The sequence below is a fragment of the Labrys sp. F242 genome (assembly GCF_057813875.1).
Genome location: NZ_JBVASG010000003.1, coordinates 340,997 through 398,667, shown reverse-complemented (window position 1 = coordinate 398,667; position 57,671 = coordinate 340,997). Strand labels below are relative to the sequence as shown.

Annotated in this window: 50 protein-coding genes and 1 riboswitch (2 of these 51 running past the window's edge); of the genes, 37 read left to right on the top strand and 13 right to left on the bottom strand. The window is 64.5% G+C overall.

Annotation, left to right across the window (positions count from 1 at the left end):
• The 3 genes from ACZYTC_RS21505 to ACZYTC_RS21495 form a co-directional block, all read left to right on the top strand.
• A protein-coding gene (locus tag ACZYTC_RS21505) for a carbohydrate ABC transporter permease (protein WP_454816477.1) crosses the window boundary here: on the top strand, positions 1-252 show its end. It extends 627 nt beyond the left edge of the window; the window shows 252 of its 879 coding nt (coding positions 628-879); its start codon lies beyond the left edge, outside the window; it ends in the stop codon at positions 250-252.
• Positions 253-269: 17 nt separating this feature from the next.
• Positions 270-1,103, top strand: coding sequence for a carbohydrate ABC transporter permease (locus ACZYTC_RS21500; protein WP_434958484.1), 834 nt, complete (start codon positions 270-272; stop codon positions 1,101-1,103).
• A 158-nt stretch (positions 1,104-1,261) separates the two neighbouring features.
• Complete coding sequence (locus tag ACZYTC_RS21495) at positions 1,262-2,482, top strand: enolase C-terminal domain-like protein (protein WP_488990498.1); 1,221 nt, start codon at positions 1,262-1,264, stop codon at positions 2,480-2,482.
• An 11-nt stretch (positions 2,483-2,493) separates the two neighbouring features.
• Here the strand turns inward: ACZYTC_RS21495 and ACZYTC_RS21490 are convergent, their stop codons facing one another.
• Complete coding sequence (locus ACZYTC_RS21490) at positions 2,494-3,282, bottom strand: SDR family NAD(P)-dependent oxidoreductase (protein WP_441771051.1); 789 nt, start codon at positions 3,280-3,282, stop codon at positions 2,494-2,496.
• A 94-nt stretch (positions 3,283-3,376) separates the two neighbouring features.
• Between ACZYTC_RS21490 and ACZYTC_RS21485 the strand changes: the two genes are divergently transcribed.
• Entirely contained in the window at positions 3,377-3,928 is a 552-nt protein-coding gene (locus tag ACZYTC_RS21485) for a TetR/AcrR family transcriptional regulator (RefSeq protein WP_488990497.1), read from the top strand.
• Between the two features lie 63 nt (positions 3,929-3,991).
• Here the strand turns inward: ACZYTC_RS21485 and ACZYTC_RS21480 are convergent, their stop codons facing one another.
• Positions 3,992-4,540 (bottom strand): methylated-DNA--[protein]-cysteine S-methyltransferase, encoded by a 549-nt coding sequence (locus ACZYTC_RS21480; protein ID WP_434958488.1) that lies wholly within the window; start codon positions 4,538-4,540, stop codon positions 3,992-3,994.
• A 432-nt stretch (positions 4,541-4,972) separates the two neighbouring features.
• On the opposite strand from ACZYTC_RS21480, the gene ACZYTC_RS21475 reads away from it, so the two are divergent.
• On the top strand, positions 4,973-5,254 hold the full coding sequence (locus ACZYTC_RS21475; RefSeq protein ID WP_068297566.1) for an HU family DNA-binding protein: 282 nt from the start codon (positions 4,973-4,975) through the stop codon (positions 5,252-5,254).
• Positions 5,255-5,340: 86 nt separating this feature from the next.
• Here the strand turns inward: ACZYTC_RS21475 and ACZYTC_RS21470 are convergent, their stop codons facing one another.
• Entirely contained in the window at positions 5,341-6,006 is a 666-nt protein-coding gene (locus ACZYTC_RS21470) for a TetR family transcriptional regulator C-terminal domain-containing protein (RefSeq protein ID WP_454816488.1), read from the bottom strand.
• Positions 6,007-6,167: 161 nt separating this feature from the next.
• On the opposite strand from ACZYTC_RS21470, the gene ACZYTC_RS21465 reads away from it, so the two are divergent.
• From ACZYTC_RS21465 to ACZYTC_RS21425, 9 genes are all read left to right on the top strand, one after another.
• Positions 6,168-7,007: a uracil-DNA glycosylase family protein gene (locus ACZYTC_RS21465; RefSeq protein WP_441771048.1), complete on the top strand. Its 840-nt coding sequence runs from the start codon at positions 6,168-6,170 to the stop codon at positions 7,005-7,007.
• A 4-nt stretch (positions 7,008-7,011) separates the two neighbouring features.
• Complete coding sequence (locus tag ACZYTC_RS21460; protein WP_488990496.1) at positions 7,012-8,640, top strand: GMC family oxidoreductase; 1,629 nt, start codon at positions 7,012-7,014, stop codon at positions 8,638-8,640.
• A gap of 16 nt (positions 8,641-8,656) precedes the next feature.
• A complete protein-coding gene (locus tag ACZYTC_RS21455; RefSeq protein ID WP_488990495.1) occupies positions 8,657-8,986 on the top strand; it encodes an NIPSNAP family protein in 330 nt (109 codons plus the stop codon).
• A 74-nt stretch (positions 8,987-9,060) separates the two neighbouring features.
• On the top strand, positions 9,061-10,113 hold the full coding sequence (locus ACZYTC_RS21450) for a BMP family ABC transporter substrate-binding protein (RefSeq protein WP_488990494.1): 1,053 nt from the start codon (positions 9,061-9,063) through the stop codon (positions 10,111-10,113).
• A gap of 115 nt (positions 10,114-10,228) precedes the next feature.
• Positions 10,229-11,794 (top strand): ABC transporter ATP-binding protein, encoded by a 1,566-nt coding sequence (locus ACZYTC_RS21445; RefSeq protein WP_488990493.1) that lies wholly within the window; start codon positions 10,229-10,231, stop codon positions 11,792-11,794.
• The gene (locus ACZYTC_RS21440) at positions 11,791-12,840 is read left to right on the top strand and encodes an ABC transporter permease (RefSeq protein ID WP_488990492.1); all 1,050 of its coding nucleotides are present in this window, start codon (positions 11,791-11,793) and stop codon (positions 12,838-12,840) included. The genes ACZYTC_RS21445 and ACZYTC_RS21440 overlap by 4 nt, the downstream gene beginning before the upstream one ends.
• The gene (locus ACZYTC_RS21435; RefSeq protein ID WP_488990491.1) at positions 12,837-13,730 is read left to right on the top strand and encodes an ABC transporter permease; all 894 of its coding nucleotides are present in this window, start codon (positions 12,837-12,839) and stop codon (positions 13,728-13,730) included. Before ACZYTC_RS21440 ends, ACZYTC_RS21435 begins: the two co-directional genes overlap by 4 nt.
• A 2-nt stretch (positions 13,731-13,732) precedes the next feature.
• Positions 13,733-14,161 carry a VOC family protein gene (locus tag ACZYTC_RS21430; RefSeq protein ID WP_434958496.1) on the top strand — a complete coding sequence of 143 codons (429 nt, stop codon included), beginning with the start codon at positions 13,733-13,735 and terminating at the stop codon, positions 14,159-14,161.
• Positions 14,158-15,666, top strand: coding sequence for an amidohydrolase family protein (locus ACZYTC_RS21425; RefSeq protein ID WP_488990490.1), 1,509 nt, complete (start codon positions 14,158-14,160; stop codon positions 15,664-15,666). Before ACZYTC_RS21430 ends, ACZYTC_RS21425 begins: the two co-directional genes overlap by 4 nt.
• Before the next feature lie 228 nt (positions 15,667-15,894).
• Here ACZYTC_RS21425 and ACZYTC_RS21420 read toward each other — a convergent pair whose 3' ends face one another.
• Positions 15,895-16,821: a helix-turn-helix domain-containing protein gene (locus ACZYTC_RS21420; RefSeq protein WP_488990489.1), complete on the bottom strand. Its 927-nt coding sequence runs from the start codon at positions 16,819-16,821 to the stop codon at positions 15,895-15,897.
• Between the two features lie 2 nt (positions 16,822-16,823).
• Here ACZYTC_RS21420 and ACZYTC_RS21415 point away from each other — a divergent pair, with 2 nt between their 5' ends.
• A complete protein-coding gene (locus ACZYTC_RS21415) occupies positions 16,824-17,231 on the top strand; it encodes a DUF2000 family protein (protein WP_488990488.1) in 408 nt (135 codons plus the stop codon).
• 19 nt (positions 17,232-17,250) lie between these two features.
• Here the strand turns inward: ACZYTC_RS21415 and ACZYTC_RS21410 are convergent, their stop codons facing one another.
• The 3 genes from ACZYTC_RS21410 to ACZYTC_RS21400 form a co-directional block, all read right to left on the bottom strand.
• A complete protein-coding gene (locus tag ACZYTC_RS21410) occupies positions 17,251-18,342 on the bottom strand; it encodes a Gfo/Idh/MocA family protein (RefSeq protein ID WP_488990487.1) in 1,092 nt (363 codons plus the stop codon).
• 4 nt (positions 18,343-18,346) lie between these two features.
• Complete coding sequence (locus ACZYTC_RS21405) at positions 18,347-18,811, bottom strand: YbaK/EbsC family protein (protein WP_434958501.1); 465 nt, start codon at positions 18,809-18,811, stop codon at positions 18,347-18,349.
• A 164-nt stretch (positions 18,812-18,975) separates the two neighbouring features.
• On the bottom strand, positions 18,976-20,319 hold the full coding sequence (locus tag ACZYTC_RS21400) for an acetyl-CoA hydrolase/transferase family protein (protein WP_488990486.1): 1,344 nt from the start codon (positions 20,317-20,319) through the stop codon (positions 18,976-18,978).
• A 495-nt stretch (positions 20,320-20,814) separates the two neighbouring features.
• Here ACZYTC_RS21400 and ACZYTC_RS21395 point away from each other — a divergent pair, with 495 nt between their 5' ends.
• The 22 genes from ACZYTC_RS21395 (at position 20,815) to ACZYTC_RS21290 (ending at position 51,229) form a co-directional block, all read left to right on the top strand.
• Positions 20,815-21,726 (top strand): substrate-binding domain-containing protein, encoded by a 912-nt coding sequence (locus tag ACZYTC_RS21395; protein ID WP_434959716.1) that lies wholly within the window; start codon positions 20,815-20,817, stop codon positions 21,724-21,726.
• Between the two features lie 213 nt (positions 21,727-21,939).
• Positions 21,940-23,460: a sugar ABC transporter ATP-binding protein gene (locus ACZYTC_RS21390; protein ID WP_488990485.1), complete on the top strand. Its 1,521-nt coding sequence runs from the start codon at positions 21,940-21,942 to the stop codon at positions 23,458-23,460.
• Positions 23,461-23,465: 5 nt separating this feature from the next.
• Positions 23,466-24,488 carry an ABC transporter permease gene (locus ACZYTC_RS21385; protein ID WP_434959717.1) on the top strand — a complete coding sequence of 341 codons (1,023 nt, stop codon included), beginning with the start codon at positions 23,466-23,468 and terminating at the stop codon, positions 24,486-24,488.
• A gap of 10 nt (positions 24,489-24,498) precedes the next feature.
• Positions 24,499-25,470 carry a sugar-binding transcriptional regulator gene (locus ACZYTC_RS21380; RefSeq protein WP_488990484.1) on the top strand — a complete coding sequence of 324 codons (972 nt, stop codon included), beginning with the start codon at positions 24,499-24,501 and terminating at the stop codon, positions 25,468-25,470.
• Positions 25,467-26,462 (top strand): aldo/keto reductase, encoded by a 996-nt coding sequence (locus ACZYTC_RS21375; protein WP_488990483.1) that lies wholly within the window; start codon positions 25,467-25,469, stop codon positions 26,460-26,462. Before ACZYTC_RS21380 ends, ACZYTC_RS21375 begins: the two co-directional genes overlap by 4 nt.
• 18 nt (positions 26,463-26,480) lie before the next feature.
• Positions 26,481-28,253 (top strand): glycerol-3-phosphate dehydrogenase/oxidase, encoded by a 1,773-nt coding sequence (locus tag ACZYTC_RS21370; RefSeq protein ID WP_488990482.1) that lies wholly within the window; start codon positions 26,481-26,483, stop codon positions 28,251-28,253.
• A 120-nt stretch (positions 28,254-28,373) separates the two neighbouring features.
• Positions 28,374-29,219, top strand: coding sequence for a class I fructose-bisphosphate aldolase (locus ACZYTC_RS21365; RefSeq protein ID WP_488990481.1), 846 nt, complete (start codon positions 28,374-28,376; stop codon positions 29,217-29,219).
• Positions 29,216-30,712: an FGGY-family carbohydrate kinase gene (locus ACZYTC_RS21360; protein WP_488990480.1), complete on the top strand. Its 1,497-nt coding sequence runs from the start codon at positions 29,216-29,218 to the stop codon at positions 30,710-30,712. The genes ACZYTC_RS21365 and ACZYTC_RS21360 overlap by 4 nt, the downstream gene beginning before the upstream one ends.
• Positions 30,709-32,340 carry a GMC family oxidoreductase gene (locus ACZYTC_RS21355; RefSeq protein ID WP_434958509.1) on the top strand — a complete coding sequence of 544 codons (1,632 nt, stop codon included), beginning with the start codon at positions 30,709-30,711 and terminating at the stop codon, positions 32,338-32,340. Before ACZYTC_RS21360 ends, ACZYTC_RS21355 begins: the two co-directional genes overlap by 4 nt.
• A gap of 248 nt (positions 32,341-32,588) precedes the next feature.
• Positions 32,589-32,696: riboswitch (TPP riboswitch) on the top strand.
• A 101-nt stretch (positions 32,697-32,797) separates the two neighbouring features.
• Entirely contained in the window at positions 32,798-34,639 is a 1,842-nt protein-coding gene (gene thiC, locus ACZYTC_RS21350) for a phosphomethylpyrimidine synthase ThiC (RefSeq protein ID WP_488990479.1), read from the top strand.
• Positions 34,623-35,633, top strand: a complete 1,011-nt coding sequence (gene thiO, locus ACZYTC_RS21345; RefSeq protein ID WP_488990478.1) for a glycine oxidase ThiO — start codon at positions 34,623-34,625, stop codon at positions 35,631-35,633. Before thiC ends, thiO begins: the two co-directional genes overlap by 17 nt.
• On the top strand, positions 35,630-35,827 hold the full coding sequence (thiS, locus tag ACZYTC_RS21340) for a sulfur carrier protein ThiS (protein ID WP_488990477.1): 198 nt from the start codon (positions 35,630-35,632) through the stop codon (positions 35,825-35,827). Before thiO ends, thiS begins: the two co-directional genes overlap by 4 nt.
• Before the next feature lie 2 nt (positions 35,828-35,829).
• Positions 35,830-36,612, top strand: coding sequence for a thiazole synthase (locus tag ACZYTC_RS21335; RefSeq protein ID WP_434958513.1), 783 nt, complete (start codon positions 35,830-35,832; stop codon positions 36,610-36,612).
• Positions 36,609-37,244, top strand: a complete 636-nt coding sequence (locus ACZYTC_RS21330; RefSeq protein WP_434958514.1) for a thiamine phosphate synthase — start codon at positions 36,609-36,611, stop codon at positions 37,242-37,244. Before ACZYTC_RS21335 ends, ACZYTC_RS21330 begins: the two co-directional genes overlap by 4 nt.
• Positions 37,241-38,023, top strand: coding sequence for a bifunctional hydroxymethylpyrimidine kinase/phosphomethylpyrimidine kinase (thiD, locus tag ACZYTC_RS21325; RefSeq protein WP_488990651.1), 783 nt, complete (start codon positions 37,241-37,243; stop codon positions 38,021-38,023). Before ACZYTC_RS21330 ends, thiD begins: the two co-directional genes overlap by 4 nt.
• Before the next feature lie 503 nt (positions 38,024-38,526).
• Positions 38,527-39,180, top strand: coding sequence for an outer membrane protein (locus ACZYTC_RS21320; protein WP_481273156.1), 654 nt, complete (start codon positions 38,527-38,529; stop codon positions 39,178-39,180).
• Between the two features lie 575 nt (positions 39,181-39,755).
• Complete coding sequence (locus tag ACZYTC_RS21315) at positions 39,756-40,409, top strand: outer membrane protein (RefSeq protein WP_488990476.1); 654 nt, start codon at positions 39,756-39,758, stop codon at positions 40,407-40,409.
• A gap of 207 nt (positions 40,410-40,616) precedes the next feature.
• On the top strand, positions 40,617-41,846 hold the full coding sequence (locus ACZYTC_RS21310) for an MFS transporter (RefSeq protein WP_488990475.1): 1,230 nt from the start codon (positions 40,617-40,619) through the stop codon (positions 41,844-41,846).
• A gap of 92 nt (positions 41,847-41,938) precedes the next feature.
• Complete coding sequence (recD2, locus tag ACZYTC_RS21305) at positions 41,939-44,167, top strand: SF1B family DNA helicase RecD2 (RefSeq protein WP_488990474.1); 2,229 nt, start codon at positions 41,939-41,941, stop codon at positions 44,165-44,167.
• A gap of 94 nt (positions 44,168-44,261) precedes the next feature.
• Positions 44,262-45,611: a hypothetical protein gene (locus ACZYTC_RS21300; protein ID WP_488990473.1), complete on the top strand. Its 1,350-nt coding sequence runs from the start codon at positions 44,262-44,264 to the stop codon at positions 45,609-45,611.
• A 282-nt stretch (positions 45,612-45,893) separates the two neighbouring features.
• On the top strand, positions 45,894-48,521 hold the full coding sequence (locus ACZYTC_RS21295; protein ID WP_488990472.1) for a caspase family protein: 2,628 nt from the start codon (positions 45,894-45,896) through the stop codon (positions 48,519-48,521).
• Between the two features lie 167 nt (positions 48,522-48,688).
• A complete protein-coding gene (locus ACZYTC_RS21290) occupies positions 48,689-51,229 on the top strand; it encodes a caspase family protein (protein WP_434958521.1) in 2,541 nt (846 codons plus the stop codon).
• A gap of 20 nt (positions 51,230-51,249) precedes the next feature.
• On the opposite strand, the gene ACZYTC_RS21285 is transcribed toward ACZYTC_RS21290, so the two are convergent.
• The 6 genes from ACZYTC_RS21285 to ACZYTC_RS21260 form a co-directional block, all read right to left on the bottom strand.
• Complete coding sequence (locus ACZYTC_RS21285) at positions 51,250-52,206, bottom strand: dipeptide ABC transporter ATP-binding protein (RefSeq protein WP_434958522.1); 957 nt, start codon at positions 52,204-52,206, stop codon at positions 51,250-51,252.
• Entirely contained in the window at positions 52,203-53,192 is a 990-nt protein-coding gene (locus ACZYTC_RS21280) for an ABC transporter ATP-binding protein (protein WP_434958523.1), read from the bottom strand. Before ACZYTC_RS21280 ends, ACZYTC_RS21285 begins: the two co-directional genes overlap by 4 nt.
• Before the next feature lie 2 nt (positions 53,193-53,194).
• Positions 53,195-54,127: an ABC transporter permease gene (locus ACZYTC_RS21275; RefSeq protein WP_434958524.1), complete on the bottom strand. Its 933-nt coding sequence runs from the start codon at positions 54,125-54,127 to the stop codon at positions 53,195-53,197.
• On the bottom strand, positions 54,117-55,133 hold the full coding sequence (locus tag ACZYTC_RS21270; protein WP_434958525.1) for an ABC transporter permease subunit: 1,017 nt from the start codon (positions 55,131-55,133) through the stop codon (positions 54,117-54,119). Before ACZYTC_RS21270 ends, ACZYTC_RS21275 begins: the two co-directional genes overlap by 11 nt.
• Positions 55,134-55,214: 81 nt before the next feature.
• Positions 55,215-56,822 carry an ABC transporter substrate-binding protein gene (locus ACZYTC_RS21265; RefSeq protein ID WP_434958526.1) on the bottom strand — a complete coding sequence of 536 codons (1,608 nt, stop codon included), beginning with the start codon at positions 56,820-56,822 and terminating at the stop codon, positions 55,215-55,217.
• Between the two features lie 546 nt (positions 56,823-57,368).
• Positions 57,369-57,671: the 3' portion of a DUF2853 family protein gene (locus tag ACZYTC_RS21260; protein WP_434959719.1), read on the bottom strand. The gene runs 24 nt beyond the window's last position; 303 of the gene's 327 nt are visible here — the last part of the coding sequence; the start codon falls outside the window, past its right edge — the gene reads right to left on this strand; the stop codon is at positions 57,369-57,371.

The window sequence follows — 57,671 nt, the reverse complement described above, 5'->3', positions numbered from 1 at the left end:
ATGCCCTATGTGGTGATCGCCTCCCTCCTGGCGGTGATCAACTCGTTCAAGGTGTTCGACACCATCTGGGTGATGACCGGCGGCGGCCCGGCCCGCATGTCCGAAACCCTGGCGGTGACCATGTACAAGGAGGGATTCGCCAACTTCAAGATGGGCTACGCCTCGGCCGTCGCAGTGGTGATCTCCGCCCTCTCGCTGGTGTTCTCCTATCTCTATTTGCGCAACATGCTCGCGCGCGAGAGCCAGGTTTAGTCATGGAGCGTATAGCCATGGAACGTGCAAGCGTGGCGCAATCCGGCGATCGCAGGAAAACCATCCTTTCGGGCGCCATGCTGGCGGTGACGCTGGTCTGGCTCTCGCCAATGGCCTTCCTCTTGATGAACACGCTCAAGACGGCCACCGATTACACCCGTGGCCCACTGAAGCTGCCGACCAGCTTCAACCTCCTCAACAACATCGCCAATGCCTGGGCACAGGGTATCCAGAGCGGCTTTATCAACTCGCTGCTCTATGGCGCGGCGAGTTCCCTCACGGCCGTGCTGCTCGCCGCCCTCGCCGCCTATGGCATCGTCAGGCTGAAGCTGCCGCGGGGCCTGGGCTGGTTCCTGTTCATCTATTCGGGCACGATCTTCCCGCTGCAGATGTATCTGATCCCGCTGTTCAAGAGCTACATCGCCCTCGGCATCTACGACACCAAGATCGGGCTGTTCGCCTTCTACACCGCGATCTGCATCCCCTTCGCCACCTTCGTGATGCGTGGCTTCTTCCTCACCGTGCCCTGGGACATCCAGGAAGCCGCCGAAATGGACGGTGCCTCGAGCTGGAAGGTGTTCTGGAAGATCATGATGCCGCTGGCCAAGGCGCCCTTCCTGATGCTGACGCTGGTGCAGTTCACCTGGGTGTGGAACGACCTGCTCTTCGGCATGATCCTGGTGCGTTCACCCGATGCCCGCCCCGTTCAGGTCGCCCTGCTCGGCATGCAGAGCCTCTACGGCCAGGCCGACGCACCCACCATCATCACCGCCACCCTGATCGTCTCGCTGCCGACCTTCCTCTTGTTCCTCATACTGCAGAAGCACTTCGTGCGCGGCCTCGCTCTATAGCGTTTTGCGATGCTGACCGAATCACCAAGAATCGCAAAGACGCGTTCGAACAAAGAGCCAGAGCAAAAGTGCGTTTTCGCTAAAACGCGCTTTGCTTCTGGGAACCGCGAGCTGATGCGTCATTTCTCCCTTTTCTCTTCCTGCAACCGGATAGTGCGATGAAGATCGTCGACCTTAAGGCCACCACCGTCGCCGTGCCGCTCGAAGCGCCGCTGCGCCATGCCGCGGGCGCGCATTGGGGGCGCTTCATCCGCACCATCGTGGAAGTGATCACCGACGAAGGCATTATCGGGCTCGGCGAGATGGGCGGCGGCGGCGAGTCGGCCGAGGCAGCGGTGCGCGCCCTCCTACCCTATCTCGAGGGCCATGATCCGCTGCAGCTCGAGCAGCTGCGCTGGAAGATCATGAATCCCACCGCCTCGCTCTACAACAACCGCATGCAACTCCACGCCGCCATCGAAATGGCCTGCATGGATGCCGCCGGCAAGAAACTCGGCATCCGGGCCTGCGACCTCATAGGCGGCGCCATACGCGAGACGATTCCTTTTGCCAGCTATCTTTTCTATCGCTATCGGCATGAAGAAACCGGCCAAGGCGGCGAGACCAGCCCGGACGAGATCGTCGCCCATGCCCGCGAACTCAAGGCCCGGCATGGCTTCACCAGCCACAAGTTGAAGGGCGGTCTCTTCCCGCCGGAGCACGACATCGAAACCTTCCGCGCCCTAGGCGCTGCCTTCCCGAACGATCGGCTGCGCCTCGATCCCAATGCTGCCTGGTCGGTGGAGGAAGCGGTCCGGGTCGGGCGAGCGATCGAGCATCTCAACAACGACTATTTCGAGGATCCGACCTGGGGCCTCGAAGGCATGCGCCGGTTGCGAGGCCTCGTCCGCATCCCCACCGCCACCAACACGGTGGTGGTGAATTTCGAGCAGCTCGCCGCCAATCTGCGCCTGGAAGCGGTGGATGTCGTGCTGCTCGACACCACCTTCTGGGGCGGCCTGCGCCAGGCGCACAAGGCCGGCACGGTGCTGGAGACCTTCCAGTACGGCGCCGCCGTGCATTCCTCGGGCGAACTCGGCATCCAGCTTGCCTCGATGCTGCATCTGGGCGCGGCGCTACCGAACCTCTCCTTCGCCGCCGATGCGCATTACCATCATCTCACCGACGACATCATCGTCGGCGGGCCGCTGCGCTATGTCGATGGGGCCATCGCCCTGCCGCAGGGACCGGGCCTCGGCGTCGAGCTCGATCGCGACAAGCTCGCCCGCTATGCCGAGTACTACCGTGAGGTCGGCGGCTATACCTATGACCGCGACCCCGGCCGCCCGGGCTGGTATTCGATCCTGCCCGAGCAGCGCTTCGCCACTCCCAAAAAATAAAGGGAATCCGGTCAGGCCGACCGATAGCGCTCCGCTGCGTGCTCCTGCCGGAAGTTCGGCAGCATGGCGCGGCGGGCGGCATCGAAGGCCTCCCACTGCCCCGCATCCGGCAAGGGCGGAATGGTGACGCTTTCCCGCCTGTCGAAGCCGACCAACGCGGCGTCGACCAGTTCGCCGACGTCCATCACGCCTTCCAGCGTGTTCACATCGCGGCCCGAGCGCTCCCAGATTTCGGTGCGGGTCGCAGCCGGCAGCACGGCCTGGACATAGAGGCCGCGCGGGCCGAGCTCCACCTGCAGGCTCTGCGACAAGGTCAGCACGAAAGCCTTGGTCGCTGCGTAGACACCCAGGCCGAATTCCGGCGCCAGCGCCACCACCGAGGCGATGTTGACGATGGCACCCGTTCCCGCCGCCAGGAACCGGGGCGTCACCGCACCGGCCAGCCGCGTCAGTGCCGTCACGTTGAGACGGATGAGCCTCTCCAGCGCATCCGGATCCTGGTCGGCAAACCCGCCATGGGCGGCCGCGCCGGCGTTGTTGATCAGGATGCCGATCTTGGCGTCCTCGCGCAGCCGCGCCTCGACGCGCGCCAGATCCTCGGCGGCCGTCAGATCCGCCCTGAGGATGTCGACGGCCACGCCGTTCTCCTGGCGAAGGCGGTCGGCAAGCGCGTTCAATCGCGCCTCGTCCCGCGCCACCAGCACAAGGTCGTGGCCGCGCCGGGCGAAGCGTTCGGCATAGGTTGCGCCGATGCCGGTGGAGGCACCGGTGATGAGAACCGTGGGTCGCGTTTGGGTCATGACATCTCTCCGTTCCTATTCATGATGATCATCATATATAGTGCATTCATGATAGACATCATGTATAAAGTCAAGCGAGACAGGAGAGCCCGTCATGAAAGTCAGCCGCGAACAGGTCGCTGAGCATCGCCACCGCATCCTGGATGCGGCTGCGCGCCTCTATCGGGAGAAGGGGTTGGACGGCGTGAGCGTTGCGCAAATCATGGCGGCCGCAGGTCTGACGCATGGCGGCTTTTATGGTCACTTCAAGTCGAAGGAGGATCTGATCGCCCAGGCGCTCGCTCATGTGCTGTTTCAACCGGAGGCGGCCAAGCCTCCGGGCCGGACGATGGCCGACTATGCCGCGGCCTATCTCAGCCGGACGCATCGCGATGCGCGTGCCGAGGGCTGCCCCTTTGCCGCGCTCGGCACAGAAGCTGTGCGTGGATCGCAGGATATCCGTGCCGTGCTGACCCGTTCCTTGCGTGAGCAGATCGAGGATTTCAGCGCGACCGCCCCGGGCGAAACGCCGCAAGAACGGCGTAGCGCGGCGATCGCCGGGTGGGCCGCCATGGTCGGCGCCGTGGTTCTGGCCCGCATCGCCGACGATCCCGCCCTTTCCGACGAGATCCTGAAGGCGACGCTTCGGCAGGTAGCCGGTTCGTAACGACGTCCGGCTTTCCCTCATCAAGCCGCCGGCGCTCGTCCATGCGGCCCGATCCCTCCTGGCTCAGGCCCAGCCGAACAAGGTGGGTTCCGGCTTTGGCAGGGCGCCCTCGATCTCGAGCAGCCGGCGCTTGGTCTCCACGCCGCCATAGGCCGAAAAGCCGCCGAACTTGCCACCGGCCGCCATCACCCGGTGACAGGGCATCACGATGGTGAAGGGGTTCTGCCCCATGGCTTGGCCGACATCGCGCGCCAACAGGGGATCGCCCAATTGCTTGGCGATCTCGCCATAGGTCATGGTGGAGCCGGGAGGGATGCCCCGCGCCACGGCATAGACCCGGCGATTGAATTCCGGCACTGCCGTCATGTCGAGCTCGATGAAGCCGAGATCGGCTGTCTCTCCCGCCAGCAGGGCTTGGATGGCCGCGATGGCCTGGCGAACCAGCGCCGGCGGTTCGGCCTCGATCGCACCCGGCAGGGAGCGCAGCATGCGCGCCCGCAGGCCCGTCGGACTGTGGGATGGCAGTTGCACACTGACCAGGCCCTTATCGCCCCAAGCGAGGGCGCAAGTGCCGATTTCGGTGTCGAACAAGGCAAAATGGGGGGAAGTCATCGCTTCGTCTCCCTGTGATTGAACTTGCCGCGATATCACCGCAAAAAGTCCCGCGCTTCCACCCGATATCTATGGTCGGCAAGTATAGTCCGCCAGCCCGGTGCTGTCCCCTGGAGCAAAGCGTAGGCCGGCAAAAATGCTTCCTTATTCTAACCCACTGATCTCCAAGGCATCTTTGCAATCCCTGGCGGGGTCCGTCAAAGCGCAAGGCATTTTCATCGCATCGCCGGCCGGGTGCTTACTTTACCAAACGGCATCGCCAAACAGGCGTTTGCAAACTCAAACCGCTCCAAACAAGAGCTGGGCGCGAGAAAATCCGTTCATATCCGTTGAAAAAGCAGGATTTCCGTGCGTTTCCGGTGTACATGCGATGGCGATATCGAACCGGTCATGCGATAACGCCATCGGACGAATCATCGAAAGGATAACATCATGCCCGTCAGCACCAGCGATCTTGCCGACCGTATTGCCGCCGCTCATGGCCTGACTAAGACTGCCGCTAAGGCAGCTGTCGAGGACGTTCTGAAAGGGATCACCGAGGCGGCTGTCAAGGGTGAGGAAGTCTCCCTGAACGGCTTCGGTAAGTTCAAGGTGCAGGCCAAGCCCGCACGCGAAGGCCGCAACCCTTCCACCGGCGCCACGATCAAGATCGCCGCTTCCAAGAAGGTGGTCTTCCAGCCTGCCAAGGCGCTCAAGGATGCCGTGAACGGCTGATTTCGCGGGCCGCAAGCCCCGTTTCAAACACGGGACGGTGTCAGCTAGACACCGTCCCGTTTTATTTTGCGCATACTATTTCGATCTCAGGCAGGTGGCATTGCGAGGCCGCAGCCGCGCAGAACGATATCGCCGATGGCGAGCGCAGCCGCCTCGAAATCCTTCTTGGTCAGCCGGCTGACTTCCATGGCATCGCAGGCCAGCACCTCGAAATCGGCGTAGAATTGTGTCGTGCTCCACAGCATGATGAAGAAATGCGGAATGGCGATCGGCGCCATCCTGCCGGCAGCGACCCAGCCTTCGACCACGGCCGCCTTGGCGCGGGTCGCTTGCTGCACGTGGCTGCGGCCGGCCTTGTCGAGAAATTTCGCACCGCTGAGAATCTCGTTGGCGAACAGCTTGGACTGGGCGGCGAAGCGGCGTGAATAATCGAGCTTGGCCCGGATATAGGCCATGATGGCTTCGGCCGGATCGCGCCCGGGCTGCAGTTCCTCAAGCGCCGTATCCCAGCTGGCGATCAGCCGACCGATCAAGGCACGGTAAATATCCTCCTTGGCCGGGAAGTAGTAATAGACGTTCGCCTTGGGCAATCCTGAATGTTCGGCGACCTCGGCGATCCGCGTCCCGTCGAAACCCTTGCGGGCGAACAGGTCGATAGCAGCGGCCAGGATCGCCGCCTCGTTGCGGGCCCGGATGCGTTCCTCGTTGTCCGAGCCATCCTTGCGCGCCTTCTTTGCGCTGGTCGTCGCCACCTTGTCCTCCCGCACTCTCGAGATGCGTCCGTGCTCCGGAAATGCCGGTATCGGAACCCAATGTCAAAACCTGACCGAAACGTCAGATTTTTTCAACTCATAACTTGACGTTTTGGTCAGGTTTTGACTATCCTTCATGCAACGAGGGGGATGCAGCGGCGATGTCGACATCATTGCGCGAAGTCATGCGGGACGTGCTGGATGGCTGGCAGGCCGATCTGCCGCCCGCCTGGCGCGACATCCTCGGCCCGGTCGAACTGGGCTTCGCCGACATGGATGCCGGCCTGACGCTGGAGCCGTGGGAACCGGTCTTCCCCGTACGCAAGGGGCGCCTCTTTCCCGGGCAACCCAAGGGCGCGCATATGCTGCGCGCCTTCGACGGTCTCGACCCCCACCAGGTGCACTGCGTGGTGCTCGGCCAGGATCCGTATCCGAGCCCCGACTTTTCGACCGGCCGCGCCTTCGAGGCCGGCAATGTCGCCGAATGGCGCGAGCTGGAGAAGATGTTCTCGGTCTCCATCCGCACGGTGATGCAGATGATCGTCGCCGCCCGCACCGGTGAGGGCAGCTGGACTGGCAGCATCGCCGATTGGCCGCGCCTGCGCTCCGCCATCGAGGCCGGCGCCGTCGCACTCGAGCCGGCCAATGCCGTCGCCGATCGCTGGGTGGCCAGCGGTGCCCTGCTGCTCAACGCCTCGCTAACCCTCAGCCGCTTCCAGGTCTCCATCGATCCGCATCAGAGCCGGGGCCACCTACCGCTGTGGCGGCCGCTGATGCTGGCGGTGTTGCGCCATCTCGCCGGTTCCGGACAGAAGGTGATCTTCCTCGGCTTTGGCGAGGCGGCGGCGCAGACCCTCCGGGCGGCCGGCATCATGGAGGGCGACGACTGCATCCTGCGCGAGCATCCGGCCCGGGGCGACGCGGTGCTCGGCCTGCCCAATCCCTTCATTCTCGGCAATGAGCGTCTCAAGGCGCTCGGCGCTGCCCCGATCGACTGGTAAGGCCATGCGTAACGATGCCGAATACGACTATGTGATCATCGGCGCCGGTTCGGCAGGCTGCGTCGTCGCCAATCGCCTGTCCGCGGATCCCGGCAACCGCGTGCTGCTGCTCGAAGCGGGCGGACGCGACCGCAATCCCCTGTTCCGCCTACCCATGCTGATGGGCAAGCTCTTCAATTCCGGCCTCTACAACTGGAATTACCGCACCGAGCCCGAGCCCCATCTCAACAACCGCACGCTCTATTGGCCGCGCGGCAAGGCGCTTGGCGGCACCTCCACCATCAACGGCATGATCTATGTGCGCGGCAACGCCCATGACTATGACCGCTGGGCGCAGATGGGCCTGCCGGGCTGGTCTTATGACGAGGTTCTTCCCGCTTTTCGTCGCTCCGAAACCCATGTCGAACGCAATGGCAGCTTCCATGGTACCGAGGGCGCCCTCACCGTCTGCCGTGCCCGCGGGCGCAACGGGTTGTTCGATGTCTTCATCGAGGCCGGCGTGCAGGCGGGCTATCCCCGCAATGATGATTTCAACGGGGCCGAACAGGAAGGCTTCGGGCGCTACGATTTCACCATCCGCAAAGGCAAGCGCTGGTCGACTTCCCATGCCTTCCTGCGACCGGTGCTCGACCGGCCCAATCTCACGGTAGAGGTGAACGCGCTCAGCCAGCGCATCCTCGTGGAGAACGGGCGCGCTACCGGCGTCCTGTTCACGCAGGGTGGGCGGCCGTGCACCGTGCGGGCCAGACGGGAAGTGATTTTGTGCGGCGGAGCAGTCAACTCACCGCAATTGCTGATGCTTTCCGGCATCGGCCCGGCTGATGAGCTGGCTAAGCATGGCATCGCCGTACTTAATGATCTGCCGGGCGTGGGGCGAAACTTGCAGGACCATGTCGATTGCTGCCTGAGCTATGAATGCAAGCAGCCGGTGACGCTCTATGGCGATTTGCGCGCCGACAAGCTGATCGCCTCGGTCGCACAGGGCATGGTGCTGGGCACCGGCATCACCACCACCTTTCCCTATGAGGCCGGCGCCTTCATGAAGTCGCGGCCCGACCTGGTGGCGCCCGACATCCAGGCCCATTTCATGCCGGCGCTGGAGAAGACCGCCAATCTCCATTGGCCCAATCCCTTCCGCAAGCAGGCAGTGGAGGCCAATCACGGCTTCACAATCCGCGTCGGCCCGGTCAATCCGGAGAGCCGGGGCACCATCACGCTGCGCTCCGCCGATCCGGCGGCGCCGCCCCGCATCCGAGCCAATTACCTCGCCACCGAATTCGACCGCAAGACCATGATCACCGCCATCCGCATGATGCGCGAGGTCATCGCCCAACCGGCCTTCGATCCCTATCGCGGCAAGGAACTGGCGCCGGGGCCCGGCGCGCTCAGCGACGACGCGTTGCTGGAATGGCTGCGGGCTTCGGCCCTGACCACCCTCCATCCGGTCGGCACCTGCAAGATGGGCAATGATGCCGACGCCGTCGTCGATGCCGAGCTCAGGGTCCATGGCGTCGAGGGCCTGAGGGTCGCGGACGCCTCGATCATGCCGATCATTTCCAGCGGCAACACCAACGCGCCGACCATCATGATCGGCGAACGGGCTGCCGATTTCATCCTCGACGCCAAACCATGACGGAGGCACGGCGGCCATGATCATCGAACAGCGCACCTACAGCTTCAAGCCGGGCCAGCTCGACCGCTGGCTCAAGAAGTACGAGACCGAAGGCCTGCCGATCCAGAAGAAGCATCTGGGCACCTTCATGGGCCTATGGGTCAGCGAGATCGGCCCGCTGCACCAGATCGTGATGATGTGGGCCTATCAGGGCCTGGGCGATCGCGAGACGCGGCGCGCCGCCATGGTCGCGGACCCGGCCTGGACCAAGTTCATCGGCGAGGTCTGGGGCCTGGACGCCATGATCTCGCAGGAGGTCAAGATGCTCAAGCCGACCTCGATCTGCCCGCCCTTGCCGGCGGCCTGACGGCCCGGGGCGCTGAAGCTCCCCGGAGAACAACAAAAATCAACACCATCCAAACCAGAAAAGGGAACTGACAGATGACGAAGACTCCCTCCGTTTCAGGCCTGTTCCGGTATTCGGCATCACGCCGCCAATTCCTCATCGGCACCGCAGGGGTGGCGGCCTTCGGCCTGCTGTCGAGCCAGACCCGGGCCGCCGAAGGCCTGGTGGCACTGGTCCATACCCAGGCGGCGGGCGACAACGGCCCGGTCGACGGCATGATCGCATCGCTGAAGAAACTGGCCGGCGAAAAGGGCTTTGCCACCCGCATCATCTATGCGCAGGACGCCGCGACCTATGAATCGATCTTCCGCAGCCTCGGCGATGCCGGCGCCAGCGTGGTCGTCTCGACCTTCAACGAGGTCGCCGAACCCTTCAAGGCCGTGGCGCCCGAATATCCCAACACCAAATTCGTGCAGCTCTACGCCGACCCATTCGAGCCCGCGATCCCGAATGTGGTGACGGTGGCCTATGACTATTATCTGGGCTGCTATCTCTCGGGCCTGTTCGGCAGCCGCATCTCCAAGACCGGCGCGATCGGCTATATCGGCGGCGCCAGCATTCCCGGCCAGATCGCCGATCTCAACGCCCTCAAGGCCGCGGCCGCTGTGATCGGCCCCAACATCAAGTTCACCGGGGCCTTCGCCGGCTCGTTCCAGGATCCCGCCAAGGGTCATGAGATCGCCAATCAGCTGTTCCAGTCCGGCGTCGACTATATCCAGACCGACTCAGCCGCCACGGATACCGGCATCATCCAGGCCGCCACCGAAGCGCCCGGCCGCCTGGTCAGCGCCATCTCCAGAGAGCAGTACAAGCTCGGCCCCAAGGCGGTGGCCGCCATCGTCAAGCTCGATTTCGGCCTGTCGCTCTATCAGGAAGTCAGCAAGGCGCTGACCGAGGGCTGGAAGGGACATCACGTCGCCACCGGCATCGATACCGGCGTGATCGACTTCGAGCTCTCCGACATCTTCCTCAAGGAAGGCCCGGCCGATCTCGTTGCCAAGGCCAAGGAGATCTGGCCCGACATCGAGAAGGCAAAGAAGGAGATCATTGCCGGAACGCTTAAGGTGCCGCTCAACACCGCGCTCTAGAGCCCCCCTGCCTCCTCCTCCTCGTCGCGCGCCGGCTTGCCTCTGGCGGTGACGAGGCGCAGTGCTCCATCCGACAGGTTGCGGCCCGATGGCCCGCGTATCCGGGAAGACCACCATGCCCCAGCACGCCCTCGAATGCGGCGATGTCAGTGTCCTCTTCGGCGAGGTTGCGGCGCTCAGGCAGGTGAGCCTGGGCTTCGAGGCCGGCCGCATCCATGCCGTCGTCGGGCAGAACGGCGCCGGTAAGACAACCTTTGCCCGGGTCTGCGCCGGCATCGTCAGGCCTTCCTCCGGGCAATTGCTGATCGGGGGACAACCCGTACCGCTCGGCAAGGTCAATGCCGCCCGTGCCGCCGGGGTCGAGCTCGTGCATCAGAGCTTTGCCCTGCCGCCCTCCTTCACCGTCGCCGAGGCCATGGAATTCGGCGCGCAAGGGCGGGGGGCGTTGTTCTGCGCCAAGGCTCTGCGCGCCCGCTGGGCCACCCATCTCGAAGGCCTCGGTGTCAAGGTCGATCCACGCGCCCGCATCCGCGACCTGCCGGTGGAGACCCGCCAGGCGGTCGAGATCGCCCGCGCTTTGGTAACCGATGCCCGTATCCTCATCCTGGACGAGCCGACCGCCGTGCTCTCGCCCTCGGGTATCGAGACCTTGTTCGAACGGCTGCGTGGCCTGCGCGAGCGCGGCGTCACCATCATCCTGATCCTGCACAAGATCCGCGAGGTGCTCGGTATCGCCGAGACGGTCAGCGTCCTGCGCGGCGGGCGCCTGATCGAGGCCTGCGTGCCCGTGAGCGAGATCGATGCCACCCGCCTCGCCAACTCGATCATCGGTACCGCCGCCGGCCTCGACAAGGCGGACAAGGCCGCTCTCGTCGGCGAGGGCGCCAACGCACCTCCCGCCCACGACATGAAGCCATCCACCGGCGCCCCCATCCTCGAGATGAAGGCCGTCACCACCCGTCCCGACGGTGAAGGGCGTCCGCTCGAGCGGGCCGATCTCGCCATCCGCGCCGGCGAGATCGTCGGCATTGCCGGTGTCGAGGGCAACGGTCAGCAAACTCTGGTCCGTGCCCTCGCGGGGCTTGTCGGCCTGGAGCGTGGCACCATTGCGCTCGATGGGCTGGATGTCACCAGGCGCCCCGTGCTCGAGCGCCGCGCCGCCGGCCTGCGCATCATTCCCTTCGACCGCAACAGCGAGGGCTTGAGCCTGACCAGCTCGCTCTGGGAGAACTGGGCCGCCCGCAACCTGCTGCTGGGACGCATCCTTTCCTTCATTGCTCCCGCGCGGCTGAGGAAGGCCTGCCAGGCCAGCCTGCACGGGTGGGACGTCCGTTTCTCCACCACGACCCAACCGGCCAGCTCACTCTCGGGAGGCAATGCCCAGAAGGTCATCCTCGCCCGCGAGATCGACGAGACGGCGCGGCTGGTAATCGCGGCCCAGCCCACCCGTGGCCTCGACATCGGCGCTACCGCCTTCGTCTGGCGCGCTCTGAGAGCCTGCCGTGACCAGGGCTGCGGCGTGCTGCTGATCTCTTCGGATCTCGACGAGCTCTTCGACATCGCCGACCGGGTGGTCGTGATGTTCTCCGGCCGCATCGTCGCCGAGTTCACCGCCCCCTTCGAGATAGCGGCCGTGGGACAGGCCATGGTCGGCGACGTCGCCCTGGAGGAAGCCGCATGACCGCCCGCCTCCTTTCCATCCTGCGCGCCGTCAGTTTCGTCGCTTTGGCACTGGGCTTGTGCGGCATCGTGTTCGAATTTGCCGGCTACTCGGCTCCGGAGATGTTCCGCAGCATCGCCGACGGCGCCTTCACCTCACCCAATGCGCTGATGAAGAGTCTGCGCTGGGCCCTGCCGCTGGTGATCACCGCCGCCGGCGTGCTGGTCTGCTTTCGCTGCGGCTATTTCAACGTCGGCGCGCAGGGCCAGTTCTACCTCGGCGCCATCGGAGCTGCGACCGCCGTCGAATTGCTCAACGGGGCACCCGCATTGGTGGTGGTGCCATCGGCCATGCTGGCCGGCATGCTGGCGGGCGCCCTGTGGGCGGCCTGGCCCGGCTTCCTCAGGCTGCGCTACGGCACCGATGAGGTGATCACCACGCTGATGGGCAATTTCATGGCCGGCCTGCTCCTGGTCTATGTCACCTCCGGCCCGCTGAAGGATCCCTCCGGCACCGGACAGGTCACGGCAAGCCGGCCCGTCGCCTCAGCCTACCGCATCGCCACCTCGGCCGGCGTCTCGCCCACCATGATCGCGCTGTCCGTGCTGGTTCTGGTGCTGGTCTGGCTCCTGGTGAACCGCACCGCTTATGGCGTGCTCTCCAGCCTCGCCGGCCGCAATGCGGTGATGATCGCGTGGCAGGGCGCCCGGCTCTCCCGCCTTGGGCTGTCGGCCTTCCTGATCAGCGGCGCGCTGGCGGGCCTCGCCGGCTCGATCGAGCTGCTCGGTCCCAATGGCCGCTTGGTCAGCGGCTTCCTGCCCGGCCATGGCTTCACCGCGATCCTGATCGCCCTCGTCGCGGGGCTCTCCGTGGCCGGCGCGGCCATCGTCTCGCTGTTCTTCGGCGGCCTTGCCGCCGCCAGCCTCTATCTGCCGGTGATCGCCGGCCTGCCGGCCGCCGCCATCGACGTGATCAACGCCGCCATCGCCCTGTTCATCACGGCGCGCACCTGGCTGCTGCCCGGCTTCATCAAGCGGCGCCTGCCGGCGCGGAGGACCCAGCCATGAGCGACATCCTCATTGCCATCCTGCGCTCGGGCACACCGCTGATCTATGTGGCCATGGCCGGCATGCTGGCCCAGCGGGCCGGCATCTGGAATCTCGGCCTGGAAGGGCTGATGATCGCGGGCGCCTGCGCCGCTGCCGTCGGCACCGCCAAATCCGGCTCGGTCGCCTTCGGCCTCGGCCTTGCCATCGTGGTCTGCGTGCTCGGCTCGATGCTGCTGTGGTTCGTGGTCGAGAAGCTGCGCGCCCATCCCATCATCGCCGGCCTCGGCCTCACCGGCCTCGGGCTCGGCGGCACGGATCTCGCCGTCCAGGCCATCTATGGCAGCCAGGCCTCGGTGATGGCCGGCCGGGGACTGCCCCGGCTCGGCGAGGCCTTCGGCCCCTTCGGGGTGCTCTCCGTGCTCGTGATCGCCATGCCCTTCGTGGTGCTGGCGCTCTGGGTCATCGTGCGGCGCACCCGCTTCGGCCTGCAATTGACGGCCTGCGGCGAACATCCCTTCGCCGCCCGCAGCGTGGGCGCTGCGCCGGCCCGCATGCGCCTGATCGCCCTGATGGGCGGCGGCGTGCTCTGCGCCCTCGGTGGTGCCGAACTGGCGCTCGGCACGCTCCAGCTCTTCAGCATCAACATGACGGCCGGCCGCGGCTTCATGGGCTTTGCCTCGGTGATCTTCGGCGGCGGACATCCCATCGGCTCGGCCCTGGCCGCGCTGTTCTTTTCCGTCGTCGATGCCCTCGGCATCCGGGCCCAGCTCGTCTTCGGCGACAAGGTGCCCCGCGATTTCCTGCTTGCATTGCCCTATCTGGCCACCGTGCTGGGCGTGTGGATCAGCGGGCAGCTGCGTGGCGGCGTCAAGGCAGCCGCGACCGGCGGCGAATTACGGGATTACTGACAATGACGGCCTTTGCCCAACGCCACGCGATCAGCGATGTCTGCATCCTCACCGCGGACATCGAACGCTCGATCGCCTTCTACACCGACAGGCTCGGCTTCACCCTGAAGCACCGCGCTCCCGGTTTCGCCGATTTCAACGGCGCCGGGCTGACACTGGCCCTATGGGACATCGGCCATATCAGCCATCATGCCGGCCTGTCGGCCGAGCGCGGTTCGGGCCATCACAATGTGCTGATCGCCGTGCTGATGTCCTCGCCGGCCGAACTGGATGCCTGCCACGCCGAGCTCGCCGCCAAGGGCGTGGCCTTCGAAAGACCCCCAGCCGATTATGCCTGGAATGCGCGCTGCTGCTATTTCGCCGGCCCGGATGGAGAGGTTTGGGAGCTCTATGCCTGGCTCGACGGCGGTGCGCCGGGGAAACTGGCATGAGCAGGGTCCTGATCCGCAACGCCACCATCCTTGCCATGGGCGGCGAGCATGGCAGCACGCCCTTCGGAGGCGATATCCTGGTCGAGGGCAACTGCATCGCCGCCATCGGCCCTGATCTCGGCGACCACCCCGGCGCGAGGCTGATCGACGGGCGCGGCCGGCTGGTGATGCCGGGCCTCGTCAACGCCCACACCCATTCCGGCGAAACCTTCTTCCGGGGGCGCTATGAACGCCTGCCGCTGGAATTATGGCTGCTCTATGCCTATCCGCTGCTGATGGGCCCGCTGCTGCCGCCGCGCCTGCTCTATCTGCGCACGCTGCTGCTCGCGATGGAATCGCTGAAGGGCGGCGTCACCCTGCTGTGCGACGATTTCTTCGACCCGCCCCGTCACGATCTCGACCGGCTCGGCACCGTGTTCCGTGCCTATGAGGATGCCGGCATCCGCGCCAATGTCTCCAGCGCGGTGATGAATATCCACCCGCTCGATGCCGTCGCCTATGGCCGGCAGATCATGCCGGCAGACCTGCAGGCGAAACTCGATTTCGGCCCGCCGATCACCGCTGCCGCCTATGTCGACTATTGCCGCTCCGCCCTGGCGGCCTTCCAGGACAGGGCCGGACGGCTGCGCTTCATGATCGCTCCCTCCGCGCCCCAGCGCTGCACGCCCGAGCTGATGCTGGCCTGTAACGAGCTGGCCCAGCAATGGCGCGTGCCCTTCCATACCCACATCCTGGAAACCAAGACCCAGGCGGTGACCGGCGAACTCCTGCATGGCAAGAGCCTGATCCGCTACCTGCACGATCTCGGCCTGCTCCATTCCGGCATCACCATTGCCCATTCGGTCTGGGTCGACGAGAACGATATCGCCCTGATGGGCGCGGCGGGCTGCTCGGTGGCTCACAATGCCGTCTCCAATCTGAAGCTCGGTGCCGGCATCGCGCCGCTCCGCCGCCTCATCAATGCCGGCGTCACCATCGGCCTTGGCACGGACGGCGTCTCATCGAACGACAGCGCGCGCATCTTCGACGTCATGCGTACGGCGGCCCTGGTACAAAGTGCCACCGGCCCCGATCATGAACGCTGGGTCTCCGCCCGGGAAATCCTCAACGCCGCCACGCTGGGCGGCGCGCGTACGGCCCTTCTGGGAGAGCTCACCGGCTCCCTCGAAGTCGGCAAGCGCGCCGACCTGATCATGCTTCGGCTCGACAGCCTCGCCTTCACGCCGCTCAACGACATCGTCAGGCAGTTGGTCTATGCCGAGAACGGCGCTTCGATCGAACGCGTGATGGTCGAGGGCGAGATCGTGGTAGAACAGGGCCTGTTGACCCGTATCGACGAGGAAGCCGTCCTGGCCGAGATCCGCGAGGCCATGCCGGCTTTCCTGGCTGGTCATGCCGAGATCGAAGCCCGCAACGCCATCTTCCATCCCTATTTCGGGCAGATGCATCAGCGCGCCACGGCCCTAGATGTCGGCATGGACAGATATGCCGGAACGCGGGGGTGAGCGATACCACTTCCATTGAAGCCTGACCGTCATTCCCGGCGAAGCCATAGGCCGAGGGAAGGGGATCCAGGGGCCATAAGTTGAGCCCTCCAGCCCTGGATCCCCTTCCCCTCGCCCTCTCTCGCTTTGCTCGCGAGCGGCTCGGCCGGGGATGACGGACTCACCTCTCCAGGTCCGCCAAAGCCCGCTGCGAGCGGCGTGATACATCGATAGCCGGAAGCCGTCTGGTCAAGCGGCCACTGGGCCTGACCGCCGCCCCGTCTCGACCAGGCCGGCCCAACGCCCCGGGGTCACCCCATAGGCCTTCTTGAAATGGCGTGTGAGGTGGCTCTGATCGGCAAAGCCGGTGGCGGCGGCGACCTCGGCGAGCGATTCGCCTGACGCAATCAGGGCGCGGGCCTGGCCCAGGCGCCGCATCAGCAGGAAGCGGTGCGGACTGGTGGCGAAAGCCGCCCGGAAATGCCGTGACAGGGCGTAGCGATCGAGCCCCGCGATCTCCTCCAGTTCCTCCGAACGTACCGCCTCGAGAGCATGGGCCTCGAGATAGTCGCGCACCCGGTCGACCTGCCGCCAGGCCAGGCTGCCGAGAGGCTTGAGCGGTTGGCCGGCGTGGCGAGCGAGCCCCTGTGCCAGGCGGGCAATGAGATCGTCAGCGGCAAGCTGTTCCAGCCCGCGGTCGAGCGGGCCGAGCAAGCCGAGAATATCCTCGCGTAGCGCCGGATCGCTGAAAACCGGCTGGCGCAGGAAAGGCAGCGACACCGCGCCGTCGCCGAGCCCCCGCATCAGGAGCGAGGGTTCCAGATAAAGGATGCGGTAGTGCAATCCCTCTTCGGTGCCGGCGCCGCCATCATGCAGCTCATCGGGATGCAGCACTAGCACCTGCCCTGGCAGGCTGGCGCGCGATACGCCGCGGTAACGGAAGCTCTGGACACCGTCGAGGGTGACGCCGACGGCATAGGTATCGTGGCGGTGGAGTTCGAAGGCATTGCCGTGGAACCAGGCTTCCATGCGCTCGATACCGGGCAGCGGCGGCGCGGTGCGGACGCTGTCGCCGCACGAACGTTCAAGACCCTGGAAGGCCTGCTGCCCTAGGGCTGACGGCGTGGTTCCGGCTAGGGGCTCGGCCTCCGGAGATTCTGACTCGAAAGTCGTCATTCATGTTCGATACCAAGTTTGCCATCGTGTTGCGAGACGATCTTGCCTCCTGGCAGGCACTCAACGTCACCGCCTTCCTCACCAGCGGCATCATCGCCCAGATACCCGACATGATCGGCGAGGCCTATCGTGATCGCGCCGGGCGCTTCTACAATGCCCTGTCGGTGCAGCCGGCGATCGTGCTGGCGGCCGACGCGGAAACGATGAGCGCGATCCACCGCCGCTCGCTCGACCGGGGCATCAGGACCTCGCTCTATATCGAGGAGATGTTCAAGACCGGTCACGATGCCGCCAATCGCGCCGTCTTCGCCGATTACGCCGTCGACGATGCCAAGGTGGTCGGTATCGCGCTCCGGGCCGACAAGAAGGTCGTCGACAAGATCGTCAAGGGCGCGAAAATGCACCCCTAGGGCAGGGTGATTCGAATGCTCAAACCTCGAACTCGTCCAGCCTGACCGGACGGTTTTCGGCGAGCGAGCGGTATCCGGCCTCCACCAGCGCCATGGTGCGGACATTGTCGCCGGCCGAGAGCTGGGGGGTGGTCGCCGTCTTCACCGCATATTGCAATTGCTCCATCACGCCGATGAAGGCCTGCGGAAACCATTTGCTCGTCCAGCTCGGGCTGACCCAGCGCCCGCCGGTCGCCGTTATCGAGGCATAACGCAGGGTGGAGGGCGTACCATCCGGCCAGCCGATGGTGCCCTGCGCCACGCCGTCGGTGCCCTCGACCCGCCACTTGATGTAGACGTCGGAATCGAAGCCCTCCTGCCGCGGCCCCGACCAGACGTCCTCCATGGAGACCGCGAGCAGGCCGGACGGGAATTTCAGCGTGGAAACCGTGATGCCGTCGGTGTGCTCGAAACGGGTGCGCGGATCGGGGCGGGCGGCGGTATAGATTTCGCTAGGCTCGCCGAACAGGAAGCGCAGCACGTCGAGGTGATGCACGCTCATATTGGCGAGGGTCAGCCGGTCGTAATCCGCCAGGAAACCCTGCCAATGCGGGATGGCGCGCATCTCGATGGTGGCGAAGACCGGACTTCCCAGCTCGCCGCGATCGAGAATCTGCCGCAGCACCCGCATCGCCTGGTCGAAGCGCATGTTCTGGTTGACCGACAGGATCTTGCCGGCGGCATCGGCCTCGTCGCGCAGGCGGCGAGCCTCCTCAAGAGTCAGCGCGAAGGGTTTCTGGGCAAGGATACCGCGAATATGGGGCGCGGCCAGCGCCCGCCGGATCAGGGCTGGCTGCTGGTCCGGCGGAAAGGCGATGTCGAGAATCTCAACTCTTTCGTCCGCGATCAGCGCCTCGGGCGTGTCGTGCACGGTTGGGATGGCGTAGCGCCCAGCGACGGCCGCCGCCTTCTCCCGGGTGCGCGAGGCGATGGCGACCACGGGAAAGCCGGCCTCGCGATAGGCGGCGAGCTGCACGTCGGCCATGATCATGCCGGCGCCGATGCAGCCGATGCGATAATCACGCGTGCGGATCTCGACATCGGGGCTGAAAGGCCCGGCAGGATCGGTCATCGCCTCAAGCCTTCACATTCGCCACCGAACCGCCGGTCACCCGCACGAGTTCGGCCGGCGTGGTGCGGAAGGCATGGGTCGGCGACCCCGCCGCTGCCCAGACAGGATCGAGGGCAAGCAGGTCCTCGTCGATCAAAATGAGGGCCGGCGCGAGATGCCCTACCGGCGCCACGCCGCCCACCGCAAAGCCGGTGGTGGCTTCGACCCAGGCCGGATCGGCCCGCTCGACCTTGCGGCCGAGGGCGGCGCCGACCTTGGCGCGGTCGATGCGGTTGATGCCTGACGCGACCACCAGGATCGGCATCTCTCCCGAGCGGAAGATGATCGACTTGGCAATCTGCGCCACGCTGCAGCCCACGGAAGCGGCAGCCTCGGCCGCGGTATGGGTGCCCTCGGCGAACATCGCGATAGTGTCGGGATGCCCGGCCTGCAGCAGGGCCTGGCGGACCCGGTCAATGGCTTGCGTCATGAAATCGTCCTCATCCGAAAGCCGGAAAGGTTAGGGCAGGCCGGCGAGGGTGCCAAGCGAAGCATGGTTGTCCTGGGATCGCAGGCGTCTCGCCTGCTTTTGGAAGCGCCGCGCTTAGGAAAGACAGAGGCAGGCGAGACGCCTGCGATCCCAGGGATACCCCATCAGGACAGCGCGTAGCAAAAGCGCGGAATCAGGCCGTTCTCGCGGGCCTCGCGTTCCAGCCCCTCGCGGAAATCGGGATGGGCGAGGCCGATCAGGGCCTTGGCCCGCTCGGCCACCGAACGCCCCTTCAGATTGACCATGCCATATTCGGTGACGACATACATCACGTCCGTACGCGGCGTGGTGACCACATTGCCCGACGTCAGATTGAGCACGATGCGGCTGCGGCGATCGCCACGCTTGTCGAAGGTCGAGGACATGCACAGGAACGACTTGCCGCCCCTGGAGGCATAGGCACCGCGCACGAATTGGAGCTGGCCGCCGGTGCCCGAGATATGGCGATGGCCATCGCTCTCGGAGGCAGCCTGGCCCTGCAGGTCCATCTGCGTGGTATTGTTGATCGACACCACATGGTCGTTCTGCGCGATATTGTGCGGCAAATTGGTGTAGTCGACCGGGTAGGATTTGAAATCGGGGTTGCGGTCGATCGCTTCATATTGGCGGCGCGAGCCGGCTGCGAAGGTGAAGGCCGAGCAGCCCCGGTCGATATTCTTGCGCGCACCGGTCACCAGGCCGGCGTCATAGAGCGAGACGATGCCGTCGGTCATCATCTCGGTATGGATGCCGAGATCATGGATGCCGCTGTCCTTGAGGATGGTGCAGACGGCGTTGGGCATGCCGCCGATGCCGATCTGCAGGCAGGCGCCGTCGTCGATCTCCGCGACGATGCGGGCTGCGACTGCCCGGTCGATCTCGCTCGGCTCGGGATTACCGATCTCCGGTGCCTTCTGGCCGTCACCCTCGATGATGTGGTCGACTGCGCTGACATGGATGCGGTTGCCCTCGCCAAAGACATAGGGCGTATCCTCGTTGACCTCGACGACAACGGTGCGGGCCCGTTCGAGGATAGCCTCGACATAGGTAGCGCCGCCGCCGAAGTTGAAATAGCCCTCCGCATCCATCGGTGCCGTCTTGATCACGACAATGTCCACGGGATCGATGAAGCGGCGATAGAAGTCCGGCGCCTCGCCGAAATTCATCGGAATGTAGTTGCAGCGTCCGGCATCGTGCTGCTTGCGGTCATAGCCGGAGAAGTGCCAGTTGAACCAGCCGAAATGCTCGCCATTGGGATCGCATTCCTGGGTGGCGCGCGCCCGCATGGTGAGGCAGTGGCGGATCTTGACGTCATGGAGTTCGTCGCGCCGGGCAGCGAGGGCCACCTCGAAGGCATCTGGCTGGGTCAGCCCGAATCCATAGTCGAGCCACATGCCCGGCTTGACCCGCGCCGCCGCCTCGGCCGCCGTGATCTTGGTCGCCTGCTTGCCCCGAAGGCCAATGGTCATGGCGCTTCCTCCCAATCGTGACGGCGCTTTGCGCCCTTTGCGGCAGCTTCCCTGACGACCACAGCGCTGTCAACCAAAGGGGAGGGACGGACACGGCTTTCCGGAAGCCCGAGCATCCCGTCCGCTGACGCGGTGCGCCGATCTCCTTAGCGCCATCAGGTGATGGAGCGGGATCGGCGTCTTCCTTGAGCAAAATGCGGTGTTTCCAAAGATGCCGATCTGGAGGTCGACACACCGGACACACGCCGCCGACGAAAGGCCATTGCGTCCGTCAGCAATCTCATCTATATCCCTATTGAAATGAATATCACATAGTGAAATTTATTTCAATATTAATCGAAAGCACCGGGAAACAAGCCCGGCAAACACCATCGGGAGGTGAGGATGCCCATCAGGAAATGGCTCATCGGACTGGCTGCGAGCGCGGCCTTTGTCTCCGGCGCGAGCGCGCAGGCAGACAGCAAGTTCCGCTGCAAGGAAGGCGAGACCTATGTGATGAACGTCATGGTCTCGGGTGTGGAATATTGGTTCCCGGTCTATGAGGCCTTCAAGCAGGCCGCCCAGTCGATGGGTTGCAAGACGGCCTATACCGGCACGCCGGAATATGACGTCACCAAGCAGATCGCGAGCTTCGACCAGGCCCTGGCCAAGAAACCGGCGGGCATCCTCGTCCACCCGATGAATTCGGATCCCTTCATCGAGCCGATCAATCGCGCCGTCGACTCCGGCGTTTCGGTGGTGACCTTTGCGGCCGACTCGCCCAATTCCAAGCGCGCTTCCTATGTCACCTCCGACAATAACCGGGAAGGCAGCGCCGCCGCCGACATGGTCGCCAAGGCGCTCGACGGCAAGGGCGACTATGCCGTCTTGGAAAACCCCGGACAGGACAATCACGACAAGCGTGTCGCCGCCTTCATCGCCCGCATGGGCGAGAAATATCCCGGCATGAAGCTGGTCGGCCGGACCGCCACCAACCAGGATCCGAACAAGGCCTATCAGGCGGTGCAGTCCCTCGCCCAGGCCAATCCCAATCTCGCCGCTTTGTTCATGCCCGAGGCCAATTCGGCCCTGGGGGCAGCCCAGGCCTCCCAGGAGCTCGGCGGCAAGATCAAGGTGATGACCGCCGACGTGAACGGCAAGATCCTCGACATGATCAAGGCCGGACAAGTCTTCGGCTCTGTCAATCCCAATCAGGGCATCCAGGGCTATATGGGCTTCATGCTCCTGTTCATGGCCCAGCACCCCGATCTGATCGACCCCATGAACGATTGGAAGCGCGCCGGCTATAACCCGATGGGTGTCCCCTTCGTCGACAATGGCTTTGCCGTCGTCTCCAAGGACAATGCCGACGACTTCTATTGGGACGCCTATCTCAAGCGCCGCGGCACCAAGGGCATCGAGGAGTGAGGCAGCCCGCCTGCCTCTTCCAGCAGCTCCGCTATTCGAGGCTCGTTCAAGAATAGCCTCGGTGTCGCCCCGATGCGGCTCCCTACCTGGCATCCTCGCAAGCTTTGCTTGTGAGAGGGATCCAGAGGTCGATGTGCTGACTGACCTCTGGATCCCATTCCATCTCCTACGTCCCGCCAGTTTCCTTGCCATTATCCAGGACGAAGACCGGTCATGACCCAAGATCTCGCCCTTGAAGTGACTGGCATCAGCAAAGCCTATGGAGCGATCCAGGCCCTGCGCAATGTCAGCCTCAGCGTCCGCAAGGGCGAGATCCATGCCCTCGCCGGGGAGAACGGCGCGGGCAAATCCACCCTGATGAACATCATCGACGGCATCGTCAGGCCCGATACCGGCGAGATCCGCATCCGCGGCGAAAAGGTCGAGATCGGTTCGCCGGCTCGGGCACAGGCCCTCGGCATCGGCCTGGTGCATCAGGAGATCGCCCTGTGCGGCGGCATTTCGGTGGCCGAAAACATCTTCATGGCCGCCACCAACGCCCGCCGCGGCTTTTTCATGAATTATGGCGAGCTCCGCGAAAAGGCGCGCGCCCTCCTGGCCGATCTCGGCCGTATCGACCCCGACAGCCTGGTCGGTGATCTCACCATCTCCGAGCAGCAGATCGTCGAGATCGCCAAGGCGCTGACCCTCGACTGCTCGATCCTCATTCTCGACGAGCCGACCGCCGCGCTGACCGAGCGCGAAGCCGGCAAGCTCTTCGCCATCATGGCCGGCCTCAAGGCGCGCGGCATTTCCATCATCTATATCAGCCACCGCATGGCGGAGATCTTCGCCCATTGCGACCGCATCACCGTGCTGCGCGACGGCCAGCACGTCTCGACCGACGATATCGCCGACATGACGCCCGAAAGCGTGGTCGGCAAGATGGTCGGGCGGACCCTGGGCACGCTCTATCCGCCGAAGAACCCAGGCAGCGCCGAAGCGTCCGCCTTGATGAGTGTGGACGGCCTCTCCGACGGTGTGCATTTCAAGGACATCTCCTTCGAGCTCCGGCGCGGCGAGGTCTTGGGTGTCGCCGGGCTGATCGGCGCCGGCCGTACCGAAATGGCGCTCGGCATTTGCGGGCTGATGCGTCGCAGCGCCGGCAGGATCGTGCTCGACGGACGCGATGTCACGCCCTCGACCTATGCCGACAGTATCGCCAGCGGCATCGTCTATCTCTCGGAGGACCGCAAGGGGTCGGGCATCTTCCTCGATCTGCCGATCGCGGCGAATGTCTCGGCACTCGACCTCGGCCGTGTCTCCACCCGCGTCGGCTTCGTCGATCGTGCGGCCGAACTGGAGCAGGCGCGCCGCCTCGGCGATCTCCTGCGCCTCCGCCGCGGCTCGCTGAACGATGCGGTCGCCACGCTGTCGGGCGGCAACCAGCAGAAGGTCGCCATCGCCAAGATGCTGTCGGTGTCCCCCAAGGTCATCCTGCTCGACGAGCCGACCCGCGGCGTCGATGTCGGCGCCAAGGCGGAGATCCATCGCATCCTGCGCGAACTCGCCGACCAGGGCACCGGCATCCTGGTGATCTCTTCCGAACTGCCCGAGCTGATTGGCCTCGCCGATCGCATCCTCGTCATCCACGAGGGCGAAATCGTCGGCGAGGTGACGGAAACGGAAATGACTGAAGACAAGCTGATCCGCCTCGCATCCGGATTGGGCAAAGACGCCGGGAGGGCGGCATGACTGTCATGGGTGAAACCTCAGTGAATCAAAAACACCCCGAAGCGCCGTCGCGCGCCCGTCTCGGCTGGCTGCGCGGTCTCGGCAACATGCGCGAACTCGGCCTCTTGCTGATCATCCTGGCTCTGTGCGTGGTGATGTCCTTCGCCTCGCCCTATTTCCTGACCTGGACCAATCTGCGCGCCATGACGATGTCATTCGCCGTCGAGGGCATCGTGGTGGTTGGCATGACCGTGCTCCTGATTGTCGGCGCCATCGACCTGTCGGTCGGCTCTGTCGTCTGCATCGCCATGGTCATCGGCGGCTGGCTCTTCCTGGCGGGCGTCGATCCCTGGCTCGCCAGCGCCATGGCGATCCTTGCCTGCTCCGCCATCGGCGCCGCCATGGCGCTGGCGGTCACGCGCATCGGCCTGCATTCCTTCATCGTCTCGCTCGCTTTCATGGTCATCATCCGAGGCCTGTGCCTGGCGATCACCGGCGGCACGCCGCTGTCGCTGTTCTCCCTGCCGCCGAGCTTCAAATTCATCGGGCAAGGCTCGGTCTACGGCGTGCCGGTGGTGATCCTGATCTTCCTGGCCGTGGTCGTCACCTTCGACCTCCTCCTGCGCAAGGCCACCCTGTTCCGCCGTGTGTTCTACACCGGCTCCAACGAACGGGCCGCCGCCTATTCGGGCATCCGCACGGCCCGGGTGAAGTTCTTCTGCATCGTGCTGTGCTCGACGCTCGCGGGAGTGGCCGGCGTCATCTACATGGCCCGCTTCGGGGCGGCGACGCCGACATTCGGCGTCGGCATGGAGCTCAACATCATCGCCGCCGCCGTGATCGGCGGGGCCAGCCTTAATGGGGGCTCGGGCACCATCCTCGGCGCCATCCTTGGCATGGCCCTTCTATCGGTGGTGTCGAGCTCGCTGATCCTGCTCGACGTCTCGCCCTACTGGCAGGACACCATCCGTGGCCTGATCCTGTTTGCCGCCGTCGCCTTCGATCACCTGCTACATAAGCGCAAGCAGGCCCAGACTCGTAAGGCATAGGACAAGCATCGTGGCAAAAGAGAACGAAGGCGACCAGCGGCTCCGCCGCATCCATCGGGTATTGGTCATGCATTACATCGAGGGCCTTTCGCAGGCGGAGATCGCCAAGCGCACCGGCCTGTCCCATCCGATGGTCAATCGCCTCGTCAAGGAGGGGCACGAGCGCGGCTATGTCCGGATCGAGGTGAAGTCGCCGCGCCAGGACTTGTTCGAGCTCGAACAGGCCCTGGCTGAGGCGAGCGGCCTCACCGAAGCGATCGTGGTGCCCTCCGCCTCCGACCAGGAGGGCGTCAACCTCCAGGCTGCCGGGCGTTCGGTCGCCGACCATATCCTCACCGTGCTCCGGGACGGCGACACCATCTGCGTCTCCGGCGGCGTCGGCGTCAGTGCCGTCATCCAGGCCCTGGCGCCCACCCGTGCCTATGACGTCACCGTGGTGCCGGCGACCGGCGGTGTGCAGGGCAAGCATTTCGTCGACGTCAACCACCTCGCCGCCCAGCTCGCCTCCAAGCTGCAGGGACGCGCCTTCCAGATCCATGCGCCGATCTTCGCGGCCTCGCGCGCCGAGCGGGACGTGCTGATGTCGCTGCAATCGGTCGGCGAAGTGCTGGACCGGGCGCGCGGCGCCCGCATCGCCCTGGTCGGCATCGGCTCGGTGCTGTCGGAGAGTTCGACCTATTTCAGCCTCCACGCCCCGGACGCCGGTGGGCTCGACGGCCTCAGGCAAAGCCGGGCGGCCGGGGAGCTGATCGCCCATCTCATCGATGGCGACGGCCGCCCCTGCGACTACCCCCTCAACGAGCGCGTCGTCGCGCTCAGCCCCGAGGAACTCAGGGCCATCCCGATGACCATCGGCATCGCCACCGGCGCACACAAGGCCGAGCCGATCGCCGGTATCCTGCGCGGCGGCTATCTCGACATCCTCGCCACCGACGAGGCGACCGGCACCCACGTTCTCGACATTCTCAAGAGGCCGACATGACCCCTCCGTTTCCCTTGCGCAAACTGGGCCACTCCGACATCGCAGCCAGCGCCATCGCGCTCGGCACCTGGGCCATGGGCGGCTGGATGTGGGGCGGCCATGATGACGAGGCCTCGATCGCCGCGATCCGCGCCTCCATCGACAAGGGCGTTACGCTGATCGACACCGCCCCGGCCTATGGCCTCGGCCGCGCCGAGGCGCTGGTGGGGCAGGCCGTCAAGGGCCGCCGCCACGAGGTCGTGATCGCCACCAAATGCGGGCTCAACTGGCATCACGGCAAGGGCAATCACTTCTTCGACGAGATGGGCCACAAGGTGCATCGCTATCTCGGCCGCGACGGCATCCTGCATGAGATCGAGCAGAGCCTGGCGCGCCTGCAGACCGACTATATCGACCTCTACATCACCCACTGGCAGGACCCGACCATCCCGGTGGCCGAGACCATGGACACGCTGCTCGAACTGAAGCGGGCCGGCAAGGTCCGGGCCATCGGCGTCAGCAATGTCACCGCCGACGACCTGAAGGCCTATCTCGCCGCAGGCCCCGTCGACGCCATTCAGGAACGCTACTCCATGCTCGACCGCGAGATCGAGACCAGCCTCCTGCCGGTTACCGCGGCCAACGGCGTCTCCACGCTCAGCTATTCCTCGCTGGCGCTGGGGCTGCTTACCGGCAAGATCGGGCCGGAGCGCGATTTCAACGGCGACGACCTGCGCAAGGACAATCCGCGTTTCTCGCGCGACAACCGGGCCCGCGTCGCCGATTTCGCCACAGAGGTGGCCCCGATCGCCTCGGCCCATGGCGCGACGATCGCCCAGCTCGTGATCGCCTGGACCATCGCCCAGCCGGGCATCACCTATGCCCTGTGCGGGGTGCGCGACGAGCAGCAGGCCAGCGAGAATGCCGCCGCCGGACGGCTCGCTCTGTCGGCCGATGACCTCGCCGCCATCGACCGCGCCATCGCGGCGCATCTTGCCGCCGTCACGGCCTGACAGGGTGGAGTTGGTGGCATGACGCTCACCCGGGCGGAACGGCTCGACAGGCTGCGCGCAAAGGGCCACACGGCGGTCCTTGTCGTCGGCGGCGGCATCAACGGCATCAGCACCTTTCGCGAGCTTGCTCTGCAGGGGATCGATGTCGTGCTCGTCGAGCGCGGCGACTTCATGAGCGGGGCCAGCGCGGCGCCCTCCCGCATGATCCATGGCGGACTGCGCTATCTGGAGAATGGCGAGTTCGGCCTGGTGAAGGAGTCCCTGCTGGAGCGCAACCGCCTCCTGCGCAACGCCCCCCATTACGTCAGCGCCCTGCCGACCCTGGTCCCGCTGGCCAACCGCTTTTCCGGCACCGCCTCGGCGATCCGCCGCTTTTTCGGCGGGCGGCCGAAGCCGGGGCCGCGCGGCGCCCTGATCGTGCGGCTGGGGCTCGCCCTCTACGATTTCTATGCCAGCCGCGAGCGCCAATTGCCGAAGAGCCGCTTCTTCGGCCATCGCGCCACCCGCCTGAACTGGCCCGCCTTCCATCCCGACATCAACTATGCCGCCCTTTATCATGACGCCAAGATCAGCCGGCCGGAGCAGCTCGGCCTCGAACTGATCGCCGATGCGGAGGCGGCCTCGCCCCAAGCGCTCGCGCTCAACCATCTCGGTCTCTCCAGCCTGGATGGCACTGTCGCTGAACTCACCGACAGCCTGACCGGCGAGCGCATCGCCCTTGCCGCCGCGGTGATCGTCAATGCCAGCGGAGCCTGGATCGACCAGACCAACACCCTGCTCTCGGGCCGGCAGAGCACACTGATCGGCGGCACCAAGGGCTCCCATCTCGTCCTCGACAGCCCAGCCCTGTTGAACGCCATCGGCAAGCGCATGGTCTATTTTGCCAATCGCGAAGGGCGCGTGTGCATCCTGTTCGCCCATTTCGGCCATATCCTCGCCGGATCGACCGACATTCGCGTCGACACGCCCGACGGCGTGCGCTGCGAGGCTGGTGAAACCGCCTATATCCTGGAGTCGATCCGCGAGGTCTTTCCGGCCATCCCCCTATCGGAAGCCGATATCCTGTTCCGCTTCACCGGGGTTCGCCCCCTGCCGCGCGCCGATGCGAATGTGAACGCCGAGATCTCACGTGACCACAGCTGTGAATGGTCGACGCCTCCGGGGCCGGTTCCCATCCTCAACCTCGTCGGCGGCAAATGGACGACCTTCCGCGCTTTCGGTGCCCAGGCCGCGGATACGGTGCTGGCCCGCCTCGAGGCGACCCGCATGCTGTCGAGCGAGGCCATGGCGATCGGCGGCGGCAAGGGCTTTCCCCAAGGCGAAGCCGGACGCCGGGACTGGCTGCACCAGGCGGCCATCTCGACGGGAGCTTCGCAGGCGCGCTGCGCCGCCTTGTTCGAACGCTACGGCACGCGCATGCTCGATTTCACGCCCGGCGCCGACGATGCCCCCCTCGCCGGTCTACCGAGCTACAGCCGTGACGAGATCCGCTGGATCCTCGCCACCGGCCAGGTCGCCACTCTGGCCGACCTTGTTCTCCGGCGCATGACCATCGCCTTCAGCGGCGAGCTGTCGCTCGATGCGATCCACGAACTCGCCGCGCTGGCGGCTTCCTCTCTGGGCTGGAGCCAGGCGCATACCCAAGTCGAGATCGACCGGCTGCTCACCCATCTCGATCACTTTCACGGCCTCGCGGCAGCGACGCTCGCGGCCCGCAATTCTTCACTTTCGGCCCCTTTTTTACCCTCCCCTGGAGGGGGAGGGCCGACGCGAAGCGTCGGGGTGGGGTGATTTCTTGACGAGGAAGTTCCGTTCTCCACGCCAAACCCCTGCCTATTCCCACCCCACCCCGGCCCTATGGGCCGACCCTCCCCCTCCAGGGGAGGGTAAGAAAAGCCACAGGGAAGACCCATGTACCTCACCAAGAAAGTCCGGATGAACCGCCTGTTCGGCGCCGGCAAATGTCTTGACGTCGCCATCGACCATGGCGTCTGCAACGAGCCCTCCTTCCTCGACGGGCTGGAGGATATGGGCAAGGTCGTGCGCATGCTGGCCGATGCCCGCCCCGATGCCATCCAGATGAATTACGGCCAGGCCGACCTGCTGCAGGAGATCCCGGGCAAGCACAAGCCTGCCCTGGTGATGCGCATCGACATGGGCAATCCCTACAACCGCCAGCGTCATCGCGAGATGTGGGCCCTCCTGCAAAACGCGCAGGACTCGATTGCCCCGGCGCTCCGCATGGATGCGGCCTGTGTGGTGGTCAATCTCTTCATGCTGCCGGACGAACCCGACCTGTTCCGCCAATGCATCGAGAATATTTCGCGCGTCGCCCAGGATTGCGAGAAATACGGCATGCCGCTGATGATCGAGCCTCTGGTCATGCAGCCGGCCAGCGAGCGCGGCGGCTATCTCGTCGACGGTGACGCCGAAAAGATCGTGACGCTGGTGCGCCTCGCCCGCGAACTCGGCGCCGACATCGTCAAGGCCGATCCCACCAGCGATTCCGGCGATTTCCATCGCGTAGTCGAGGCCGCCCGCTGCCCCGTGCTGGTGCGCGGCGGCGGCAAGGCGGATCTGCGCCAGGTCTTCGCCAACTCCCACGCTTTGATGCGCCAGGGCGCGCATGGCATGGTCTATGGCCGCAACATCTACCAGCACGACAACCCCGCCCGCGTGGTCAAGGCCCTGATGGCGATGATCCATCAGGGCGCCGACGATACGCAGGCCTGGGCCATCTACGAGGCCGCAGCGTGACGCGCCATCTCCTCGGCATCGATGCCGGCAACACCGTGGTCAAGGCGGTCCTGTTCGACCTCGAAGGACGGGTCTTGGCGCGGGCAGCGCTCGACGGCCAATCGCGACAGCCGCATCCCGGCCATGTCGAGCGCGACATCGCCGAACTCTGGGCCAATGCCGCCACGGTGATCCGGCGCTGCCTCGAGCAGGCCGGCGTCGAGGGCAAGGACGTCATCGGCATCGGCACCGCCGGTCACGGCAACGGCCTCTATCTCATCGACCAGAACGACCAGCCTCTCATCGGCATCCAGTCGATCGACAACCGGGCCGCCGACCTCGCCGCCGAACTGCGCGCTTCGCCGGCTGCCGACGCCCTCTATCCGCTCTGCCTGCAGCGGCCATGGCCGGCCCAGACGGCGACGCTCCTGATCTGGCTGAAGCAGAACCGGCCCGATCTCTACGCCAGGGCCGGTACCGCCTTCCTGTGCAAGGACGCGATGACGCTGATGCTTACCGGCAGACGCGTCTCCGATTTTTCGGACATGAGCGGCGCCGGCTTGCTGCGCCTGCCCGAGCGGCGCTATGACGACGCCTTGCTGGCGGCCTACGGCCTCGGCGATGCCGCCGGACTGCTGCCCGATCTCGTCGAGTCCGAAGCTTCGGCAGGCGGCGTGACCGCCGGCGCCGCCACCACCACCGGGCTCGCCGAGGGTACGCCGGTTGCCGCCGGCTTCTTCGACATCATCGCCTCGATGATCGGCGCCGGCATCAACACGCCCGGCGAGGCGGCGATCGTGGCCGGCACCTGGGGCATCAACCAGGTGGTACGCGAGACGCCGCTGATCGACGAGCGGGTGTTCCACGCCTCGACCTGGCGCCCCAACCGCTATGTCGCCGTCGAATCCAGCGCTACCTCGGCCGTCAATCTCGAATGGTTCGTGCGCGAGTTCGGCGGCGGACATGGTCCCACCGAGTTCGAAGCCTGCAACGCGCTGGTCGCCTCGGTCACGCCCCATGCGGAACTGCCGCTGTTCCTGCCCTTCCTGTTCGGCGCTTCCACGCATCCCGACGCACGCGGCGCCTTCATCGGCCTCGCCGGCTGGCACGGCAAAGCGGAAATGCTCCAGGCGCTCTATGAGGGCGTGGTGTTCGAACATCGCCGCCATATCGAGCGCCTGCGCAGCGCCGGCGCCGAGATCACCCGTGCCTCGCTGTCCGGCGGGGGCTCGCGCAGCCCGGTCTGGTGCCAGATGTTCGCTGATATCCTCGACCTGCCGGTCACGGTAGCCGAATGCCAGGAAACCGGTGCGCTTGGCGCGGCCATCGCGGCGGGCGTCGCAGCCAGGGCCTTCCCGACGCTCGACGACGGCATCGCCGCCATGGTGCGCCAGGCCGCGCAGTACCAGCCCCGCATCTCGGACCGGGCGCTCGTGGAGGCACGCTACCGCCTCTATTGCAGCCTCGCCGAGACCATGCCCGAACACTGGAAACGCTATCGCGAGGGCGCATGAGCGAACGCATCGAGCGCGAATGCACAGATCTTGGCGCCTACGACTATGTCGTCGTCGGTGCCGGCTCCGGCGGCTGCGTGCTGGCCAACCGGCTCAGCGCCGATCCCAAGACCAGGGTGTTGCTGCTCGAAGCCGGCGGCTCGGATCGCTATCACTGGATCCACATCCCGGTCGGCTATCTCTATTGCATGGGCAATCCCCGCACCGACTGGGGCTACAGGACCGTGGACGAGCCAGGCCTGAACGGGCGCTCGCTCGCTTATCCGCGCGGCCGGGTGATGGGGGGCTGCTCCTCCATCAACGGCATGATCTATATGCGCGGCCAGGCCGCCGACTATGACCATTGGCAGCAGCTCGGCAATGCCGGCTGGGGCTGGGACGACGTACTGCCGCTGTTCCGACGCTCGGAGAACCACCATGCCGGAAGCGCGCCCTTTCATGGTTCGGAGGGCGAGCTGCGCGTCGAGCGCCAGCGCCTGTCCTGGCCGATCCTGGACTCGGTGCGCGAGGCGGCCGAGGAACTCGGCGTGCCCCAGATCGACGACTTCAATGCCGGCGACAACACCGGCTCGGCTTATTTCGAGGTCAACCAGAAGGCCGGCTTTCGCTTCAATGCCGTGCGGGCCTTCATCAATCCCGTCAGGCACCGCAAGAACCTCACCATTCTCACCGGGGCGATGGCCGAGCGCATCCGTTTCGTCGACGGACGCGCCGATGGCCTCGAACTGAGGCTGGATGGCAAGCCCGCCTGCGTCCGCATCAAGCGCGAGCTGGTACTGGCGGCCGGCGCCATCGGCACGCCGCAGCTCCTGCAGCTTTCTGGCGTTGGTCCGGCGGGGCTGCTGGCCAGGCACGGCATCCCCCTCGTGCTGGATGCGCCCGGCGTCGGCGAGAACCTGCAGGACCATCTGCAGATCCGCACCGTGTTCAGGATCAGCGGCGCACGTACCCTGAACGAATGGCAGGCCTCGCTGCTGGGCAAGGCTGAGATCGCCCTCACCTATGTCCTCAAGCGCTCCGGGCCGATGGCGATGGCACCGAGCCAGCTCGGCATCTTCATGAAGTCGGATGCGCGTTTTGGCAGCGCCAATATCGAGTTCCATGTCCAGCCCCTGTCGCTCGACGCCTTCGGGTCTCCGCTCCATCCCTTTCCGGCCATCACCGTCTCGGTCTGCAATCTCAGGCCGGAGGCACGCGGCCATGTCCGCATCGTCTCGCCGGATGCCCAGACCCATCCGGAAATCGCGCCGAACTACCTTTCCACGGAAGGCGACCGTGCGGTCGCGGCCGATTCGATCCGCGCGGCCCGCCGCCTGATGGCGACCCGGCGCATGCAGGCCTTCCGGCCGGAGGAGCTGAAGCCGGGGCCGGCGATCCAGTCGGCCGACGATCTCGCCAAGGCCGCCGGCGACATCGCCACCACCATCTTCCACCCGGTCGGAACGGCGCGGATGGGCACCGACGCGGCGGCCGTGGTCGACCCCGAGCTGCGCCTGCGCGGCATGTCCGGCCTGCGCATCGCCGATGCCTCGATCATGCCGACGATCGTCTCCGGCAATACCCATGCGCCCGTGGTGATGATCGCCGAGAAGGCCTCGGACATGATCGCCGCTGCCTGGCGGGGGTGAGGTCGTCCTTTGGAGGGGCGGGTCTTCGGACCCGGCTCTTTCAAGGTGTTGAGGTCCGAAGTCCAAATAGGGCAGAGCGGCCCCTCATCCGCCCCTTCGGGGCACCCAGTCCACTCCAAGTGGAGTGGACGATACCCGCAAGGGGAGAAGGCGCCGGCAGGCGGATGAGGGGTGGCAACGCTCCTTCTTCCAAAATAATGCGACAATCCTTCCCTCTGGACGCCCGGCGATTCCGGGTCTAACCTTGGAATCGTTCCGAGGGGTGTCCTGCGCAAGCGGGGCTGAGATGGCCTAGAGCCGAACCCTTCGAACCTGATCCGGGTCATGCCGGCGAAGGGACGGGAACAGGGCTTTGGCGCTAGGAATTGGCTCCAGGTCCCGGAATCGGCTGGGATGCCGGTTCTGCCCAGACAATCGTCGCCCCGGATCTCCATGACTCGCAACGAGGAGGAGATCCATGAACATCCAAAATCCCAAGACCAAGATTGCCGCGCCGCAAAGCGTGACCACGGGGCCCATCGCCGGCTCCCGCAAGGTCTATGCGGCCCCCGCTTCGCATCCCCAGATGCGGGTGCCCTTTCGTGAGATCGCGCTGAGCGATGCTTCGCTCGCCCCGATCCGCGTCTACGATCCCTCCGGCCCCTATACCGAGGACAGCGCTAGCATCGACCTGCAGCAGGGCCTGCCAACCCTGCGCGAAAGCTGGATCGCCGGCCGCGGCTTCGGCGCGATCGATGGCCGCACCGTTAGACCTGAGGACAATGGCAATGTCTCCGCCGACAGGCTCGTGGCACCCTGCCCGGCTGATCGTAAGCTGCGCCGGGGCGCCGACGGCCAGCGCGTCACCCAATATGAGTTCGCCAAGGCCGGCATCGTCACCGAGGAGATGGTCTACGCCGCCTTCCGTGAAAACCTCGCCCGCGAGAAAGCCTTGGACGGCGCGGCCGAGCGCCGGGCCGATGGCGAGGATTTCGGCGCGGCCATCCCTGAATTCGTCACGCCGGAATTCGTGCGCGACGAGATCGCCCTGGGACGGGCCATCCTGCCCGCCAACATCAACCATCTCGAACTCGAGCCGATGGTGATCGGCCGCAACTTCCTGGTGAAGGTCAACGCCAATATCGGCAACTCAGCCGTCACCTCGGGTGCCGCCGAGGAGGTGGAGAAGCTGGTCTGGGCCACGCGCTGGGGCGCCGACACCGTTATGGACCTCTCCACCGGGCGCAACATCCACAACATCCGCTCCTGGATCCTGCGCAACTCGCCGGTGCCGATCGGCACGGTGCCGATCTACCAGGCGCTGGAGAAGGTCGACGGCGATCCCTTGAAGCTCGATTGGGAGGTGTTCAAGGACACGCTGATCGAGCAGGCCGAGCAGGGCGTCGACTATTTCACCATCCATGCCGGCGTTCGCCTCGCCCATGTTCCACTCACCGCCAGCCGGGTCACCGGTATCGTCTCGCGCGGCGGCTCGATCATGGCGCGCTGGTGCCTGGCCGGTCATCGCGAAAGCTTCCTCTACGAGCATTTCGGCGACATCTGCGACATCATGCGCCGCTATGACGTCTCCTTCTCGCTCGGCGACGGCTTGCGTCCGGGCTCGATTGCCGATGCCAACGACGCCGCCCAGTTCGCCGAACTGGAGACGCTGGGCGAATTGACCAAGATCGCCTGGGACAGGGGCTGCCAGGTGATGATCGAGGGGCCGGGCCATGTGCCGATGCACAAGATCAAGCAGAACATGGACAAGCAGCTCGCCGCCTGCGGCGAGGCTCCCTTCTACACCCTCGGGCCGCTGACCACCGACATCGCGCCGGGCTATGACCACATCACCTCCGGCATCGGTGCGGCGATGATCGGCTGGTTCGGCACCGCGATGCTCTGCTACGTCACGCCCAAGGAGCATCTCGGCCTGCCCAACCGCGACGACGTCAAGACCGGCGTGATCACCTATCGCATCGCCGCCCATGCCGCCGACCTCGCCAAGGGCCATCCGGCGGCCAAGGTCCGCGACGATGCCCTGTCGCAGGCGCGCTTCGACTTCCGCTGGGAGGACCAGTTCAACCTCTCCCTCGATCCGGATACCGCGCGCGCCTATCACGACGAGACCTTGCCCAAGGACGTGCACAAGGTCGCCCATTTCTGCTCGATGTGCGGGCCGAAATTCTGCTCGATGAAGATCACGCAGGATCTGCGAGAAGAAGTCCGGGCGATGGAAGAAGCCGCACGGCAGGGCATGGCGGAAAAATCGCGCGAATTCCTCGAACAGGGCGGGGCCCTCTATGTCCCGGCCGAGTGACGGACGACGGCGCATCACCATTGTCGGGGCCGGCGTTGCCGGCCTCGTCACGGCAATGGAATGCGCGGCGCGAGGTGCCAAGGTCGAGATCCTGGAGCGCAGCGAGGTCCTGGGTGCCCAGGCCTGTTCCTGGCTGGCCGGCGGCATGCTGGCGCCCTGGTGCGAGCGGGAAAGTGCCGAGGTCGAGGTCGAGCGGCGCGGCGAACTCGCTCTCGCCTGGTGGCCGCGCCATGTGCGGGAAACTGTTCAGCGCGGCACGCTGGTGGTCGCGCCCGCCCGCGACGGCAGCGAGATCGCCCGTTTCGCCCGCCGCACCCAGGCCCATCTCCCGATGGATGAGCCCGGCATTGCCACGCTCGAGCCCGATCTTGCGGGCCGCTTCCACCAAGGCCTGTTCTTTCCGCGCGAAGCCCATCTCGACCCGAGACGGGCGCTGCAGGTGCTGGCAGGGCGCCTCGCCGACCTCGGCGTCGCCATCCGCTTCGGGGTCGAGGCCAGGCCGCATGCCCTCGATGCGGACGCCGTGATCGACTGCCGGGGCTTTGCCGCACGTGCAGAGCTGCCCGATCTACGCGGTGTCCGGGGCGAGGCCATCGTCGTCCATGCGCCCGGCGTCAGCCTGTCCCGGCCCGTGCGTTTCCTGCATCCGCGCTTTCCGCTCTATATCGTGCCGCGCGCCGACCATCGCTTCATGATCGGCGCCACCATGATCGAGAGCGAGCATGACGGGCCGCCCACTCTGCGCTCGACCATGGAGCTGATCGCTGCGGCCTTCAGCCTGCATCCGGCCTTCGGGGAGGCCGAAATCATCGAGCTCGAGGCCGGGCTGCGTCCTGCTTTTCCCGACAATCTGCCGCGCCTCACCGTGGTCGGGCGCGTCATCTCGCTCAACGGCCTGTTCCGCCACGGCTTCCTGCTCTCGCCGGCCCTGGCCCAGGAAGCCGCCGACCGGATCCTGCCCGTGCGGACAGCCCATCAAGGAGTTTTTGCATGACCTTGACCGTCAACGGTGAACGTCAGGAAATCGATGCCGCCACACTCGCCCGCCTGCTCGAAGCGCTCGAACTCGGCGACAGCGTGGTGGCCACCGCCCTCAACGGCCGCTTCGTGCGAGCCGTCGATCGCGACCGGACCGCCCTCAAGGATGGCGATGCCGTCGAGATCCTTGCCCCCCGGCAGGGAGGATGACCATGGCCGACACCCTCATTTTCTACGACACACCCTTCACCTCCCGCCTGTTGCTCGGCACGGCGCAATATCCCTCGCCAGCCATCCTGGCGCAGGCCGTGCGCGCGTCCGGTGCCGGTATCGTCACCGTCTCGCTGCGCCGGGAATCCGGTGGGGAGCGCAGCGGCCAGAGTTTCTGGAGCCTGATCCGAGAACTCGACGTCAAGGTGCTGCCCAACACTGCTGGCTGCCACAGCGCGAAGGAAGCGGTGACGACGGCGCAGATGGCGCGCGAAGTCTTCGGCACACCCTGGATCAAGCTGGAGGTGATCGGCGAGGCCGATACCTTGCAGCCCGATGTCTTCGGCCTGGTGGAAGCGGCCCGCATCCTCATTTCCGAAGGCTTCGAGGTCTTTCCCTACACCACCGAAGACCTGGTGGTCGCCGAACGCCTGGTCAATGCCGGCTGCCGGGTCCTGATGCCCTGGGGCGCGCCGATCGGCTCGGCGCGCGGCCTCAACAATGTCTATGGCTTGCGCAGCATGCGCGCGCATTTCCCCGACATTCCGCTGGTTGTTGATGCCGGCATCGGCACGCCTTCACATGCAGCGCACGCCATGGAACTCGGCTATGACGCGGTGCTGCTCAACACCGCCGTCGCCAAGGCGGGCGATCCCGCCGGCATGGCGCGGGCCTTTGCGCTGGGTATCGAGGCCGGGCGGCTCGCCTTCCTCGCCGACCCCATGGTGCCGCGTGACATGGCGGCTCCCTCGACGCCGGTCTTCGGCAAGGCGGTGCTGGCATGAGCATCATCGACACTATCTGGCGTCTCGATCCCTTCTATCCCGTGGTCGAGAGCGTCGACTGGGTAGAGCGCCTGGTGAAGCAGGGCACGAAACTGGTGCAGTTGCGCATCAAAGAACGCGACGACGAGACGGCGCTGCCCGAGATCCGCGCCGCCTTGGCAGTCTGCCGCGCCCATGGCGCCGATCTGGTGGTGAACGACTATTGGCAGGCGGCCATCGCGGCCGGCGCCGATTTCCTCCATCTCGGCCAGGGCGACCTCGACACCGCCGACCTCGCGGCCATACGCAGCGCGGGCCTGAAGCTTGGCATCTCGACGCATGATCATGCCGAACTTGCGCGCGCGCTCGCATGCGGGCCTGATTATGTGGCGCTGGGACCTATCTATCCCACCACGCTCAAGGTGATGCCTTTCGCGCCGCAGGGGCTCGAGCGCATCGGCGAATGGAAGAAGCTGATCGGCAAGCTACCGCTGGTCGCCATCGGCGGCATCACCCTCGAACGGGCGGCGGGTTGTCTCGCCGCAGGGGCCGACGCAACAGCCATGGTCAGCGACGTTACCCGTCATCCCGACCCGGATGCACGGATCCAGGCATGGCTGACGGCAACCCGGCCAGCTTCGGTCAGGGCATGACGGCGATCGCGCTCAGCATTGCCGGTTCCGATTCGGGCGGCGGCGCCGGCATCCAGGCCGATCTTGCCGCCTTTCGCGCCTTCGGCGTGTTCGGCACCACGGCAATCACCGCAGTTACGGCGCAGAACACCTGTGGCATCCGCGCCATCCACGCGGTGCCGCCGCCGGTGCTCGCCGTGCAGATCGAGGCCGTGCTCGACGATTTCGACGTCGCCGCCATCAAGATCGGCATGGTGCCGACAGCCGAACACGCACGAATCATCGCCGAACTGCTGGCAGACCGGCGGCTACCGATCGTGCTCGATCCCGTGATGTCAGCCACCACAGGTCGGCTGCTGGGCGAGACGGGCACATTTGAGGCCCTCAAATCCCATCTCCTGCCACTGGCCACCTGCCTCACGCCGAATCTGCCGGAAGCAGCGGCCCTGCTGAACGGCGCGCCAGCGGAGGGTGAAGCAGAGATGGTCGAGCAGGCCCAGGCACTCCTCGGCCTCGGCCCGCAGGCGGTACTGCTGAAGGGAGGGCATGGCCATCTCGGCGAGGCGGTCGATATTCTCGCCATCCGCGACGGCACCCGGCGCTTTGCCGGCGCCTGGGTCAGGAGCCCGAACCTGCACGGGACTGGCTGTGCCCTCTCGTCGGCCATCGCCGCCAATCTCGCAGGCGGCTGTACGCTTGCCGAGGCGGTTCACCACGCCAAGCAATGGCTGGCAGGTCGCCTCAAAGCTGGAATCGGGCTTCAGATCGGGCGGGGCAGCGGTCCTGCCGTGCCTTTCTGAGAGAAAATCGGGCAGCCATGCGAAAGATGCAGAGCAGCCCCTTCATTGCAGCAAAGCAATCCCATGCCACATTCCGCCCCATAATGTGGCGCAAATAGGGCAGGTTCTTTGCACAACTGCCGATGGGATCGACTTGGCTGCGAATGTGCTGCAGAGCAGCATGAAGCGTCCCACAAGCATAGATGCCCTTTCATCGCCTCCCTTACCCATGATATCGCGCAGCTAATTCATTGATGTTCGACTTGAACAACACGTATAGATCCAACGATTTCATGAATTATTATAAAAAAAGAATTTTATTGGGAGAAATTTTATGATCATGGAAGTTATTTAATTGCATTTTAACTATCCGAGGTCATCACGCCTGTCTTATTTTTGCCTTGAAATCTGCGCGGACCTGTCACCAGTTCGAAAGCCGGTGTGGCGAAAACGCTACAGACTCCGTCAACGCTTTCTGCTTATATCCAGCCACTGTGATTTCCGGTTTTTTGGAGTATCGAACTATGAAAATGCGTTTGGCCCTCGCGGCTCTTCTGTTGACCTCGACCTCGGCCTTCGCTGCCGACCTGGCTCCCCAGGCTGTCGAGCCGGTCGCTCCGGTCGTCGCTCCCGTCTACAACTGGACCGGCTTCTACGCTGGTGTCCATGCCGGTGCGGCCATCGGCCAGGGCAAGATTGACCGCGCCAAGCTCAATGGCACTGGTTTCCTCGGCGGCGTGCATGCCGGCTACAATGCCCAGTTCGACGGCGGCTGGGTCGTCGGCCTCGAGACCGACATCGACTATTCGAGCGTCAAGAAGTCCAAGTCGGTCACCGACGGCAACATCGTCACTCGCGCCACGCTCAAGAACGAGTGGCAGGGTTCGACCCGCGCTCGCTTCGGTTATGCCTTCGACAACATCCTGCCCTACGTGACGGGTGGTGTTGCCTACGGCAACGTCAAGACCAGCATTGCCGGCGTTGGTTCCAAGACCGACACCCGCGTTGGTTGGACGGCTGGCGCTGGCGTCGAGTACGCCATCGACCAGAACTGGATCGTCCGCGGCGAAGCCCGTTATGTTGACCTCGGCGACAAGAACAGCACCTTCGGTGGCACCCGCCACAAGGTGAAGTTCAACTCCACCGACCTGACCCTCGGCGTCAGCTACAAGTTCTGATCCGCGTATCTGGATCATTGCGTAAGGGAGAGCCCGGCGAAAGCCGGGCTTTTTCTTTGTAGCACTCCTCGAAACAAGGCTATCTGGACTTACTTGCCGACAGGCACGGTGAAAGCCCCGCTTTTCATCCGCAAATTTATCGAGACCTCCTATTGTCAAGTGGCCGAAAGAAAGTGCGATTTGCCTGATCTGAAACGAGGCCGTGACGGTACGCAGCGGTGAGCACCAATTGGGGGGGCAGGGCATTATCTACAGCACTAAGTGAATGCGGAGGGCAGCGACGCCGACAATACTTAGATTTGCATTACCGCCCTCCCATGCACGCCCCATATAATTTCTCAAATAACATCGATATCAATTTCAAAATATTTTCGAATCTTTGTGATTTAAAAACAAAAATCCTAAAATACATGAAATTTTAACCATACGGGTTCGAAAAAAAATCTTCGGCCTTTGTGGAAATTCCAGCCAAACCCAATTCGTTTGTCTGGCACTGTGACCGGAATGCTACAGACTCCCTGGATGGTTTCTGTTTATATGCTCCCACACTGAATTTCCGTTCTGGAGCTCTAGTAATGAAAATGCGTTTGGCCCTCGCGGCTCTCCTTCTCACCTCGACCTCGGCCTTCGCTGCCGACCTGGCTCCCCAGGCTGTCGAGCCGGTCGCTCCGGTCGTCGCTCCCGTCTACAACTGGACCGGCTTCTACGCTGGTGTCCACGCTGGCGCTCTGGTCGGCCAGGGTAAGGTTGACCGCGCCAAGTTCGACGGTGCCGGCTTCATCGGCGGCGTGCATGCCGGCTACAATGCTCAGTTCGATGGCGGTTGGGTCGTCGGTCTTGAGACGGACATCGACTACTCGAGCTTCAAGAAGTCGAAGTCGATCACCGACGGTAACATCGTCACTCGCGGCACCCTCAAGAGCGAATGGCAGGGTTCGACCCGCGCTCGCGTCGGTTATGCCTTCGACAACATCCTGCCCTACGTGACGGGTGGTGTTGCTTATGGCAACGTCAAGACCAGCATTGCCGGCATCGGTTCCAAGACCGATACCCGCGTTGGTTGGACCGCTGGCGCCGGCGTCGAGTACGCCATCGACCCGAACTGGATCGTGCGTGGTGAGGCCCGCTACATCGACCTCGGCGACAAGAGCGTCACCATTGCCGGCAACCGCACGAAGGTGAAGTTCGACGCTGTCGATCTGAACCTCGGCGTGAGCTACAAGTTCTGATCTGCGTATCTGGATCATTGCGTAAGGAAAAGCCCGGTTCGTCCGGGCTTTTTCTTTTTTCAAGGCACTGATTAGAAACAGTCATATGCTCTGGCAGCGACGGCGAGAATACGGGAGGAGCCTCAAGCCCCATCAATGCCGTCGCATTGGCCGCCACTGCAACCCTCACTTCCAGTCATTTTCCCAAATCACTTTCAAGGCTTCGTCATGTCCGCCGTTCAGGACACGCCCTCCCTACTTCGTCATGGCGGTTTCAGGCAATTCTGGTCGGCCCGCGTGCTTTCCACCGGCTGTTTCCAGATCGTCTCGGTGGTGATCGGCTGGCAGATCTATGATCTTACCCGTTCCGCCCTTCATCTCGGCCTCGTCGGCCTGTGCCAATTCCTGCCGATGCTGGTGCTGACCATTCCGGCGGGCCACATTGCGGATCGCTTCGACCGGCGTACGGTCGTGCGTTGCTGCCAGATGGTGGCGGGACTGACGGGGGCCGCGCTGGCTTTTGCCTCGTGGCAGGGCATGATCAGCCCGACGATCATTTTCGCCGCCGCCGTCGTGATCGGCGCTTGTCGCACTTTCGAGATGCCGACGACAGCCGCTCTGCTACCAATGATCGTCAGCCCCCTCCAATTGCCGCGAGCCCTTGCATTGTCGGCCTCCGCCATCCAGACCGCCACCATCATCGGTCCCGCCTTGGGTGGCCTGCTCTATATCATCGGCCCCGGCTCAGCCTATCTTTTCGTGGCTTTGTTCTACGGCCTGGCCTCGATCCTGGTTTCACGCCTGCGGATCCTCACACCATCATCTGCGCGCGAGCCGGCAACTCTCAGATCGGTGTTCTCGGGCTTCTCCTTCATCAGGAGCCGGCCGATCATACTCGGAGCGATCTCGCTCGACATGGTCGCGGTGCTGCTCGGCGGCGCTACGGCATTGCTGCCGATCTATGCCCGCGACATTCTCCACACGAATGCCTTCGGCCTCGGCGTGCTCCGGGCATCCCCGGCCCTCGGCGCCCTGTCCATGTCCCTGATTCTGGCGCGTTGGCCGCTGGAGCGGCGGGTTGGCCTGAAGATGTTCGCGGCTGTCGCAGTGTTCGGCCTGGCCACCATCGTCTTCGGCCTGTCGTCCTGGTTTGCGCTCTCGCTGCCGGCGCTGGTGGTCATGGGGGCCGCCGATGTCGTGAGCGTGGTGGTGCGTTCAACCCTGGTCCAACTCGGCACGCCCGATGCGATGCGTGGGCGCGTCAGCGCCGTCAACTCGATGTTTGTCGGCACTTCGAACCAATTGGGAGAGTTCGAATCGGGCCTTACTGCCGCACTGTTCGGCCCGGTTGAGGCCGTGGTGCTGGGCGGCCTGGGCACGATCCTCGTCGCTCTTGCCTGGTCGCGCCTGTTCAAGCCATTGCGCGATGCCGACCGTTTCCCCAGCAGGAGCGCCTGAGTTCGGCCGGCCTGACCCTCATTCACTACCCGCTCATCCACCCTTACACGACATGCCTCGACAAGTCGCGTCGGCCTGCCCATGGTGCCGATATGCGCACGCCATCCTTCAAACGCGATTCGAAGCCGGCCCCTCCCGACGAGGTACCCGGAGAGCTGACGATCTCCGGCGTTATCGACCGAGTGACCTATCACAATGCCGAAAACGGCTTTGCGGTACTGCGTGTAAAGATCAAGGGCCGCAAGGATCTTGCCACCGTGCTCGGCCGCACCGCCGCGATCGCGCCCGGCGAGAAGCTCGAAGCCGAGGGGCGCTGGAGCGTCGACCCCGAGCGTGGCCTACAGTTTCGCGCCGATGTCATCCGGACCACCCCGCCGGGCTCCGCCTCGGGCATTGAACGCTACCTCGCTTCCGGCCTGGTGCGCGGCATCGGCCAGGAGACCGCCAAGAAGCTGGTCGCGGCCTTCGGCAAGGACACCCTCAAGGTGCTCGACAGCGAACCGGACCGGCTGAGTGAGGTGGCGGGCCTGTCGCCCCAGCGCATCCGGTTGATCCGGGAAGGTTGGAGCGCCCAGCAGGAATTTCGCGACGTCCTGGTGTTCCTCACCGAGCATGGACTCGGCGCGACGCGCGCCGCCAGCGTGCAGAAGGCGCTGGGCACCAATGCCGTCGAGCTGATCAAGGCCGACCCCTATCGCCTGTCACGCGAGATCAAAGGGTTCGACTTCCGCACCGCCGACCAGTTCGCCCTCAGTCTCGGGCGTGAGCGCGAGGATCCTTCGCGCCTCACCGCCGGCCTGCTCTGGGCGCTGGGCGAAGGCGCCACCAACGGCCATTGCGGTGTGCCGCGCGAAGCCTTGTTCGAACGGGCCGGGCGGGTGCTGGAGGTCGACGACTATCTCTTCAACGATGCGGCCACTCGCCTGCTGCAGACTCGCTCGATCATCGGCGACACCATCGAGGGGGCGCCGTCCTACTTCCTGCCGGCGTTGTGGAACGCCGAGGAGGCCGTCGCCACGCGGCTGAAGCAAATGGCCGGTGGCAACCCACCCTGGCGCCAGGAGGACCTGCACCAGGCGGTGCTGGACACGGAAGCGCGCACAGCCAAGCGTCTCGCTCCCGCCCAGGCCCTGGCGGTGGAAACCGCCCTCGCCTCCAAGCTGCTGGTCATTACCGGCGGCCCCGGCGTCGGCAAGACCACCATCATCGATACCATCATCAAGGCGCTCGAACGCAAGGACGTGACGATCGCGCTGTGTGCGCCGACGGGTCGTGCCGCCAAACGCATGGCCGAAAGCACCGGCCAGGAGGCCAAGACTATCCATCGCCTGCTGGAAATCGATCCGATTTCCGGCACTTTCCGCCGGCAGCGAGCCTATCCGCTCGATGCCGACCTCGTCATCGCCGACGAGGCCAGCATGATCGACATCGAGCTGATGCGCGCTCTGCTCGATGCCCTTTCGCCGCGCGCTGCCCTCGTCCTGGTGGGCGATTCCGACCAGCTTCCTTCCGTCGGCGCCGGTCAGGTGCTGGCCGATATCATCGCATCCGAGGTCATCCCGGTGGTCAGGCTCACCGAAGTGTTCCGCCAGGCCGAGACCAGCCGCATCATCGCCGCCGCGCATGCCGTCAATCACGGCGAGGTCCCGGAGGGGGCCAAGAGCCCGGATGAGGGTGATTTCTTCGTCGTCGACATGGCGTCGGCCGAGGATGGCGCCAACAAGGTCGTCGACATCGTCACCAATCGCCTGCCGCGCCGTTTCGGCCTCGATCCCGTCAGGGACATTCATGTGCTGACCCCCATGAACAAGGGGCCGCTCGGTTCGCAGACGCTGACGCAGGCCCTGCGAGAAGTCCTCAATCCGACCCGCGAGGGCGCGATCGTGCGCGAATTCGGCACCTTCGCTCCGCATGACAAGGTCATGCAGATCGACAATGACTACGACCGCGAAATCTTCAACGGCGATATCGGCTTCATCACACGCACCGATGTGAAGGTGGGGCAGCTCACCGTCACCTTCGACGGACGCGACGTCCACTACACCACCGCGCAGCTCGACAGCTTGGTGCCGGCCTACGCCACCACCATCCACAAGGCCCAGGGTTCGGAATATCCGGCGGTGGTGGTGGTGATCTCCAACGCGCACTATCCGATGCTGGCCCGCAACCTGCTCTACACGGCCATTACCCGCGGCAAGCGCCTGGTTGTGGTCGTCGCCGAGAAGCGCGCTTTGCGACTGGCGGCGGAAAATGCCATGGGGCGCCGACGCTGGACCCGGCTGCGGGAGAAACTGGCTGCGCCGACGCCGAATGTTTCCTGAAGAACGCTTGCTGTCGTGGCGCAGCGCTATACAAAGACAGTTGGGCGAAGGGGGGACAGCAGGAATGCGGCGGATACGGACGATTGGCGCTTGCTTGCTGGCGATTTCGGCCGTCTGGGCCGGCCATGCCTTCGCCCAGACGAAGCCTGCGCCCACCACGCCGGCACCGGCCGCTCCCGTCGATACCGTCTTCGAAGCGGCCAAGGCAGCCGCCTCGGCGATGGGGGCGGAGGATTTTGCCTCCATCCAGCAGGACCTGATCTGGACCGGCGATCTCAACTCCCTGCCTTCAGGCGAGATGGGCAAGCGCAGCTATGAGGCCATCCGCGCCTTCCAGAAGCGGATCAAGGCCAAGGAAACCGGCATATTCACGCCGCCTCAGCGCATCACTCTTGCCCAGCACGCCGCCAAGTTCACGGCCCGTTACGGCTTTACGACCATCACCGAGCACGGCATCACGCTGGGCTATCCGGCCAAGCTCACCACCGCGCGCACGGAAGGCAAGAACGGTCCCCATTTCGCTACGCCCAAGAACGACGTCACCCTCGACATTCTCGCCATCCCCGCCGAGAAGGAGAGCTTCGAGGCCTTGTTCGCACGCCTCAAGACCGAGCGCCCCGGTCGCAAGGTGACCTATTCACTGCTGCGCCCGGATTTCCTGGTGGTCGCCGGCAGCAATGACGGCAAGAGCTTCTATCTGCGCTTCGTCAAGACCGACACCGATTCACGCGGCTTCGCGCTCGGCTGGGACCCGGCGCTTTCCCCCGGCTTCGACCGCGTTTCCATCGCAATGGCCTCATCGATGAAATTGGCCGATAGCGGTAAGCCAGCCGCCACCGAGGCTCCTCCGATTGCCAAGCCCGCCGACAAGCCGGCTCAGGCCCCCGAGCCGTCGAAACCGGCAGGACCGCCCGTGCCATTGCCGTCGGGCGCCTCGACGGCGGCCAAGACTGGCTTGGGCACCCTGGTGTCATCGAACGGCGATATTTTGACCTATGCCGGCCTGGTGGCCGGGTGCGAGACAGTGACGCTCCAGGGCGGTGCCACGGCCAAGGTGATCGGCGGCGACCTCGGCAACGACGTCGCGCTGGTCCGAGCAACCCCACCCCCCGGCCCGGCGCCTCTCGCCTGGCGGCAGCCGCCCCTGACACAAGGCGAGGCCGTCGCTCTGCTGTCCGGCCCCACACCGACAGCGACCACCGTCACGGCGCTGATCGGCGGCAACGACGACAGTCGCCGCATCTCGCTGGGCTCAGGCGCACCTGGCGCCCTGATCGATAAGGACGGGGCCCTAGCAGGCCTCGCCGCCGCCAACGGCGAAGCGACGGCCTTGAAGGGACTGTTCGTCACCGCTTTCCTGCGCGCCAGTGGCGTCACCCCTCCGGAACGCGGCGGTGACCCGAGCAAAGCCACCGTCACACTGAGCTGCACGCCCAAATCATAGAGCAAAGGCCGCGTCCACCAACCGGCGCATTACTTCCTTATCGCCCCACCCGCAGCGCAGCGGTAAGAAAAGACCACTATCCTTCTTCGCGGAGAACGGTGCTTCGCTACGATAGGTCCCGGTGCATCGTCGTCTGCACTTTTCATTATTGCCAAACGCCAATCCATTGTAACAAATGGTCCAGAGTTCGGCCCCGTCTCCAAGCCTGCCGACGAGGATCCCGGCGGGCACGGATCTCAAGCGGGTTGCCGGCTCGCTGTATGGGCCGAGGTAAGACTTGAGATGTTTCGACTGAAGGCGATCGCCGCTTCCCTCAGCGGGAAACTCTGCCTGTTCATGGCCCTTGCTGTGGCCGCGCCCCATGTTGCGCTAAGCCAGGAGGGCACCTTCGCCTCGGCCCAGGCGGCGGCCAACCAGTTGAGCGCCCAGCAAATCGCCAATCTACAGGAAGACCTGGCCTGGGCCGGCATGTTTTCGGAAGGGGGTTCTCCCCCTGTTTCGGGAATTTTCTACAACGCTACATACCAGGCCATCCGCCAATATCAACGCAGCAACAATCTGCCTGAAACGGGTGCGCCCAGTGCGGCCCTGGTCAGTGAATTGGACGGCCGCGTCGCCTCGATCCGGCGCACGGCCAATCTCAAGACCCTGGAAAACAGCGTCCTGAAGATCAGCTACCCTGCCGGCGTGCTGACCAAACAGCAGGCAGTCAAGGGGGATACACGCTATACGACGCCATCGGGCGACGCGATCGTCCAACTGGTCAACATGGCGGGATCGCGCGAGCGGCTCGATCGAATGTTCGCCGACATGAAGAAGGCGGCCGGCAAGGTAAAATACGCCATCATGCTCGATGATCAGGGTGAGGCACAGCCCACCCGTTTCGTGATCGTCGGCGGTGATGCCAAACAAGGCCTCTATACGAGCATCGCGCAGAAGGACGATGCAATCGTCGGCTTCATCGCCAGCTGGGATCGCAAGAAAAGGCCCAGTTTCACGAATGCCGCCATCGTCATGGCCCTTTCGATCCGGCCGAAGACCATTGCCAATCCCTATGCCGCAGCAGCGGCTGGACAGAACGCGCAAGGCACCACCAAGATGTCGACGGCCGAACTGAACCGGCAGCTCGACATCTGCGCCAAGGCAAAGGATGCCGCCGAGATCGTCACCGCATGCACGGCGGCGTTGTCGGCCGACACCCTGCTGGCGAAAAACCGGCCGACCCTCCTGTTCAATCGCGCCGTCGGTTACAACAGACAGAACAAGGCCGATCTGGCCCTTGCCGATCTCGACCAGGCCATCGCCATCGATCCCGATCAGGCAAGCTATTACACACAGCGTGGACATGTGCGCTACGGCCAGTCGAAATATGACGCGGCAGTGGCGGATTACAGCCAGGCCATCGCCAAGAAAACGCCGACGGCCGCCGACTACACCAATCGCGGCAACAGCTATTTCGGCCTGGAAGACTACCAGAAGGCTGTCGCCGATTACGATGCATCGCTGCGCCTCAATCCCGATGACATCGACACCCGCGCCTTTCGCGGTTCGGCCCTGCTGAGGCTGAGCAGGCCGGCGGAGGCCATGGCCGATCTGAACTTCACCATCGAGCGGGGCGGAGACAAGGTCGGCGCCGGCGACTACAAGAATCGCGGCGAAGCGCTGGCCGAACTCGGCCGCGCGGATGAAGGCAGGCCGGACTTCGCCAAGGCCGAGGCCATCGCCACCGCTAAGATCGAGACGGACAGCTATAATTTGGTCTATCGCGCCTTCGCCCGGGCCTTCAATGGCAATGCCGAGGGCGCCATTGCCGATGCGGACAAATATCTGTCCATCGATCCCAAGGCCAGCGAAGCCTTCCATGCGCGCGCGCTCGGCGATGTCGCCGGGAAGGATTTCGCCAAAGCGCTCGCCGATTTCTCCCAGGCCATCAGCATGGGGCGCAAGCGGTTGTTCATCCTGCGCCAGCGCGGCGATGTCTATCTGGCGACCGGCCAACCCGAACAGGCGATCGCCGATTACCAGGCCCAGCTCAACCTCACGCCTGGTAACGCCCTGGCGATGGTGGGCCTTGAAAAGGCCAAGCAGGCGATGGCGGCCAAGCTTGTGGCGACTGCCGGCGCGCCGCAAGGCAATGGCTCCCCAGTCGCCGCCGGTTCGCCGCAGGCCGCCACGCTGGCCGCCCTGCCGCCCCAGGCCAAGGTCGCGCTCGGCCGCCGGGTCGCTCTGGTGATCGGCAATTCCAACTATGCCAATGTCGCCGCCCTGCCCAATCCCAGGAACGACGCGGCCAAGGTCGCCGACACCCTGCGCAAGATCGGCTTTGCCGAGGTGACGCTGGCCGAAGACACCGATTTCCGCAGCCTCAACCGCGCCTTGCAGGATTTCGCCAGCCAGGCTGATGGTGCCGATTGGGCGGTGATCTATTATGCCGGTCATGGCATCGAGATCGCCAACACCAATTATCTGGTGCCCGTGGATGCCAGGCTCGCCTCGGACCGCGACGTCACCTTCGAAGCCGTGCCGCTCGACCGGGTGATGGCCGCCAGCGAGGGCGCCAAGGGCATGCGCCTGGTCATTCTCGATGCCTGCCGCAACAACCCCTTCCTCGCCAACATGACACGCAAGACGGCAACGCGTGCCGTCTCGCGCGGCCTCAGCCGGGTCGAGCCGGATGGTGGCACCCTCGTCGTCTACGCCGCCAAGGCCGGCGAGGTCGCCCTCGACGGCAGTGGCGGCAACTCGCCCTTCGTCACCGCCCTGACCAGCAACCTGCAGAAGCCGGGGCTGGAGATCGGCAAGCTGTTTCGCCTGGTGCGCGACGACGTGATGAAGGCGACCGACCGCAAGCAGGAGCCCTTCACCTATGGCTCCCTGCCCGGCGAGGACTTCATCTTCAATCCAGGCTGAGGGACGGGCCGTGAATCATCCGTGTTCTCCAGGGAACTGCGGCATGTTGCGGTTGTGGCGAGAAGCTCCATGGTGCAGGAATACGCCCAAACTCAGGTCCTTCGACTTGCCGGCCGCGACCTGGCCGGCCGAAGTTCTGGCCAAAAATATCGATCCGGGGTTCCCCAATGTTGCGCTTGAAGACGATTGCCGCCCTGATCGGGCTGACGCTGGCCATCACCACCCCGGCCACGGCGCAGATCATCGACTATTCCCGCTTCGAGAAAGCCAAGCCGATCGGCGATCAATTGAGCGGCACGCAACTGCGCCTGCTTCAATCCGACCTGGCCTGGGACACCGGCTATAACAGCCTCGTCAATTTTCCCCTCTGGGGCAATTATGACGAGGGGACCTTCGTCGCGATCCGGAACTTCCAGTCGCATAACCTCAAGAGCTTTCCAAAACTCAAGCTATACCAGGAAGACGGCATCCCCTCGCCCGAGTTGATCAAGCTTGCCCGCAGCAAGGCAGCCAAGCGGCAGGCGCTGCTCGATTTCAAGACGGCCAGCGCCCAGGGCATGACCATCAACTACCCTGCCTCGCTTCTGCCGGATCGCGAGGAAACGGCGACGGGCCTGCGCCTGCGGGCGCCGCGCTGGGACATGAGCGTGGAATTGCAGGCCTTCGCGGCGGGAGACATGCCGTTCGAGGCGCGCTTCGAGGCCATGAAGGCCTCGCCCGAGATCACCAGGATCGTCCAGGCCAAACTGTTCAAGGCAAGAGCCGGGCGGAACCCGACCTATTTCGCGCTGTTCGGCACCAAGAACAGCCTGGGTTTCTATGCCCGCTTCATCAAGGCGGCCGACGGCTCGGCGCGGGGCGTGGTGATCCGCTGGAATGCCGATACCGGCAATGACAGCAATCAGATGGTGGAGATGTTCGAGGCCTATGATGCCTTCGCCGTTATCGTCGGCTCGCTGAAGCTGGACGAGGACGACAGCGATGCAGCGGCGGAGGCGCCGATCTCCGAGGCCGCCGATCTCAAGGCCAATCGTCAGCTTTGCGGAGGCGCCAAGACGGCTGATGACATCATCAAGGCGTGCAGCGACGTGCTGGCGGTGGGGGACCTGCTCCTTCCCGATACGCTTGCCGTCACCAATTCAAACCGGGGCTGGGGCTTCTACCTCAAGGGCGACTACGACAAGGCCATCGCCGACTACAACGAAGCCATTGCCCTGCGCCAGGACGACGACCTTCCCTTCTCCGGACGCGGCTATGCCCGTTTCGCCAAGGGCGACAATGCCCAGGCCATCGCCGATTTCGACCAGGCCTTGCGCCTGAAGCCCGCCCGGACCGAACTCCTGAGCTATCGCGCTTCCGCCGCCCTCAAGCTCGGCCGCCTGCAAGAAAGCGTCGACAACATCACCTCTGTGGTTGCCGGCGGCAAAGCCGTCACCCCCGATTACCTCAATCGTGGCGTCGCCCTGCTCGAACTCGGCCGCAAGGACGAGGCCACGGCGGACCTGAGCCGAGCCATCGATCTGGCGAGCAATGATTTGGCTGCCGATCCAGCCAAGAACGCCTATAGCCTGATGTATCGCGCCATGGCCAAGGCCTATGGCAATGACCCGGATGGCGCCATTGCCGACGCGACGCGCTTTCTGTCGAGCACACCGCAATCCCCCGAGGCCTTCCACGCCCGCGGGCTCGCCAACGCAGCCAAGCAGAATTACGACGCGGCCATCGCGGACTATACCAAGGCCATCGATCTGGGACGCAAGAGCTTCATCTTGCGCCAGCGCGGCGATGCCTATCTCGCCTCCGGCCAGCCCGATCTGGCCGCCACCGACTATCTGGCGATGCTGCACCAGTTTCCGACCAATCCGCTGGCCGCCTCCGGTCTCGAAAAAGCCAAGCAGGCGGTGATCCAGAAATTCGGAACGAACAATCCGCCTGCTTCGGACCCAAATGCTTCGGGGCAAGGCACACCCAGTACGCCGAAGCTCGCGCAAGCCCCCGCGGCGATGGGCAAGCGCATCGCCCTCATCATCGGCAATGGCGCCTATACCGGCACCAGCCCCCTGCCCAATCCCAAGCGTGATGCGGCCAGGTTGGCGGAGACCTTCCGCAGCATAGGCTTCACCGATGTGACGCTATTGGAGGACCTCGACAATCAGGGCTTCAACCGAGCCCTGCAGGAGTTTTCGGACAAGGCGTCGCAGGCCGATTGGGCGGTGGTCTACTATGCCGGCCACGGCATGGAGGTCGACAACGTCAACTACCTCATTCCGGTCGATGCCAAGCTGAAGAGCGATCGCGACATTCTGTTCGAGGCCGTTCCGCTCGATCGGGTGATGGCGGCCGGCGAAGGGGCCAAGTCGTTGCGACTGGTCATTCTCGATGCCTGCCGCAACAATCCCTTCGAGGGCGCCATGACCAAGAAGACCGCGACCCGCTCCGTCACGCGCGGCCTCAGCCGGGTCGAGCCAGATGGGGCGTCCCTGGTGGTCTACGCCGCCAAGGCCGGCCAGGTGGCACTGGACGGCGATAGCGGCAACTCACCCTTCGTCACCGCGCTCGACACCAATCTGCGCAAGCCCAATGTCGAGATCGGCAAGCTTTTCCGCCTGGTGCGCGACGACGTGATGAAAGCGACGGATCGCCAGCAGGAGCCCTTCACCTACGGCTCGCTGCCGGGCGAGGATTTCTTCTTCAATCAAGGCAAGTAGGGGGCGAGGCGTGTCACCCCTCAGACCTCGAAACAGGCGACCATGCGCTCGTGCTTCAGTTCGAGGAGCGGGCGCTCGTCCCGGCAATGGGGCTTGACGATCGGGCAGCGCGGATTGAAGGCGCAGCCAGCCGGCGGAGAGAAGGGCGATGGCAGTTCGCCCTGCAAGACGATGCGCTCGCGCTTGCGGTCGGGATCGGCCTGCGGCGTCGCCGACATCAGTGCTCTCGTGTAGGGGTGCTGCGGCGCCGAGAACAGGGCCTCGCGCTTGCCCATCTCGACCGCCCGCCCCAGATACATCACCATCACGTCGTCGGCGATGTGGCGCACCACCGACAGATCATGACTGATGAAGATGTAAGCGAGCTTGAATTCCTGCTGCAGCTCGGCAAGCAGGTTGAGTACTTGCGCGCGCACCGAGACGTCCAGCGCGGAGACCGGTTCGTCCAGCACCAGGATCTTCGGCCTGAGCATCAGGGCCCTGGCGATGGCGATGCGCTGGCGCTGGCCACCGGAAAACATGTGCGGATAGCGCATCGCCTGCTCGGGACGAAGGCCCACCCGCTTCATCATGGCAATGGCCGCCTCGCGCCGTTCTCCCGAGCTCAACTTGGTGTTGACCAGCAAGGGCTCCTCCAGTGCCTGCGCAATGGTCTGGCGCGGATTGAGAGAGCCGAAGGGGTTCTGGAACACGATCTGGATTTCGCGACGCAAGGTTTTGCGCTGTGCCGCCGTCGCGAGCTTCACATCGATGCCGCCAATGGTCAGCGAACCGGCGCTGGGCTGCTCGATCATGGTGAGGAGGCGCGCGAGAGTCGACTTGCCGCAGCCCGATTCGCCCACCACCGCCAGCGTCTTGCCGGCATCGAGCGTGAAGCTCACGCCCGCGAGCGCCTTCACGGTGGCCTTGCCGCCGAACATGCCGCGCTTGACTTCATAGGAGCGCACGAGATCCCGTGCGTCGACGAGAACTGTCACGATACGGCCTCCATGCGGGCCGTCTTGCCACCAGTCAGCGGGTGGATGCACAGGGCCTCGTTATATTCGATGCCGGCTCGCTTCGGCGGTGCCGCACGGCATTCATCGGTGACATAGGAACAGCGCGGCGAGAACAGGCAGCCGCGCGGGCGGTCATACTGCCCCGGCACGACGCCGGGAATGGACGGCAGCATCTGCGACGTCGCCCGCTCGGGCAGGGCGGCCAGCAGGGCAGACGTATAAGGATGGCGCGGCGTATGGAACAAGGCGGCGGTCTTGGCCCTCTCGACCTGCTGGCCGGCATATTGCACGATCACGCGCTCGGCCGTCTCGGCAACCACGCCCATATCGTGGGTGATCAGCACCACCGCCATGCCACGCTCGTCGCGCAGCTTGACCAGGAGGTCGAGGATCTGGGCCTGAATGGTCACATCGAGCGCCGTGGTCGGCTCGTCCGCGATCAGGAGCTTGGGATTGCAGGAGATCGCCATGGCGATCATCACGCGCTGGCTCATGCCCCCCGACATCTGATGCGGAAAGGCCGACAAGCGGCGCGCAGGATCGGTGATGCCGACGTCCTTTAGCAATTCCACCGACCGTTCCTGCGCCTCGCGCCGGGACATCGGCAGATGGGCGCGAATGGCTTCGGCGAGCTGGAAGCCCACCGTGAAGCACGGATTGAGCGAGGTCATTGGCTCCTGGAAGATCATCGCCATGTCGCGGCCGATGATCTTGCGCCGTTCGCGCGCTGAGATCTTCTGCAGGTCCAGGCCGTTGAAGGCCAGCTTGTCGGCGGTGATGCGGGCCGTCTTCGGCAGGAGCCCCATCAGCGCCAGCATGGCCACCGACTTGCCGGATCCCGACTCACCGACGATGGAAACGATCTCGCCGGGGTCGATCGAGAGCGAGACGCTGTCGACCGCCCGGAAGAAGCCGTGCTTGACCTGGAATTCGACCGCGAGATTGGAGATTTCGAGCAGCGCCATGTCTAGCCTCGCTTCAACTTGGGATCGAGCGCATCGCGCAGGCCGTCGCCGAACAAATTGATGGCGACCACGGTGATCAGAATGCACACGCCCGGCGCGATGGCGAGCCAGGGTGCGCTCTGGATGTCCTGACGCACGTCGGAAAGCATGGCGCCCCATTCGGGTATCGGGGGTTGTGCGCCCATGCCGAGAAAGCCCAGTGCCGCTGCCTGCAGAATAGCATCGGAGACGCCCAATGTCGCCTGCACGATCAGCGGCGCCATGCAATTGGGCAGGATGGTGCGGAACAGCAATCGGGGTGGCTTGACCCCGACGACCGTGGCGGCCGTGACATAGTCCTTCGACAATTCGCCGAGGGCGGCCGCTCTGACGATGCGTACGTAACGCGGCAGGAACACGATGGTGATGGCCGCGACCGTCGGTCCCAGTCCCGGCTGCAGAATGGCGACGATCACCATGGAGAGCACCAGATCCGGGATCGACATGATCATGTCCATCAGCCGCATCAGGACGAAATCGAACCAGCCGCCCAGATAGGCCGCGATGAGCCCGAGCACCACGCCGAGCAGCATCGAGACCAGCATCACGGTCAGGCCGATACCGAGCGAGTAGCGTGCGCCGTAGATCAGGCGGGACAGCACGTCACGGCCGCCGGTCTTGTCGGTGCCGAGGATGAAATCCCAGCTGCCGCCCTCGACCCAGGCAGGTGGCTGGCCGACATGGCCGGGATGGCCGGCGTCCGGCCAGCCGGGTGCATTGTAGGGTGCGTAGGGCGCCAGGAAATCGGCGAAGACGGCAACCAGTACCACCAGGACCAGGATGACGAGGCCCGCGACGGCGCCCTTGTTGTGCTTGAGAGAGTCCCAGATCTCGGCGAGGGCCGAGGGCGGCTTGGCCGAGCGGACTACGGCCGAAGCATGCGTATCAGCGGCCATGGCGAATCCTCGGATTGATGACGCCGTAGAGCAGGTCCACGAAGAGATTGATGAAGGTGACGAGGATGGCGATGATCAGGATGCCGCCCTGGAGCGCCGGATAATCGCGGCGCGAGAAGGAATCGATCAGCCACTTGCCGACACCGGGCCAGGAGAACACCGATTCCGTCTGCACCGCGCCGGCGAACAGCATGCCGATCATCAGGCCGACCACGGTGACGATCGGGATCATGGCATTGCGCAGGGCATGCAGGCCGATCACCCGCAGGGGCGACAGCCCCTTGGCCCTGGCCGTACGGACATAATCCTCGTTCAGCACTTCCAGCATGGCCGAGCGCGTGATGCGCATGATCACCGCCAGCGGGATGGTGCCGAGCACGATGGCAGGCAGGATGAGATGCTGCAGCGCCGACCAGACGGCCCCCTCCTGGTCGGACCAGAAGGCATCCCAGATCATGAAGCCGGTAGTGGTTTCCTCATCGAAATAGAACATCGTGTCGATGCGCCCGCCGACCGGCGTCAGATCGAGCTTGAGGGAAACCAACAGGATCAGAAGGATGCCGAACCAGAAGATCGGCATGGAATTGCCGAGCACGGCAAGGGCGGTGGCGATGTAGTCGGCGAACTTGCCACGCTGGAGAGCAGCGAGGATGCCGAAGGGAATGCCGAGGCAGACGGCGAAAATCATGGCCGCGACGGCCAGTTCCACCGTGGCGGGAAAGAGCGTGAAGAACTCAGTCAGCACCGGCCTCTGGGTGACGAGGGAGGTACCGAAATCGCCGTGCAGGAGCTTCCACAGATAACGGCCGAACTGCTCATAGACAGGTTGGTCGAGACCGAGTTGATGACGAAATTCGGCTAAGCGCTCGGGCGAAATACCTCTTTCGCCCACACGCACTTCGACCGGGTCGCCTGGAACCATTCGAATGGCGAAGAACGCCAGAGCGACCAACGCGATGAAGGTCGGAATGGTCATGGCGACACGCTTGAGCAGGAAGGTCAGCATGGGCGCTCGCGGGTCAGCAGTAGAAAACAGGATACAAAAAGGCTGCCGGGCCGATGAAGACCTGGCAGCCTGAGAGTGCGATTACTTCTTCAAGTCGGTATCGAAGAATTCGAAGCGGCCGAGCGGCGAGGGCTTGAAGCCTTCGACATTCTTGCGAACGGGCGTGTAGACCACCGTATGGGCGATGTTCAGATACGGAACTTCGTCATGGGCGATCTGCAGCATCTCCTGGTAGAGCTTGGTGCGCTCGGCCTTGTCGAAGCTGGCGCGGGCCTTCTCCAGACGTTCCTGGTGATCCTTGTTGCACCAGCGCGGATAGTTCTGCGAGACGGGCTTCTTCTTCTCGATATCGCAGGCGAACAGGAAGAAGAAATTGTCGGGATCGCCATTGTCGCCGGTCCAGCCCATCTGAGGCAGCGAGGCTTCGGCGTTCTGGAGGCGCTTGCGGTAATCACCCCATTCATAGGTGACGAGCTTGGCGTTGACGCCGATCTTGGCGAGATCGGCCTGCATCAGCTCGCCCATGCGCTTGCCGTTGGGATTATAGGGCCGGTAGACCGGCATGTACCACAGGTCGATATCGATCGGGGTCTTCACCCCGGCATCGGCCAGCAGCTTCTTGGAAGCCTCGGGGTCATAGCCATATTCGGGGATCTTGTCGTTGTAGCCCAGCATGAAGGAGGGGATCAGCGTGGTCGAGGGCTTGCCGCTGCCTTCATAGACGTCCGAGAGGATGGCCTTCAGGTTGATCGCCTTGGCCAGAGCCAGACGCACTTCCTTCTTGTCCAGCGGGGGCTTCTCCGTGTTGAAGGAGAAGTACATGTCGTTCAGGCCTTCATTGGTCAGGACCTTGATGTCCTTGTTGGCCTCCATCGCCTTGAGGTCGGACGGGTTGGGGCCGACCATCACCTGGCATTCGTTCTTCTGCAGCTTGGCATAGCGGGCGGCGGCATCCGGCGTGATCGCGTAGACAAGCTGGTCGATCTTGACCTTGGTGCCCCAATATTGGGGGAAGGCCTTGTAGCGGATGACCGCGTCCTTCTGATAGGCGACGAACTGGAACGCGCCGGTGCCGACTGGCTCCTGGTCAAACTTCTCGGGCGTGCCGGCCTTGAGCAGGTAGTCGGCATATTCGGCCGACTGGATGGTCGCGAAGTCCATGCCGAGATTGGCCATGAAGGGCGCGTTCGGTTTGGTCAGCGTCATCTTGACCGTATAGTCGTCGACCTTCTCGATCGTTTTCAACAACTCCGGCATCGCCATGTCGTTGAAGTAGTCGTAAGCGCCGCCCGAAACCTTGTGATAGGGGTTGTCATCCTTCCACTGCCGGTTGAAGGAGAACAGAACGTCATCGGCGTTGAAATCCCGCGTCGGCTTGAAGCCCTTCCAGGAGTGGAACTTCACGCCCTTGCGCAGGTGGAAGACGATCTCGGTGCCGTCCTTGGAGACATCCCACTTCTCGGCAAGGCCGGGCCGGAGATCGGTGGTGCCGGGCGTAAATTCCACGAGCTGGTTGTAGACCGGTCGGGCGGCATCGAGCGAAGTGCCGGTGGTGTTCAAGGCCGGGGTGAAGTTCTCGGGGCTTCCCTCCGAGCAATAGACCAGCGTCTTGGTCGCGGCCATTGCCGTCGTTCCCAGCAACGCGGCAAAGCCGGCCGCCAGAAGGCCTGTCTTCAGCAGTTTTGACATTTGTTCCCCACTGTCATGGTGCATTGTTCCGTCCGCTTCCGAGCGAACGCAAACGCCGAACGGGCATTCAGGGCGTGCCGTCCTTATGGTTTCTGGCCAGACAAGGGCGTTTCGAGCCGAGGAGAAGAAGTTCGAGGACGCAAGCCTTCCGGCTTGTTACGCCCGCCACAGGCGAGGCCCATGACTGAAACGACCTGCTCATCGGCCAAAGCCGCAGCGCCGCCAAAGGCGGTGAGGCAACGAATGGCTTTCTGCAGCGTCGCTCCGCTCACCAGGGATGCATATCCTGGTTGCGATGCGCCTCCCGTCCGGCCATTTCCGGCCTCATCTAGCTCCAAACCATACTCGACGTTACGCCCCTTGCCCAGTTGGCGCGTATGGAAGCCTTTTTATGCGTTTTCGGCAATCGGAATCTGACATTTTCGTGGCGTTTGTAATTTTTGTATCAGGAAGCGCCAACGAAAAACCCCGCGGCAATTCCACGGGGCTTTTCTGTATCATAAAGTTACCCAAGCGGGCGGCGCGGCGGACGCGCCGAAGCAAGAATCAGGCGGATTTCACAAAGAGGTCGAGTTTCTTGTAGTGCTCGGCGAGGAGATAATAGACCGTCACGCGCGATTTCGAATGGTCCGCCTTGAGCTTCTCGATCACCGCGGCAATCGCTGCATCAAGCTTGTCGTCGGCATCCGTCAGGGCGAGCTTCTTCTTCAGGAAGCTGTCACGAACGCGGGCAAGTTCGGTGGGATCCTTGCCAGCAACGAGCGAAGAGTCGCGATTACGCAGAGCAATGCCAAGATGCTTCACGATGCCGGCAGCAGCGGCTTCGTTCACACTGGACGTGTATTTCTT

Excerpts from the sequence above, each read along its gene's own strand:
- ACZYTC_RS21500 (WP_434958484.1), top strand. The coding sequence starts at position 270 with ATGGAACGTGCAAGCGTGGCGCAATCCGGCGATCGCAGGAAAACCATC.
- ACZYTC_RS21495 (WP_488990498.1), top strand. The coding sequence starts at position 1,262 with ATGAAGATCGTCGACCTTAAGGCCACCACCGTCGCCGTGCCGCTCGAA.
- ACZYTC_RS21490 (WP_441771051.1), bottom strand. The coding sequence starts at position 3,282 with ATGACCCAAACGCGACCCACGGTTCTCATCACCGGTGCCTCCACCGGC.
- ACZYTC_RS21485 (WP_488990497.1), top strand. The coding sequence starts at position 3,377 with ATGAAAGTCAGCCGCGAACAGGTCGCTGAGCATCGCCACCGCATCCTG.
- ACZYTC_RS21480 (WP_434958488.1), bottom strand. The coding sequence starts at position 4,540 with ATGACTTCCCCCCATTTTGCCTTGTTCGACACCGAAATCGGCACTTGC.
- ACZYTC_RS21475 (WP_068297566.1), top strand. The coding sequence starts at position 4,973 with ATGCCCGTCAGCACCAGCGATCTTGCCGACCGTATTGCCGCCGCTCAT.
- ACZYTC_RS21465 (WP_441771048.1), top strand. The coding sequence starts at position 6,168 with ATGTCGACATCATTGCGCGAAGTCATGCGGGACGTGCTGGATGGCTGG.
- ACZYTC_RS21460 (WP_488990496.1), top strand. The coding sequence starts at position 7,012 with ATGCGTAACGATGCCGAATACGACTATGTGATCATCGGCGCCGGTTCG.
- ACZYTC_RS21455 (WP_488990495.1), top strand. The coding sequence starts at position 8,657 with ATGATCATCGAACAGCGCACCTACAGCTTCAAGCCGGGCCAGCTCGAC.
- ACZYTC_RS21450 (WP_488990494.1), top strand. The coding sequence starts at position 9,061 with ATGACGAAGACTCCCTCCGTTTCAGGCCTGTTCCGGTATTCGGCATCA.
- ACZYTC_RS21445 (WP_488990493.1), top strand. The coding sequence starts at position 10,229 with ATGCCCCAGCACGCCCTCGAATGCGGCGATGTCAGTGTCCTCTTCGGC.
- ACZYTC_RS21440 (WP_488990492.1), top strand. The coding sequence starts at position 11,791 with ATGACCGCCCGCCTCCTTTCCATCCTGCGCGCCGTCAGTTTCGTCGCT.
- ACZYTC_RS21435 (WP_488990491.1), top strand. The coding sequence starts at position 12,837 with ATGAGCGACATCCTCATTGCCATCCTGCGCTCGGGCACACCGCTGATC.
- ACZYTC_RS21430 (WP_434958496.1), top strand. The coding sequence starts at position 13,733 with ATGACGGCCTTTGCCCAACGCCACGCGATCAGCGATGTCTGCATCCTC.
- ACZYTC_RS21425 (WP_488990490.1), top strand. The coding sequence starts at position 14,158 with ATGAGCAGGGTCCTGATCCGCAACGCCACCATCCTTGCCATGGGCGGC.
- ACZYTC_RS21420 (WP_488990489.1), bottom strand. The coding sequence starts at position 16,821 with ATGACGACTTTCGAGTCAGAATCTCCGGAGGCCGAGCCCCTAGCCGGA.
- ACZYTC_RS21415 (WP_488990488.1), top strand. The coding sequence starts at position 16,824 with ATGTTCGATACCAAGTTTGCCATCGTGTTGCGAGACGATCTTGCCTCC.
- ACZYTC_RS21410 (WP_488990487.1), bottom strand. The coding sequence starts at position 18,342 with ATGACCGATCCTGCCGGGCCTTTCAGCCCCGATGTCGAGATCCGCACG.
- ACZYTC_RS21405 (WP_434958501.1), bottom strand. The coding sequence starts at position 18,811 with ATGACGCAAGCCATTGACCGGGTCCGCCAGGCCCTGCTGCAGGCCGGG.
- ACZYTC_RS21400 (WP_488990486.1), bottom strand. The coding sequence starts at position 20,319 with ATGACCATTGGCCTTCGGGGCAAGCAGGCGACCAAGATCACGGCGGCC.
- ACZYTC_RS21395 (WP_434959716.1), top strand. The coding sequence starts at position 20,815 with ATGAACGTCATGGTCTCGGGTGTGGAATATTGGTTCCCGGTCTATGAG.
- ACZYTC_RS21390 (WP_488990485.1), top strand. The coding sequence starts at position 21,940 with ATGACCCAAGATCTCGCCCTTGAAGTGACTGGCATCAGCAAAGCCTAT.
- ACZYTC_RS21385 (WP_434959717.1), top strand. The coding sequence starts at position 23,466 with ATGGGTGAAACCTCAGTGAATCAAAAACACCCCGAAGCGCCGTCGCGC.
- ACZYTC_RS21375 (WP_488990483.1), top strand. The coding sequence starts at position 25,467 with ATGACCCCTCCGTTTCCCTTGCGCAAACTGGGCCACTCCGACATCGCA.
- ACZYTC_RS21370 (WP_488990482.1), top strand. The coding sequence starts at position 26,481 with ATGACGCTCACCCGGGCGGAACGGCTCGACAGGCTGCGCGCAAAGGGC.
- ACZYTC_RS21365 (WP_488990481.1), top strand. The coding sequence starts at position 28,374 with ATGTACCTCACCAAGAAAGTCCGGATGAACCGCCTGTTCGGCGCCGGC.
- ACZYTC_RS21355 (WP_434958509.1), top strand. The coding sequence starts at position 30,709 with ATGAGCGAACGCATCGAGCGCGAATGCACAGATCTTGGCGCCTACGAC.
- thiC (WP_488990479.1), top strand. The coding sequence starts at position 32,798 with ATGAACATCCAAAATCCCAAGACCAAGATTGCCGCGCCGCAAAGCGTG.
- thiO (WP_488990478.1), top strand. The coding sequence starts at position 34,623 with ATGTCCCGGCCGAGTGACGGACGACGGCGCATCACCATTGTCGGGGCC.
- thiS (WP_488990477.1), top strand. The coding sequence starts at position 35,630 with ATGACCTTGACCGTCAACGGTGAACGTCAGGAAATCGATGCCGCCACA.
- ACZYTC_RS21335 (WP_434958513.1), top strand. The coding sequence starts at position 35,830 with ATGGCCGACACCCTCATTTTCTACGACACACCCTTCACCTCCCGCCTG.
- ACZYTC_RS21330 (WP_434958514.1), top strand. The coding sequence starts at position 36,609 with ATGAGCATCATCGACACTATCTGGCGTCTCGATCCCTTCTATCCCGTG.
- thiD (WP_488990651.1), top strand. The coding sequence starts at position 37,241 with ATGACGGCGATCGCGCTCAGCATTGCCGGTTCCGATTCGGGCGGCGGC.
- ACZYTC_RS21320 (WP_481273156.1), top strand. The coding sequence starts at position 38,527 with ATGAAAATGCGTTTGGCCCTCGCGGCTCTTCTGTTGACCTCGACCTCG.
- ACZYTC_RS21315 (WP_488990476.1), top strand. The coding sequence starts at position 39,756 with ATGAAAATGCGTTTGGCCCTCGCGGCTCTCCTTCTCACCTCGACCTCG.
- ACZYTC_RS21310 (WP_488990475.1), top strand. The coding sequence starts at position 40,617 with ATGTCCGCCGTTCAGGACACGCCCTCCCTACTTCGTCATGGCGGTTTC.
- recD2 (WP_488990474.1), top strand. The coding sequence starts at position 41,939 with ATGCGCACGCCATCCTTCAAACGCGATTCGAAGCCGGCCCCTCCCGAC.
- ACZYTC_RS21295 (WP_488990472.1), top strand. The coding sequence starts at position 45,894 with ATGTTTCGACTGAAGGCGATCGCCGCTTCCCTCAGCGGGAAACTCTGC.
- ACZYTC_RS21290 (WP_434958521.1), top strand. The coding sequence starts at position 48,689 with ATGTTGCGCTTGAAGACGATTGCCGCCCTGATCGGGCTGACGCTGGCC.
- ACZYTC_RS21280 (WP_434958523.1), bottom strand. The coding sequence starts at position 53,192 with ATGGCGCTGCTCGAAATCTCCAATCTCGCGGTCGAATTCCAGGTCAAG.
- ACZYTC_RS21275 (WP_434958524.1), bottom strand. The coding sequence starts at position 54,127 with ATGGCCGCTGATACGCATGCTTCGGCCGTAGTCCGCTCGGCCAAGCCG.
- ACZYTC_RS21270 (WP_434958525.1), bottom strand. The coding sequence starts at position 55,133 with ATGCTGACCTTCCTGCTCAAGCGTGTCGCCATGACCATTCCGACCTTC.
- ACZYTC_RS21265 (WP_434958526.1), bottom strand. The coding sequence starts at position 56,822 with ATGTCAAAACTGCTGAAGACAGGCCTTCTGGCGGCCGGCTTTGCCGCG.